This window comes from Gammaproteobacteria bacterium (assembly GCA_032250735.1).
GTDB lineage: Bacteria > Pseudomonadota > Gammaproteobacteria > SZUA-152 > SZUA-152 > SZUA-152.
Genome location: JAVVEP010000002.1, coordinates 162,829 through 220,499, shown reverse-complemented (window position 1 = coordinate 220,499; position 57,671 = coordinate 162,829). Strand labels below are relative to the sequence as shown.

Here is a 57,671-nt window from a genome sequence, read left to right as displayed (position 1 = left end):
GGGTCCAGTTGGAAACGGGTTAGAGGAAACGGGGTTAGAGGAAGAGAGGTCAGGGGGACGGGATTAGTTTCGTATTGTAATATCCTCACCCGAACAATCCGTCCGATCGTTGCAAGGTGAACTCCGAAATGTTCGGCAATCCGATTACTTGCGCCGATCCGTTCTCCGTTTGGCTTTCTCATCCGGTTCGCGGTTGTACTCATAGTCGTACAGGTGGAGGCCACCACTGGAGATGTCGTACAGCGGCGAGAGGAATGCCTGTGTGGGGCGGATGGTGTTTTCGATGAAGGAGACGCTTTGGCCTTTGCCGACGGCGATATTGGTGGTGGTGACGTCGTTTACCAGTACCGAGCCTGGGAGAATCGTGCCGGGTAGGCCGATGATATTCGCCGACCCCTCACCGGCGATGAACAGGCTGGTGCCACCTGAGGCGACATTGACGGAAATGGGATTGTTGAAACTGCCGATGGTCTCGCCGGCGAATATCTCAAGGGTCTGACTGCTGAGATTCGGGTTGGTGATCGTGCTGGTATCGCCGATCACATTGCCGCTGGCGGCGTTGATAGTTAGCCTGCCTGAACCGGCATTCAGGAGACCTAACTGGATATCGCCGGTGTTGGCGGTAATGCTGATATCGCCATTATTGGATGTAGTTGTGCCGCTGAGGTTGATCGTGTCATTGGCGATAATCGTGAGGTCGCCGCCGCTGGTGGTCGATGCCGCCAGGGTCAGTCCGCTGCTGTCGGTCAAGGCGCTATCGCCGGGACCTGTGTTGTTGATCACCACGGCGCCGGTAAATTCGTTGCCTCCATTGGTCAGCGCGATATCACCGCTGTCGGCGGTGAAGGTGGCCGTGCCCGCACCGGCAGCCTGCACCAGCGAGCCGGACTGGCTGATGGCCCCGGCGCTGATGTTGAGCGTACCGCTGCCCACACTGGAGGCGGCCAGCTGCAGACTGTTGGCATCGGTGATGGCGGTGTTTGCCTGTCCGCTATTGCGCAGGCTGACGCTACCGGCGAAATCGTTGCCGGCGTCGGTCAAGGTAATCGTGCTGGTATTGGCATCGATGATGGTGTTGCCCTGTATGTTCAGTGCCCCCGCCTGGGTAACCATACCCGTGGCGAGTATTTCCAGATCACCCGTAAGAGTGAGGCTGGGAATATCCACCGCGCTGTTGTCGGTCAATAACAGGTGATGGATGGTGCCGGACGATGAAAAGCCCGGCGTGCCGGAGAACAGGTTTGCCGCATCATCCAGAATGATGGAGCCACCGTCCGCCACCGCGAAGGCCGATGTGCCGGTCACGTTAAAACGGCCCGATGAGGTAATGTTCCCGGCATTGGTGGTGATCGACAGGACTCCGCTGACGTTCTCGGCCGATGCTGCCAGGCCGTTGGACTCTAAAACATAGGCGTCTACTGTAGCCCCTGTGATGTCCAGAGTGTTGACCGAGGTGGCCAGTGGATTAGAGGATGACCCGATACTGGCAACATCGGCGAGAGTTAGCGTGTCCGCCCCCAACTGTCCGCCGGCGCCTTGGACGACGGATTCGGCGGCAAGCGTGATATCACCGGCCAGCGTCACGGCCCCGGTGATGGTAACCGAATCGCTTCCCGCACCGGCATTGATAGCGAGATCGGTTTTGTTTGAAAACTGCAGCGCGGGCATTCCGCTAATCTGAAAGCTGACTGGTTGTGAACCGCCGATCGATCCCGGTGACAACTGCATGACATCGTCGCCGGTAGAGCCCAGCAGATTGATGGTGTCGGCGGTCATGCTGTCGTTGGCTGCTTCAACGCCAGAGCCTGTTACTGTCTGGTTGATACTACCGCTGTTGCTGGTGATCATCACGGCATCACTGGCGGGTCCAAATGTAAATGTATTGATCAATCCGCTAGCCGTACCGGTCAGGCTGATGCTGTCGGTCCCGGTGCCGCCATCAAACGTGATATTGCGTGATGAGGCGGCGACATAGTCCACCGCGAGGTTGTCGTCGCCTGCCCCGCCCGCGATGCCGCCAGAGATGCCCGCGGCGGCGGCATTGCTGATATTAAAGCTGTCATTCCCTATTCCGCCGTTGAGGGATTCTATCTGCGAGAAGGCAGTGCCGTTCACAAAGCCACTGTCAAGGCCGGCAATGATCCAGCTACTATTCTGGTCCGGGCCGGTCAGCGTATCCGTGCTGGTTCCACCGATCAGCCCGCCACCGATGGTCACCAGCCCACCCAGATTGACAAGATCGTCTCCCCCGCCGCCGCTCACCATGCCTGACAGATTCGCATCGAGGTTGAAGGTGTCAACGGCGCTGCCCCCCAGCAGGTTGTCGATATTCTGAAAGGCGTTGACCTGGGTGAGATTGCCGGCATCCTGCGCGGTGACATTCCAGGTGTTGGTGATATTTTCGGCCTGAATGCTGTCATTGCCGGAACCGCCATCAATGGTACCGGTGATGTTGCCACCGGCAAGCGTAAAGGTATCGGCACTCGCATTGCCCGTGACATTGTTGTACCCGGTAAAGTTGATGCTGTTCACCGCACCGGCATTGCCGCCCGTGATCGACCAGGCATTGGTGGTGTTGTCGCCCACCAGGGTACTGTTGGTAGTATTGCCGACGAATAATTCAATGTTCTGGTATTGGCCGCTGGCCAGAGAGACGATAACCGCATTGGTTTCCGAAGAGTGGTCCACCACATCGGATCCGCCTGCCCCATCAATCACCCCGCTGAAGCTGCTGCCATCGGCAAAGATATAGTTATCGACGCTGGCGTTGCCCAGCAGGTTTTCGATGTCAGTAAAACTATTAATCCCATTGACGTTGCCGGTGTTGGCGCCGGTGATGTTCCAGGTGTTGATCACATTTTCGGCCAGAATGAGATCATTGCCACTACCGCCGTTGATTTGTCCGGTGACCGTTCCACCGTTGGTGGTGAAGCTGTCATCATTGCTGCCGCCCTGGAGATTACTGATATTGGCGAAGTTCACGGAACCGACGGTGCCGGTATCCGGCCCGGTAAGGGTCCAGGTGTTGATCGTGTTATCGCCGGTCAGGGTGCTATTGCCACCGTTACCGATAAAACTCTCGATATTGGTATAGCCACTGCTACCCAGCAGCAGATTGACGAATCCGGATTGCGCCGACTGATCCACCACATCAACTCCTCCGGCACCGTTCACCACACCGGAGATACTACCGCCATCCGCAAACGTGAAGCCATCCGTGCCGGCATTGCCGTTCAGATTTTCGATATTGGAGAATGCCGATATGCCGGTGACACTGCCGGCATCCGCTGCGGTGATGGTCCAGCTGTTTGCGGTATTATCCGCCGTAATCGTGTTGGCGCCAGCGGCCCCGTCAACCGTACCCGTAATGCTGCCACCGTTCAGTGTAAAATGATCGCTGCCGGAGTTGCCCACAAGATTATTAAAATCACTGAAGCTGATTGTCCCGAGAGTCCCCTCATTGACGTCGGTGATGACCCAGGTATTGGCGAGTGCATCGCCGGTCAGCGTGCTGGAAACATTGTTACCGACGAAGGTCTCTATCCGGGCGTAGTTGGTGGATCCGAGAACTACATCCACTACGCCGCTCTCCAGTGTGAAATCGACGGTATCCTGACCCGAGCCACCGTCTACAATGCCGGTGATGGCGCCACCATTCTGAAACAAGAAAACATCCACGTTGATATTGCCGACGAGGTTATTGAAATTATTAAAGGCGATGCCACCGACACTGCCATCGTTATTGCCGGTAATCTGCCAGGTATTTAAACTGGCGGGGCCAGTGAGCGTGCTGTTAATGTTATTACCAATAAATGTCTCGATATTGGTGAATCGGCTGGATGCCAGGTCGATCGCTACCGCTCCGGATTTGTTCGCGAGGTCAACGGTATCCGCGCCGGCCCCACCATTAATATTGCCGCTCACGTCCCCCACCGCACCAAACACAAAGGTATCGGTTGTGCTGCCACCCGTCAGATTCTCTATCTGCGAAAAGCTCGCCACATCGGTGACATTGCCCGTATCGGTGCCGCTGATATTCCAGGTATTGGCGACATCGCGTGCGGTGAGGGTGTCTATCCCCAGCCCACCAGATATAATGCCGGTTATCTCCCCGCTAGTAATCTGAAAGGTGTCTGTTTGGGTATTGCCCGTGATGTTATTAAAACCGCTGAAGTTGATGCCGTTTACCGTACCGCTGTCGATTGCTGTCACCAGCCAGGTACTGTTCACGGCGGGGCCTGACAGGGAGCTGTTGGTACCGTTGCCGATAAAACTCTCGATGCTGGCGAACGAGGCGGATGCCAGGTTGATATTGACGGGGGTAGTGATCGCCGCCTGATTGACCACATCACTGCCCGCCCCGCCATTGATGACACCGCCAAAACTGCTGCCGTCAGCGAAGGTGAAGGTATCCACCGCATTGCCGCCGAGCAGGGATTCTAATTCCGAGAATGCCACCACGCTATTGAGGGTACCCGTATCGGCACCGGTAATAGCCCAGCTATTGTCCGTATCCTTACCCTGTAGGGTGTCATTGCCCAGACCACCGGTGATGCTGCCAGTGCCGGTGATGCTGCCAGCAAGACTGCCACCGACCGAAAACTGGAAGGTATCGGCCGCGTCGTTGCCGGTGAGATGATTGAAGCCTGCAAACGAGACAATGCCGACGGTGCCGCTATTGGCGCCGGTGATGCTCCAGGCATTGAGCGTATTATCCCCCAGCAGTGTGCTGTCCGTATCATTACCGATGAAGGACTCGATGCTCAAAAAATTGCTGTCCGCGATATCGACCACCACCGCAGCGGTTTTTGCCGCATAACTAACCTCGTCCGTCCCCGCCGCGCCATTGATCACGCCGCTGATGGAACCGGGATCCGCAAATACGAAGTTGTCGGTGTCAGAGCCACCTGTCAGGTTTTCAATATTGCTAAAGCCGACGACGCCGGTAACAGTGCCGGCATTGGCGCCACTGATGGCCCAGTCATTCACCTGATTATAGCCAATCAGGGTATTCACCCCACCGCCACCATCAATCTGCACAATGATGCTGCCACCCGAGAGCCGGAAGCTGTCCGTATCCGAGCCGCCGGTGAGATTGGTAAAATTGCTGAAGGCGGTGCTGCCGGTAAAATAGCTGACCGTGCCATCATTGTCGCCATTAATCACCCAGTCGTTTGCCACATTGTCTCCGATGATGGTGCTGTCAGTATTATTGCCTTCAAAGCTCTCTATGTTCGCAAAACCCGCCGCGCCCATGGTGACGACAACCGCAGCAGACTCCGCAGAAAAGTCGACGCGATCGCTACCGGTGGCGCCATTGATGACGCCCGACAGACTGCTGCCATCGGCAAAGATAAAGTCGTCCGTATTGGCATTGCCGGTCAGGTTTTCGATACTGGAAAATCCTCCACCGATGCCCGTTGCCGTACCGGCATCGGCTGACGATATATTCCAGGTATTGGGCAGGTTGTCGCCCACCAGGGTGTCAGTGCCGCCGCCGCCGTCCAGGGTGCCGCTGAGGGTGCCACCCGATAAGGTAAAGGTGTCCGTGTCCGTGCCGCCGGTGAGATTGTTAAAATTGGTAAAGCTGATCAGCCCCACGGTGCCGTCATCGATGCCATCAAGACTGCCATTGATGGTCCATACATTCGGGGTGTCCGCCCCGATCAGGGTGCTGTCGGTTGCATTACCGGTATATTGCTCGATATTGGCATAACTGCTACCGGCCAGATCCACCACCGTACCTATCTGGGCGGAAAGGTCGATGCTATCGTCTCCCCCTCCCCCATCTATGGTGCCGCTCATCGTTACGCCGACGGCAAGGGTGAAATCATCGGTACTGGTTCTGCCGATAAGATTTTCGATGCTCTGGAAGGCATTCACATTGGTAACAGTGCCTGCATCATTATTGGTGATCGTCCAGACATTGGCCACATTAGCGGCGGACAGTGCATCACTGCCGGCACCACCATCAATCGTGCCACTGATGGATCCGGCATTGATCAGAAAGCTGTCAACCAGCCCACCACCGATCAGGTTGGCGATATTGGTAAAGGCAAACACCGAGGCGACAATATTGCCACCATCGGCAGACAGGATATTCCAGTCATTGTCCGTATCGTTGGCGGTCAGGCTATTGATGCCGCCACCACCATCGACGGTGCCCGTTACCGATCCACCGCTGAGTATGAAGTCATCGGTATCACTGCCGCCGGTGATATTTTTAAAATTGGTAAAGGCAACTCCCGCCACCGTGCCGTCATTTTCGGCGGTGATCATCCAGGTATTCGCCACATCAGCGGCGATCAATGTCGAGTTGTCGTTACCATTGCCGATGAGATTTTCGATATTCTGCACATTGCCATCCAGGGTGACCGAAAAGATCCCACCCGGTCGTCCCGAGTAATCGACCGTGTCGCCTACACTATGGCCCGCCCCGTCGAACACGCCGGCGATGCTTCCCGTACCGCTCAGTGCAAAGGTGTCGTCCAGGCTGCCGCCGGTGAGATTGGGGAACTGTGAGAAGGCCGCGCCATTGAGCGTGCCGGCGTTGAGGGCGCTGACCGTCCAGGCGTTGATGGAATCCGGCGCAATCAGCGTGTCACCGCCATTGCTTCCGCCCAGAAGGTTCACCGTGCTGCCGGATAATGCGCCGCGCAGGGTCAGGGTCTCTGCGCCATTGTTGTCGCTGTCCACGGTGACATTGATTGTGTTGGTGGCACTGGTGGCCGCACCCATGTCGACACTTCTTGTACTATTTATGGTTATCGCCCCGTCGCCCGTGCTCAGGCTGCCGAGGGTGATGCCGGCGCCGGACAGGGTCAGCGCGCTGCCCTGTGTGGTGATGGCGTCGCCGGTGTTCATCGTCAGGCTGCCCACCCCATCGGGGACACCGGCGTCGGCGGTCATGGTGATGGAGCCGCCGCTGTTGATGAGAAAGTCCAGGCTATTGTCGGCGAGGTCATTGATCGTAATATTGTTGGTGGCCTCCAGAACCAGGTTGCTATTGAAGCCCAGCGCCTCCAGCGCCAGTTCGCCGATGTCAAAGCTGCCTGCGCCCTGTGTTGCGTCGGACAGGTCCGGTAATAGCCCGTCATTGCCCTGTGCCCCATCGGCCTGATCGTGAATAATGATGTCGGTTGGATCCAACAGTAGAGTGCCCAGCGAACCCCTGGCCGCACTCAGGTCCACCCCGGCCGACAACACCAGGCCCTGCCTGCCGGAGATCTCCACAAAGCCCCCGTCACCGCCGAGCGCCCCGCCGGTGGCGGACACTGTGCCCGCGGCCCAGCTGGTGTCATCCGCCCAGACGACAATCTCACCGCCATCGCCACGGCTGATGGCATCCGCCCGCAGATCGGTGTCCGCGCCCACCTGGGTAAACGCGGCCGTGTTCTCGCCGGCGCCCTTGCGATAGCCGCCGATGGCGATGCTGCCGCCACCCTCCGCACCGGAGACATCGATGCGGGCATCCCCGAACACCCCGACGCGATCGCCCATCATCGTGATCTCGCCACCCGTCTGACCTTCATCTAAACCGGTCGCGTTAAGCTCGCCGGAATTAATGACATTGCCGCCGCTGCCTTCCAGGCGAATCACACCACCCTCATTGCGGATACGGCTGGCCTGGATCAGGCCCTCATTATTCACCACGTTGTGGTAGACGTTGCGGGCGGCGTGGGCCTCCAGCACGACATAACCGCCATCGGCCTGTAGCACGCCGTTGTTATGCACGGCAGATTCACTGTTGAGGGCGTTTTCCACCGTGTCCCTGCTGAGCGCAAACTGGATCAGGCCGTCGTTGTCAAAGCTCAGGCTGGCGGCATCCGCGCTCAGCAGATGAATCTTGCCCAGCCGGGCGCTGATCTGTCCGTTGTTACTCACCGTCTGTCCGATCAGGGCAACCGAGCCACCCTCCGGCACCGTGATCTGGCCGGCATTCTCCACCCGCCCCGCGCCCGTGGTAAACGAGAAACCGCCATTGTCGTTGAATGAACCGGCCTCCATTTGAAAGGCGCCCGCGCCCAATGCGCCGACATTGATGCGCGCGGATTCACCAAAGATCATGCCGTTGGGGTTCATCAGAAACACACGACCATTGGCCTCGATTTTGCCGAAGATCAGGGAGGGCTGCTGGTCGAGGATGCTGTTCAGGGCCGCTGACTGTGCGGAAGGCTGCTCGAAACGCAGCAATTCATCGGTACCGAGGTTGAGGCTCTGCCAGTTTATGGACAGCACATTGCTCTGCTGGGTGACCAGTGTCGTGGTGTCGCTGAGGGTCTGGATCTGTCCGGTGCCGGCGGTGATCTCGCCACCCACTGGTGCGGAAAAACACGGCGTGCTGAATAACACGCTGGTCGCCACTAATAGTCGATACGGTCCGAAACGAGATGCCATGCGGTTAAAATCCATAATTCATTTCCAGGAAATATTGCGGGTCTCGGTCATTGTCCGGCGGTTCATCACCCAGTGGCGAGGCAAACTCAAAACGTGCGGAAAATGTTTCATAATTAAAACGCAGCCCGGCGCCGATGCCGCTGATACTGACCACCTCACGGTCGCTCGCCAGGGGGTCATTCAACCAGCCCTTGGCATAATCCATAAACAGCGAAACCTGCAACACCTCGCCCCAGCGCTTATTGCCGAAGGCCTTCCACTGGGAAAAACCGGGGGCCTGCATCAGCCATTCGATGCTGGTGGAGACGGCCGAATCCCGCAAAAAGGCCGCCGTGGGATAGGCCCGCACGCTATTGGGCCCACCAATGGCCATTTGTTCCAGCGAGGTCAACAGATCCTGCGAGTGCTGACCGCGCAACGAGAGATGCAACATGTGTCCTGGCGTCATGCTGTACCAGTGGTCGTAATCCAGATTGAGTTTGGAAAATCCACCACCGGCAAAGGCCCCCGAACCGCCGCGACGACTGGCCTCGGTCAGCGCGGGATCACTGGTTGCCTCCATCGCCCCCAGCAGGCCTTCAACGCCCTGGTGGTAGTGGAGCCGGCCATTGGCCATGTGTCGCCGTGAACTGCCGGCCCAATTAAAACCACTCTCCAGACTGAACACGGTCAATTCATCGGCCCGGTCTTCGCCTTCGGTGACATCAAGTTTGGCGGATTTGCGGCTGAGTTGAAGTAAGCCATAGCTATTAAGTAATCGGCTGCGGTGAAATGCACGCCGCCAGTAGGCCTGGGCCAGGGTGGTGGTGCCGGAGATGCCGAAGGGCTCGAGGATGGAGCCGAGGCTATAGTGGTTGCTGCTGGCGCCCACGCCCAGCAGATTCCGGGGGCCGAAGGCCATGCGTTCATAATACAGGGAGCCATAGCTGCCGTTCTGGGGGTCATAGGTCTTCGAGTAACTTGCCCGCAGTCTGTCGATCGCGCTGGAGAGATTGTTCCATTCCACATCCAGCCGGGTGCGGTATTCACCGGTGTATTCCGAGCCATAGTTGTCAAAGTGCAGGTTGGTGTTGAGGGTCTTTTCCGCCAGCACCGAGACCAGCAGATCCGTTTCGCCCGGATGCAGGCCGGGGCGGAATACCGCGAAGGTCTCCAGCCCGGGGTAATCGTTGAGCAGCAGCATCGCCTCCTCAATCGCCTGCCGGGTGACGGGTTGTCCCACCAGATCCGTGAACGGGCGCAGCATCTGTTCCCGGTTGTAGTCCCGGTTTTTCTCGATGCTGACATTGCCCAGAATCCCCTCCAGCACGCGGATATGGACGCGGCCCTCCTGGATCGTCTGCGGCGGAATCACCGCCCGCACCAGGATAAACCCCCGCTGCTGGTAATATTGAGCCACCTGGGCGGCAATCTCTTGCAGTTGCGCGAGGCTCAGCTCATTGCTCGGGCCGGATTTGCGGCGAAAATCCTGGATCGTCTGTTCCAGTTCTTGCAGGGTGTCATCCGCGCTTTTTTGTCCATCGGCATTGTCCAGTTTTTTCAGCAGCTTACCCCGGTCTTGTGCGGACAGGGGGGCCGCCTTGTCCGCCGCCTCTACCGCGCTCGGCGGCGCCAACAGCCGCTGACGTTGTTGCTCCACAAAGGCGTTCAGTTCGGCCAGCCGAATATCGTGTTCCGGGCGCTCCACCACGCCCTCCAGCACGATGGCAGTGACCTCGATCTGCGTCCCGGCCGGCACCGGTTTCGGGGCCTGCTCCGCCTCGGGCGTCGCCAAAAAACGGCGCATATTGGGCGGAACCGGCATCCTTAACTCGCTACCGGCCTGCGCCCCGCCGGGTTTTGAGGCATCCGGCAGCTCTGCCGCCACCACTACACGACTGGCGCAGCACGCGCACAGCATCGCGACCACGAACATCGCCCTGGTCGGCCGATGCGGCGCGTGTGGCCACGCTTGAAAAACGGAAAGATTCAGCAAATCACGATCCAGCGTGTTTGATTACGCATTGATAAACCCAGTGATAGACCCATTGATAAAACCCATCGATAACCCATAAAACCCTGCCTCATAGCGGCGCTGGCGATGACATCATCAGGCCGTGGTGAGCCACGCCTGTGCGCATTGCACAGGGAATATGCAGGTTTAATGCCAAACAAGGGGGCTGGCCGAACGTAGGGAGAAGGAGGCGCGCCCAGCACGGCGACTAACAGGCCTGAACCGGCATGCAGCGGGGCATGTCTGCCGCGGGCGCGGCGGGGTTTGCGGTGGGAATCGACGCCTGTTTCATCTACTATACGCCGCCCCTAACGAATGAAATTTCTAACCCCAGAGACGCAATATCGTGCAAGAAATAACCGTCGGCCAACGCTGGATCAGTGACACCGAGGCGGACATGGGCCTGGGCACCATCGTCGCCGTTGAGCATCGCACCATTACCGTGGACTTTCTCGCCACCGGCGAGACCCGCATCTATGCAAAACAGACCGCACCCCTGACCCGCGTCAGATTCGGGCCCGGCGACAGCGTCCACAACCAGGCCGGTGAGATCCTGCATGTGGAGTCCGTGAGCGAACAGGCTGGCCTGCTGATCTATCGCGGCAAGGGTGCGCGGGGCGAAACCCTGGCCTGGCCGGAGACGCAGCTGGACAACGCCATTCAATTAAACCGCCCCACCGAGCGGCTGTTTGCCGGCCAGCTTGATGCCAACAAGTGGTTCGAGCTGCGCTACCAGAGCCTGCGCTATGCCAACCGCCTCGCCCATTCCGACCTCTATGGCCTGATCGGTGTGCGTACCAGTCTCATACCCCATCAGCTTTTTATCGCCCATGAGGTGGCGCACCGTTACGCCCCGCGCGTGCTGCTGGCGGACGAGGTTGGTCTGGGCAAAACCATTGAGGCCGGTCTGATCCTGCATCAGCAATTGTTGACGGAACGGGCCAGACGGGTGTTGATCATTGTCCCTGAAAGCCTGGTGCATCAGTGGCTGGTCGAGATGCTGCGCCGCTTCAATCTCTACTTCAGTGTGTTTGATGAAGAACGCTGCGCGGACCTGGAGGAAGGCACCGAACAGGTAAACCCCTTCCAGACCGAACAGCTCATCTTGTGCAGCCAGGGTTTCTTGTCGACCAATTCCCGCCGGGTGGAACAGGTGCTGGCCGGTGAATGGGATCTTCTGGTGGTGGATGAGGCGCATCACCTGCAATGGTCACCCGGCAACAGCAGCCCGGAATATGCGTTGATCGAGGCGCTGGCGGCCGAGACCAAGGGGGTTCTGTTACTGACGGCAACCCCGGAGCAGCTCGGCAAGGAGAGTCATTTCGCGCGGCTGCGGCTGCTGGACCCTGACCGGTTCCCGGATTTTGATGCATTCCTTGAGGAGGAAAAGCATTACCGTCCTGTCGCCGAGGCCGTGGAAGAACTGCTGCGCACATTAACCAGCGATGAAAAAATATCGCCGGCAACACAGGCGACCCTGCAGCAGGTGCTGGTGGAGAACGATGATGCCAGTAATGCCGCCCTGATCCAGTGTCTGACCGCCGATGATAACGGCAGCGATGCCGCGGGGGCTCGCCGGCAGGACATCAAGCAGCGACTTGTGGATATGCTGCTGGATCGCCATGGCACGGGTCGGGTACTGTTTCGCAATACGCGCGCGGCGGTCAAAGGCTTTCCGGGACGACAGCTCAACGCCTACCCTCTGCCGCTGCCCGCAGCCTACGCCGACAACTACCAAACCTTCATCGACGCCCATCAACCGCTCGATCTATCCAGCGCAAGGTCGTTGCTGTGTCCGGATATATTGCCGCCGGCGAAAGCCGAGCAGGCGGTGTGGACATCCTTCGACCCGAGGATCGACTGGCTGCTGGACACCATCCGGCACTACCGGCCAGCAAAGATCCTGGTCATCGCCGCCAACACATCGACGGCCCTGGGGATCGCACAGGCACTCAAGACCCGGACAGGACTGCATGCACCGGTGTTCCACGAAAACCTCAGTATCATCGAACGTGACCGGGCCGCCGCCCATTTTGCCGATATGGAAAACGGTGGGCAGATTCTGATCTGCTCGGAGATCGGCAGCGAGGGTCGCAACTTCCAGTTTTCGCATCACCTGGTACTATTTGATCTACCGTTGAACCCGGATCTGCTGGAACAGCGGATCGGTCGCCTGGATCGCATCGGCCAGACACAGACCATCCAGATTCATGCACCCTATTTTACGGAGAGTCCACAGAGCCTGATGTTCCACTGGTATCAGCAGGGGCTGTCCGCGTTCGAAAAGACCTGCCCGGTAGGACCCAATGTGTTCCAGCAACTGGAGGATGAATTTCTGCAGGAACTGGCCTGCCTGCAACAGACCGAACGCCACGCCACACTGATCAGCCAGGCCAGGGAACTGTCGGCCGCGCTCAATGAAAAACTGCATAAGGGCCGGGACATATTGCTGGAATACAATTCCTGTATACCCGCGGCCGCCAAAAAATTGCAGGAACGAGCGCAATCCAGCGATGAAAACACCGCTATCCAGGATTATCTGGAAAAGGTCTTTGACTGCTTTGGTGTCGATACCGAAATTCACAGTACCGACTGTTACATTGTCCGGCCGGGCGAGCACATGCACTCGCATTTTCCCGGACTTGAAAGTGACGGCATGAAGGTCACCTACCGTCGTGATCTGGCACTCTCCAATGAAGACATGCACTTTATTACCTGGGAGCACCCACTTGCCACCGGCGCACTGGATCTGGTGCTCAGCAACCAGACCGGCAACACTTCGCTGGTCGCCATAAAATACCCACAGCTGTCGACAGGCACGATGTATCTGGAGTGCGTGTACATCCTCGAGCCCGTTGCCGACAACACGCTGCAATCAAAACGCTATCTCCCCCCGACTGCGATTCGACTGGTCCTCGATCAGCGCGGGAAAAATGTGACCGGCAGTCTCAAGCATGGCGACATCAATCAATCGCTGATCCCGGTCGATACCGAAACCGCCAATGCCGTGATCCGTTCACAAACCCGAGAGATAAAATTGATGGTGGAGGCCAGCGAACAGTTGGCTCTGGCGCAGAAACCGAGTCTCATCGACGGCGCCAGAAAACTGATTGTGGAAACACTGGAGCCGGAGATTGCACGCCTGCGGGGGCTCAAGGCGCACAATCCCAATGTGCGCAGCGAAGAGATCGACTTCTTTGTCGCTCAGCGAGATGCGGTCAATCGCGCACTGGCCTCGGCAACGGTGCGTCTGGATGCGCTACGCATCATTGTCGCGACCTAGGAAGCGTATTCCGGTCCGAGTTGATTAGGGAGAGCTTTTCCTGCCGATCCAGTTTTTTGATCACTGCCTCACGCTGGCTGGCGGTGGATCGGGTATGACCGCCCTCCACATAGACCATCTCTTCTGGGGAGCGCGCACGGAAATATTTGGCGCCTTTATGATGTTTATGTTCCAGAAACCGACGCTCGACATCGGTGCTGATCCCGGTGTAAAGAGAGGTGTCAGAGCACACGATGATATAAACGTACCAGGGATTAGTTTCTGGTTTCACGGCAACAGATCTCGTGATGAAATAGGCTTATCATGTGACATATTAAGCGCCCGATGCAGCTGAGGCAAAAGGAAGACGAGTGGCATTAAAATCGACGGTTTTTAAACTGGATCTGCAGATCTCGGATCTCGACCGGCATTACTACCAGACCCACCAGTTGACCCTGGCACGTCACCCTTCCGAAACGAATGCACGCATGCTAATGCGCATCGTCGCCTTCGCCCTACACGCCTCGGATGCGCTGAGCTTCACCAAGGGACTCAGTACCGATGATGAGCCGGATATCTGGGAAAAAAACCTGACCAATGAAATCCTGCTATGGATTGATCTCGGTCAACCCGATGAAAAACGGATTCGCCAGGCCTGTGGCAAGGCAAAGTCCGTCATCATTTATACCTACAATCAGCGATCCTCCGCGATATGGTGGTCACAAATCGAGCCCAGGCTGAAACGCTTCCGGAACCTGAGCGTCATCAATCTATCAGTCGCCGATAGCGATGAGCTTGAAGCGATGGTGGATCGCAACATCGAGTTGCAGTGCACTCTGCAGGACGGCCAGGTCTGGCTGTCCAATAATGCATTGACCCTGGCGATCGAAAAAAAGATCTGGAAAGACCCTTCCTCGTAACGAGGCGTATGGGAAGGTATTCTTTTCATGTGACTCGATAATAAAAAATGATGGGGTCGAAAAAAAAGGCCGGATGAAAACTCATCCGGCCTTTTTTGACAAACCGCCTGACCAGCGCGGCCGTATTATCACTACTTCTTGGCGTTACGTTCCTGTACTTCCTTGATCACGGCATCGGCCACATTCTTCGGACACGGTGCATAGTGTGCGAATTCCATGGAGAACTGGCCACGACCCGAGGTCATGGTACGCAGATCGCCGATGTAACCAAACATCTCCGCCAATGGCGCATTGGCCTTGATACGCACACCGGTGGGACCGGGTTCCTGACCGGCAATCATGCCGCGACGACGGTTAAGGTCACCAATCACGTCACCCACATGGTCTTCAGGTGTGAACACATCCACCTTCATGATGGGCTCCAGCAGCTGTGCGCCAGCCTTCGGAATACTCTGACGAAAAGCGGATTTACCGGCGATTTCAAAGGCGATGGCCGAGGAGTCCACTGCGTGGAAACCACCGTCCGTGAGATTGACATGGACGTCCAGCACAGGGAACCCGGCCAATACACCCTGGTTCATCATGCTGTTAAAGCCCTTCTGCACCGCAGGCCAGTATTCGCGCGGCACATTACCACCGGTAACCGTGGACTCAAAGGTGAAGCCACTGTTCTGTTCGCCCGGCTCGATGATGTAGTCGATCTTCGCAAATTGACCGGAACCACCGGATTGTTTCTTGTGGGTATAGCTGTCCTCCACCCGCTGGGTGATGGTTTCACGATAGGCCACCTGCGGTTTACCCACTTCCACATCAATGCCGTGGGTACGTCGGAGGATATCGACCTTGATATCCAGATGCAGCTCGCCCATGCCCTTGATAATGGTTTCGCCAGAGTCTTCGTCTGTTTCAACACGGAAGGACGGATCCTCGGCAATCATTTTGTTTATGGCCAGACCCATTTTTTCCGCGCCGCCCTTGTCTTTCGGCTTGATGGCGATGGAGATAACCGGCTCAGGGAATACCATCGGCTCCAGCGTGCCGACATCTTTTAGATCGCTCAATGTGTGGCCGGTCTGGGTGTTCTTCAGACCGATAAAGGCCACGATGTCACCCGCGGTGCAAGAATCCCGCTCGATACGATCATCTGCGTGCATCTCGACAATACGACCAATACGCTCATTCTTGCCGGTAAAGGTATTAAGGACGGTATCGCCCTTGTGCAACGTGCCTGAATAGATACGCATAAAGGTCAAGGCGCCAAAACGGTCATCCATGACTTTAAACGCCAATGCGCGGAAAGGTTTCGCGGGATCGACAATGGCAAATTTGCCCGTCTCGTTACCTTCCTCATCGGTTTCCGGCTGAGGTTTCACTTCGGTCGGATTGGGCAGGTAATCAACCACGGCATCCAATACCAACTGAATACCTTTATTCTTGAACGCTGAACCACAATAAGTGGGGAAGAAGTCCAGGGCGATAGTGCCCTTGCGAATACATTTTTTGACATCTTCCAGCGCAGGCTCTTCACCTTCCAGATACTTCTCCATCAGCGCATCGTCCTGATCCAATGCGGTTTCGATGAGTTTTTCACGCCACTCTTCAACCAAATCGGTCATATTGGCAGGCACATCTTCAATGACGTAGTTATTGGGGTCACCAGAGTTATCCCAAACCCAGGCCTTGCGGGTCAGTAAATCGACAACACCCACAAAATCTTCTTCTTCACCGATGGGCAGCACCATGACGAGTGGGTTCGCACCAAGTACATCTTCAACCTGCTTGACGACGCGATAGAAATTGGCACCCAGACGATCCAGTTTGTTCACCAAAATAACGCGGGCAACTTCAGAATCATTCGCATAACGCCAGTTGGTTTCGGATTGCGGTTCCACACCGCCGGATCCACAGAACACGCCCACACCGCCGTCGAGCACTTTCAATGAACGATATACCTCGATGGTAAAGTCCACGTGTCCAGGGGTATCGATGATGTTGAAGCGATAATCCTTCCAAAAACAGGAGGTGGCGGCGGACTGAATGGTGATCCCGCGCTCACGTTCTTGATCCATAAAGTCGGTGGTTGTTTCACCGTCATGCACTTCACCGATCTTGTGGATCTTGCCGGTGAGTTTGAGAATTCGTTCCGTCGTGGTGGTTTTACCCGCGTCGACGTGCGCAAAGATACCAATATTTCTGTAGTGGCTTAGATCGGTCATGTCAGTACTCTAAAAGTTGAAAATGCATTTACACATTGGTTGCACATTGGTTACAGATTGTTCCGTCCACTCACCTACCTGCAGCGGTGTAACGAAAACCCTAAAAATTCCAAAGCGGCCCTCGACTGGCAGCCTCAGTCCCTTGTAACGGGAAGCCCGGGGTCGCCAAACCGCGCATTATAACCTAAACATTCGTCATGTGGGTGGTCGGCAGCGGGAATATCTTCGGCCCGCAAAGAACTGGACCATTGACGGATCCGATATGGGGCCGGCAACCGAAAAACCGAGGGGCGAAAATAAGACAAGCCTATTCAACAGCTTATGCTTACAGGCAGGGTGAAACCCGACACCCGCCTGGCGTAGAGGATTATTTGAGCGTCGCGGCACCGATGCCCCGCGGGTCGCTGGCCGCGCTGACCGTGTTCCTGGACTTGTCCCACACCACGGCCTGCATATTGCCGTAATGGCCAAAGCCGCCGCCATAGGGCGACATCTGTTTTTTCAGCACATGCCCCCGCAAGGCCAGCTCCTGCTCCAGCTCTGCATCAAAGGCCTCGTTTTCATACATGACGAGATCGGGCAGGTATTGATGATGAAAGCGCGGCCGCTTCACAATGTCCGGTGCGTCCCCGCCCTTGTCGTACTCCAACGCCCCCAACAGCACCATGGTAATGATCCGGCTACCGCCCGGTGTGCCCAACAAGGCGACACCCCGGTCATTCTCGATGAAGGTGGGCGACATGCTGGACAGCGGCCGTTTGCCGGGCGCTATCGCATTGGCCTCCGCTCCCACCAGGCCATAGGCATTGGGTACACCGGGCTTGGCGGAAAAATCGTCCATCTCGTCATTGAGTAAAAAACCGGTGCCGGGCACGACATAACAGGAACCGAACAGGTAATTCACGCTCAGCGTCGCCGCCACACGGTTACCGTCTTTATCCAGCACGGAAAAGTGGGTGGTATCCGCGCCCGCGCCGCCGGGATCGCCCACCGGGGCCAGCTCCTCGCTGGGCGTGGCCCGGTCCAGCTGCAGATCACGGACCAGCTGCCGGCTGTGCTCACGGCTCAGCAGTCGCGCGACCGGCACCTCCACAAAATCACTGTCGCCCAGGTATTCCGCCCGGTCACGATAGGCGCGCCGCATCGCCTCGAGGGTGACATGGGTCCGGTCAACGCGGTCCATGGTCGCGACATCATACTGGCTTAACATATTCAGGATGCCGGCAAGCACAATCCCGCCGGATGATGGTAGCGGTGCGGAGATCAGGGTCATCCCCTGATAGTCCACCCTGATCGGCTCCCGTTCGATGACCCGATAGTTTTCCAGATCCGCCAGGCTCCAGAGGCCACCGGCCTGTTTGACCCCGGCGACGATCCGCCTGGCCATCGTACCCTGATAAAAACCGGCATTGCCCTGTTGCGCAATCGTCTCCAGGGTACGGGCAAGGTCCGGCTGCCGTAACCGGTGACCCAGCGGCGGCACGGCGCCATTTTCCAGAAAAATCTCCGCAGTGGCGGGATACTGTTGCAGGGTCTTCAGGCGCATCGTGGCGTAACGCCGATACTGTTCGTCGACCGCAAAGCCGTTGCTGGCAACGCGAATGGCGGGTGCCAGGCTTTTCTGCAGCGGCAGGCGCCCATAGTTTTTGGCCAGATGCACCATGGCCGCCGGCACGCCGGGGATGCCCGCGGCCAGGGGGCCATTGATCGCGGCGCCGTCGATCACATTGCCCTCCGCATCAAGGTACATGTCGCGATGCGCCGCGGCCGGGGCCTTTTCCCGCCCATCCAGCAGGGTCTGGTAGCCATCGGACTGACGGTGCAACAACCAGAAGCCCCCGCCCCCGAGTCCGGAGCCATAGGGTTCCACCACACCGATTACCGCAGTAATGGCCACCGCGGCATCAAAGGCGTTGCCGCCCAGTGCCAGAATCTCATGGCCGGCCGCGGTCGCCTCGGGATGGGCCGTGGCGATGGCCGCATGGGGTGGCTTGTCGGCCAGGGCAACGGGGGCAAGCCACAGCGCTAAGGCGATCGTTACGCCCACGGCAGCAACAGTGAATCGTATCCGGTAATGTCTCAACATAGTTTTTTCGCCAAAAGGATGATGGTGACTTGATGCTAGAATATACCGCCGATTTTGCAAAGTGTTCGTAACTCGCGCAACGGATGCCTGCGCCATTGAGACGCAAACGCTTTAGAATAGCCACCTTGTTTCAGCACAGAAGGCCGCCGATGGGACGCTATCGCCCTCCACAACAACCGGGTTCCAAATATATTACGCGCGAGGGTTTTTGCCGTCTGCAGGAAGAGCTCGATGTTCTGTGGAAGCAGGAACGCCCCAGGGTCACCCAGGCGGTTCGCGAGGCGGCCGCTCAGGGCGACCGTTCCGAAAATGCCGATTATATCTACGGCAAAAAGCGGCTGCGGGAGATCGACCGGCGGGTGCGGTTTCTGCGCCAGCGGCTGGACAACATCACGGTGGTCGACAGGCCGCCGAGTGATCAGCGCCGCATCTATTTCGGGGCCTGGGTGGAGCTGGAGGACGATGACGGCAATAGCCTGACATACCGTATTGTCGGCCCGGATGAGATCGACCCCGGGCCCGGCTATATCAGCATGGATTCGCCCGTTGCCAGGGCCTTGATGAAGAAATCCGTGGATGATGAAGTCACCGTCAACACCCCCAGGGGTGAGGTGGTGATGTATATTAGCGCGGTGCATTACCGCGCAGACGACCATTCCCCGCCAGGCCCTTAGCACGGTTATGCCAGAAAACTCCCCCGATAACACCGCACTGAACGGACTGATCCTGGCAGGCGGCCGCGCAACCCGCATGGGCGGCATCGATAAGGGCCTGATCCCCTTCGCTGGCAACTGCCTGATCGAACACGCCATCGCCCGCCTGCGACCGCAAGTGGCGCGGATCTTTATCAGCGCCAACCGCAACATCGAACACTATGTCCGATACGGCTTGCCGGTACTGGAAGACCGCTTTGGTCACTTTGCAGGTCCGCTGGCCGGTCTGTTGCGCGCACTGGAGCAGGCAGACGGTATGCCGGTGCTCGTGGTCCCCTGTGATGCGCCCTTGTTCCCGACGCAACTGGCCGCGCGCCTGCGGGAGGCCTATATCGAAGGGGCCACATCGGCCGTTATCCCCCACGACGGCAGCCGCCTACAGACCCTGTTTGGCCTTTATAGCCCTACTGTGCTTTCATCGTTAACAGACTATCTCGAGTCCGGTCAGAGGAAAGTGGAAACCTGGGTCAATACCCTGCAGCCGGTGATCGTCGATTTTTCCAACGAGAGCGAGGTGTTCATGAACATCAATACCGAGACCGATCTACAGACGGCACAATCCCTTCTGGAAACACGGCGGATCAACCTATAACATGTTAGACAATGCATCAATACCGATTCTCGGCTTTGTCGCCCCCAGCGGCACCGGCAAGACCACGCTGTTAAAAACACTGATCGCCCTGTGTAAGGCAAAAGATATTCGACTTGCCGTGATCAAACACTCCCACCATGATTTTGAGATAGACACACCGGGAAAGGACAGTTACGAACTGCGCAAGGCCGGTGCCGAGCAGATGCTGATTGCCTCAAGGTATCGATGGGCACTGATTTCCGAATCCTGTTGTGACGCTAATGAGGTCGACCTGAACAGCCTGCTCCTGAATCTGGATCAGAATCAGCTAGACCTTATCCTGGTGGAAGGCTTCAAGCAGGAGCATTTTCCAAAGATTGAACTGCTTCGTGCGCCGCACCATCGACTGTCGCTGGCGGCCGCTGATCCTGACATCATCGCCATCGCCACGGATGACCCTGATGAACCCGGGTGTGAACTACCCTGCCTGGATCTGAATGATGCCGAACAGATTCTTCGCTTCATCATCCGCTATTTCAATCTAGCCACGTCTGACGCCAGCCATTACCACCCTGACAAGGATTGATATCACCATGACCAACCAACCGTCCCCCGCCGCCAGCTGTTGTGATGAATTCGACACCCATGCACTGACGGTCGATCAGGCCCGCAATAAAATACTCGAGACGGTCAAGCCCGTTACCGAGGTGGAGACGCTCCCCATTCGCGAGGCATTAAATCGTGTCCTCGCGGAAACAGTGAGATCATCCATCAATGTGCCGGCCCATACCAATTCCGCCATGGATGGCTATGCGATGTGCGGCGCCGACATCCCCACCGACGGGACCCGGGAGCTGACCGTTGTGGGCAGCGTTATGGCGGGAAAGCCGCTGGCGATCCGCATTTCCTCCGGTGAATGCGCGCGCATCATGACCGGTGGGAAAATGCCGGCGGGTACGGATACCGTGATCATGCAGGAAAAGGTGCAACGTCATGACAACAGCATCACCATTACCCCGGCGCATAAAGCCGGCGAAAACGTACGCCAGGCCGGAGAAGATCTCGCCAGCGGTGAAACGGTCTTTGTGCCCGGCCGGCGTCTGACCCCCGCTGACATCGGTATGCTGGCCTCCATCGGCGATGCAACCGTGACGGTGTTTCGAAAACCCAGGGTCGCCTTTTTCTCAACCGGCGATGAGCTGTGCAGTGTCGGACAAGCCCTGGGCGATGGCCAGATTTACGACAGCAATCGTTACACCCTGGATGGTATGCTGCGGCGGCTGGAGGTTGAGGCTATCGATATGGGCGTCATCCCCGATGATCGCGGGCTGATTGAAGCGGCCTTCACCAGCGCCGCAGAACAGGCGGATATACTGATCACCACCGGGGGCGTCTCCGTGGGCGAAGCGGATTTCGTCAAGGAAACGCTGGAAAAACTGGGCCAGGTGGGTTTCTGGAAAATTGCCATGAAACCCGGCCGTCCACTGGCCTTTGGACAGATCGAGGCCTGCCAGTTCTTTGGGCTACCGGGCAACCCCGTCTCGGCGATGGTCACCTTCTACCAGTTTGTACAACCGGCCATTCTGCGCATGATGGGCATCGAAGACGTGGTGCCGAAATTTCTGCTATTAAAGACCGCCAGCCCGCTCAAAAAACGCCCGGGACGCCTTGAGTTTCAGCGCGGCATGATAACAACCGACAGCAATGGGGAGATGGTGGTCAGCAGCGTGGGCGCCCAGGGATCGGGAATCCTGAGCTCGATGAGTAAGGCGAATTGCTTTATCGAGTTGCCACTGGAGACCAGTGTGGTGGAAGTCGGCGACTACGTCAGGGTGCAGCCCTTTGCCGGAATGGTCTAGACTTTTCAAACGGGTATTGGGTGTCCGTATAACAGAGGCAGCCACACTGCCGATCCGCCCTAACGACAGTTGGCGATTTAAAAAAGCCTAACCTATCGCCGCGGCACACATAGCCATCAGACTGCCGGGGGCCAGCCCAAGCAACAGGACACCGAGACCATTGGCGGATAAAACCAGTTTCATATCGGTGCACGATTCAATCGGCTGGGTATCTTCAGGTTTGTCGAAGTACATGAGCTTGACGATACGCAGGTAATAAAATACGCCGATAATCGAAAAGATCACCGCCGTCACCGCCAGCCATGTCAGGCCGACATCCACCACCGCCTGCAACACGGCAAATTTCGCGTAGAAGCCAATAGTCGGCGGCACACCGGCCATGGAGAACATCAGAATCATCATAATGAACGCAAACCAGGGGCTGCGCTGGCTAAGTCCCTTGAAGTCCGATAGCTGATCGGCCTCAAAACCCGCCCGGCTCAGCAGGATGACCATCCCAAATCCGCCCATCGCCATCAGCGCATAGACGATGGCATAGAACATGGAAGCGGTATAACCCACCTGGCTACCGGCGAGTATGCCAAGCAATAGAAATCCTACGTGGGAGATCGTCGAATAGGCCAACATACGTTTAATGTTCGCCTGTGCAATGGCAATCACATTACCTATCGCCATCGAGAGCACCGCCATGATAATCAAAATATCCTGCCACTGGTCATGCATGTCGCCCAGGCCTTCGACCAGCAGTCGCATGACCATGGCGAAGGCGGCGATTTTCGGCGCGGTGCCAATAAACAGGGTGACGGCCGTTGGCGCCCCGTGATACACATCGGGAATCCACATATGAAAGGGAACCGCGCCCAGCTTGAAGGCCAGGCCGACAATCACCAGTACAAGACCCAGCCCCAATACCATTTTCTTGGAGTCTTCCAGGCCCGCAATGGCGGTCTGCACCCCACCGATATCAAGGGTGCCGGTTATGCCATATAACAGCGACATGCCATACAGCAACATGCCCGAGGCCAGGGCGCCCAAAATAAAATATTTCATGGCAGCTTCAGTGGCATCCTTTGAGTCCCGATGAAAGGCAACCAGTGCATACAGTGAGAGTGACAACAACTCCAGACCGAGGTACATGGTCAACATGCTGTGGGCCGAGATCAGCACCATCATCCCGAGCACGGCAAACAACCCCAGCACGTAAAACTCGCCCTTGAAGATGGCTCGATCGAGCAAATATTTTCGTGAATAGATAAACACGACCGCAGACACCAGATACACAAACATCTTCAGTACGTCACCCATGGTATCGCTCACAAATGAGCCATCGAAGGTGTAAACCGTCACAGGGTTGTGCATGGCCACGGTCAGGGCTGCGGTCACTGCCAGGCTGGCCAGCGTCATCAGGTAGATAAAGATACGGTTTTTGTCGGCAAGATAGGGAACCGCGAGCAAGATAATACAGGTCATGGAGAGCAGAAAGATCTCCGGCACCGCGGGCATTAAATTGGGCATCTGAAAACTAGTTTGCATAATTATAATTTCGATTGTGTGATTTGTTGCACAAGATGGTCTACGGTGACATGCATGACATCAAGCAAAGGAGCCGGCCATAAACCTAACGCCAACACGGCAACGGCAAGTGTTCCCAGGATAAAGAATTCGCGGTTATTGATGTCCTTGAGAGCAGCCACATTGTCATTGGCAACCTCACCAAAGATCACCCGCTTCACCATCCACAGTGTGTAGGCGGCGCCAAACACAAGGGTGGTGGCGGCCAAAAAGGCCAGCCAGAAGTTGGCCTTGTAAGAGGCCAGGATCACGAAAAACTCACCGACAAAGGCAGACGTGCCCGGCAGGCCCGCATTGGCCATGGCAAAGAACACCATGAAGGCGGCAAACACCGGCATAGTGTTAGCCACACCGCCGTAGTCACCGATCAAACGGCTGTGCATTCTGTCATACATGACGCCGATACACAGGAACAGGGCGCCCGAAATAAAGCCGTGTGAAATCATCTGCACCAGGGCGCCCTCGATGCCCATGGCGGCGCCCTGCGGGCTGCCGGTGTTGTCGATGATCGAATAGACTATAAAGAAGCCCAGGGTCACAAAACCCATGTGAGAGATGGATGAATAGGCGATCAGCTTCTTCATGTCCCTTTGCACCAGTGCGACGAAGGCGATATACACCACTGCGATCAATGACAGCGTGATCATCAACCAGTCGAGGGCATGCGAGGCATCGGGGGTAATTGGCATGCTGAAGCGCACAAAACCATAGGCACCCATTTTCAGCATGATTGCCGCCAGAATCACTGAGCCGCCGGTCGGTGCCTCAACGTGGGCATCGGGCAACCAGGTGTGTACCGGCCACATCGGCACCTTTACCGCAAAGGCCAACAGGAAGGCGATGAAGATCAGCGTCTGCTCGGTCATGCCAAGCTTGATATCGTGGAAGTCCAGAATGCCGAATGAGCCGGATTGGGTATACATGTAGATCAGTGCGACCAACATGAAGACGGAACCCAGGAAGGTGTATATAAAGAACTTGATGGTGGCATACACTCGCCGCTCTCCACCCCAGATACCGATAATCAGAAACATCGGTATCAGCATCGCTTCCCAGAAGACGTAAAACAGCACCGAGTCCAGCGCCGAGAACACGCCGATCATCAGGCCGTCCATGATCAGGAAGGCGGCCATGTACTGCGCCGTTTTTACCTTGATGACCTCCCAGCCGGCAATCACCACCAGCACCGTGGTGAACGAGGTCAAGAGGATTAACGGCATGGAGATACCATCAACACCAAGGTGATAATTGATATTAAACAGAGGTATCCAGTTCAGCTTTTCAGCAAACTGCATCTGGTAGGTGGAAACGTCAAACCCCGTGTACAAGGGGATGGTGAGCAGGAAGGTGAGGACAGCGACGGCAAGCGCGAGTATCTTCGCCGTGGTCACCTGCTCTTCTTTACTCGCAAACAGCACCAACACGCCACCAATAATGGGCGCCCATATTACCAAGCTTAAGAGAGGCAAATCAGCCAGCATGCAAAATAACCTTTTATTCTTTTTCGTCTGTTTTTAAGTTTGTTTTTTTACGGTTTTTATGGAGCGTTCTGAGAAATACAGGCGCATCACAACGACACCATCAGGCGATCGATATCCAGCTAACCATTGCCACCAGGCCGATAATCATCACAAACGCGTAATGATACAAATACCCGGTCTGTGCTGCACGGATCTTACCGGAGACCCAGCCTATGCCCCTGGCGGTGCCGTTCACCATCAGGCCATCGATCAATTTCATGTCGCCGAAGTTCCACAGCAGCTGACCCAGTCGACGTGCGCCACCGGCGAAAAAGGTGTCGTAGAAATCGTCAAAGCCATATTTACGACCCAGCACGGTGTACACGAGCGAGAATTTGTCCTTGATCATGGCCGGGATATCCGGGCGTTTGAGATAGAAGAAGGCCGCCAGTCCCAGTCCCGCCAACGACAGCCAGAACGGAAACGCCATCACACCGTGTGACAAAAAGCCGCCGATGCCGGTGTAGTGCTCCCCTATTGTCGCCAGCACATCGTGTTCCGGCTTGACGAAAATGGCATCCGCAAACAGATCGCCGAACAACATCGGTTCGATATAAAACGCACCGGCCAGCACCGATGGGATTGCCAATAGCATCAAGGGGACGGTGACCACCTTGGGTGATTCGTGCAGATGTTCCCGGGTGTGGTGGTCCATGCGTTCTTTGCCATGGAAAACCAGGAAGAACATGCGGAAGCTATAGAAGGCAGTGATGAATACCCCGGCCACGACTGCGAAGTAGGCAAAGCTTGAACCGGGAATTGTCGAGGCATGCACCGCTTCGATAATGGCATCCTTGGAAAAGAAGCCGGCGAAGCCAGGGAAACCGATCAGTGCCAAGGAACCAATCAACATACATATGTAAGTGACGGGCATATATTTGCGGAGTCCGCCCATTTCGCGGATGTCCTGCTTGTGGTGCATGGCGATAATCACAGAACCGGCGCCGAGGAATAACAGTGCCTTGAAGGCAGCATGCGTCATCAGGTGGAAGATACCGGCCGCATAGGCCGACACGCCGAGGGCCACCGTCATGTAACCCAGCTGTGACAACGTGGAGTAGGCAATAACGCGTTTGATGTCGTTCTGGATGATGCCCAGCAGGCCCATAAACAAGGCCGTAATCGCACCGATCACCAGTACAAAACTCAATGCCGTTTCGGACAACTCGAACAAGGGCGACATCCGGGCAACCATAAAGATACCTGCGGTCACCATGGTGGCGGCATGAATCAGCGCGGAAATGGGCGTGGGGCCTTCCATCGAATCCGGCAACCATACGTGCAAGGGTACCTGCGCGGACTTACCCATGGCGCCGATAAACAGCAAGATGCAAATCACCGTCATCAAAGACCATTCCGTGCCGGGAATCAGTTCAATCGTCAGGTTAGCCATCGCCGGCGCTGCCTTGAATACATCGGCGTAATCCAGACTATTGAAATACATCAGCACAGCGGCGATGCCCAATATAAAACCAAAGTCACCGACCCGGTTGACCAGGAAGGCCTTCATGTTTGCATAGATTGCCGTTTCGCGCTTAAACCAGAAGCCGATAAGAAGGTATGACACCAGGCCCACCGCTTCCCAGCCGAAGAATAACTGCATGAAGTTGTTGGACATCACCAGCATCAGCATCGAGAACGTGAACAGCGAGATATAGCTGAAAAAACGCTGGTAGCCATCGTCGTCTTGCATATAGCCAATGGTGTAGATATGCACCATCAGTGACACAAAGGTGACCACGACAAGCATAACCGCGGTTAATGAATCCACCAGAAAGCCGACTTCAAACTGAATGCCGTCACTCACCGCCCAGGTGTACACGGTGGCATTAAACACTGCGGCGCCATCAACAATCACATCCTTAAAGACAAAGACGGATAGCACAAAGGAAATGGCAACGCCGATGCTAGTGACCCAGTGAGAGCCGGAGCGACCAATCTTCTGGCCAAAAAAGCCGGCCAGGATCGCGCCTGCAAGCGGGGCCAGAGCAATGGTCAGGTAAATTTTTTCCATTATCAAAAAGCTCCGCGCTACCCTTTAAGGGAATCCAGTTCTTCAACATTTATGGTGCGACGATTGCGAAACAACACGACCAGAATCGCGAGACCGATGGCTGCCTCCGCCGCTGCAACAGTCAGAATGAAAAACACAAATACCTGTCCGGCAATATCGCCAAGATAGTGCGAAAAGGCGACAAAATTCATATTAACCGCCAGCAGCATAATCTCGATTGCCATTAGCAGGATAATGATATTTTTCCGGTTCAGAAATATGCCGGCCACGCTGATACAAAACAGGATCGCGCCCAGCACTAGAAAATGAGAAATTGAAATCATGCTCCCCCCGGAGACAGGAATTATTCGGCTGTTTTATTCGTTATTTCTGTGGGTTCTGACGACATTTTCACCAGTCGTACCCTATCTTTGCGCCGTACTGCCACCTGCGCCTCAGGTTTCATAAACTCGCGTGTAGTGCGACGACGCAGTGTCAACGATATCGCCGCCACAATCGCCACCACCAGAATCACGGCAGCAATCTCGAACGGGTACAGATAGACGGTATAGAGAACAGAACCAATTTCTTTGGTATTGCTATAACCCTCGGGATGAGCCGCCGGTGCAGGCATCGCTTCCAGACCGAACTGTTCCGGTCCGACAATCAAGGCCAGCTCTGCCACCAGAATAATGGCAACCACCAGACCCAGCGGCAGATATCGGGCAAAGCCTTCGCGCAGTACCGTCAGGTTGATATCAAGCATCATCACCACAAACAGGAACAACACCATAACCGCACCGACATAGACCAGTATCAAGGTCAGGGCGAGAAATTCCGCCTCCAGCATTATCCAGAGTCCGGCACTGGTAAAGAATGCGAGCACCAATGCCAGCGCGCAAAAAACGGGATTGCGCAATGTCACCACCAGGGTTGCGGACCCGATGAGTATCGCTGCAAACACATAAAAAATGATTTGTTCTAATCCCATATTGATAGATTCTTGCTTTATGTTTTTATAGGTTATTAATCGATTCGGTGACGACTAGCGGTAACGCGCATCACTGGCACGGTCTGCGGCAATCTGTTTTTCCATTTTGTCACCGACAGCGAGAAGTTTGTCTTTCGTCATATAAAGATCACCCTTCTCTTCTCCGTGATACTCAAAATGACGCGTTTCAACAATCGCGTCGACCGGGCAGGCCTCTTCGCAGAATCCACAAAAAATACATTTGGTCAGATCAATGTCATAGCGGGTTGTGCGGCGTGTGCCATCGTCTCGCTCTTCTGAATCAATGGTGATGGCCAGGGCCGGACACACTGCCTCACACAGTTTGCAGGCAATGCAGCGCTCCTCGCCATTGGGGTAACGGCGCTGTGCATGCAGTCCCCGGAAGCGTGGTGACATAGGCGTTTTTTCTTCCGGATACTGCACCGTGATTTTTTTGCGGAAGAAATACTTGCCCGTGAGCAGCAGCCCCCGGAATAGTTCGGCCAGGATAAGGCTCTTAAAATAGTTCGAAATTGATGTCATAAACAATTCATCCCGAAATCATTACGCCTACAGTCATTCATTAAAAACACCATCAATCAAACCATGGGCCGATATGTGCAACGACCAGGGCGGCAACCACCAACAACCAGACAATGGTGATCGGGATAAACACCTTCCAGCCCAGGCGCATAATCTGGTCATAGCGATAACGAGGAAACGTCGCCCGGAACCATAAAAACAGAAACAGGAAGAAGGATGTCTTGGCAAGCAGCCAATGGATACCGTCACCCAGCAGGGTGCTGACTATCCCCTCACCTGCCAATAGGCTCGCCGGAAGAATCCCGTTCAGCGGGGATAACCATCCGCCCAGGAACATGAGCGAGGTCAACAACGCAATCAAGATCATGTTGGCGTATTCCGCCAGGAAGAAAACCGAGAATGTCATGCTGGAATATTCAACATGGAAACCGGCAACGATCTCAGACTCACCTTCCGCAACATCAAACGGAGCACGGTTGGTTTCCGCTACGCCGGAGATAAAATACACCATAAACAATGGCAGCAAAGGAATCAGATACCAGTTGAGCACACCGAGGTCGCCCCGCTGTCCATCAACAATCTGCCCCAGATTCAAACTGCCGGCAGCGATCAGGACACCAACCAGCGCAAAACCCATCGCGATTTCATACGACACAATCTGCGCCGCGGAACGCAGCGCGCCCAGAAAAGCGTATTTCGAATTTGATGCCCAACCTGCGATGATTACGCCATAAACACCCAAGGATGTCATTGCCAGGATGTAGAGTATTGAGGCGTCAATGTTGGAAATAACCAGCGTGTCATTAAATGGCACAACGGCCCATGCGGCTAATGATGGCGCCAGGGTTAAAACAGGCGCGGCGATAAACAAAAACCGGTTGGAGTTGGCAGGAAAGATGGTTTCCTTGAACATCAATTTCACGGCATCAGCAATCGGCTGCAACAGTCCTCGTGGACCTACTCGATTCGGCCCGATACGCACCTGCATATAACCGATAACTTTCCGCTCAGCCAAGGTCAGATAAGCTACCGCACCCATCAGGGGCAATACCAGCAACAGAATCTTGCCGACGATAACAATCATCGCCACAAGACCTGGCGGTAAAAAACTCAGTGCTGATTCAATCGATTCAAGCATTCACGTATCTCAAATTTTGTCACATATCATGCGTTAGCATTCAAACGCGCGATAAAGTCACTTCCCCTATCGACGCGCCGTGCATAAGCGAGGCTGTTGTGACTCCCGGCATCAACGCACTATTGTCAGGCACGCGATCATCGATGACGACCGGGAGAATTATTTCAATATTATTTTTCCTAGCTTTCGCCTGCTGCCCATCGGTTAATCCCGCAGTCGTCGCTACGGACTGATTGACTCTGATTGCCTGCATATCGACATGAGCAACCTGTTGCAGACTGTTTGCCCGGCGCACAAGACCGTCGATGGCATACATATTTTGATCCGAAATACCTTCAATACCCTGACTATCGGTAGCGAGTGTCGAAGGACAGCGCCATTCCATGTCATTCGTCAGCACCACATTTTGCGTCAGTGACTTCAGTTCTTCGCGTACATCCCGGCTTGAGACATAGTCAAAACCGTCGCAGTCAAACAAGTTACCCAGTACGCGCAACACTTTCCAGGCGGGTCTGGCATCGCCCAGGGGTTCAACAACCGCTTCGAAACTTTGCCAGCGACCTTCCACATTGACAAAGGTGCCCGAGGTCTCCGAAAAAGGTGATATCGGCAAGATCACATCAGCATACTCTTTCATCTTGTCGCTGCTGAAGGCATTCAGTACCACAACAAAATCTGCGGCATTCACCGCCGCGAGCGCACGCGATGGATTGGCACAATCCACTTCCGGCTCGATGCCCATCAGAATATACGCGGCCAGCTGGGCATCCAGCATCTCGCCGGTATTTTTGCCCTTCAACGCAGCATTAGCGCCGCCAGCAGCACGATGTGGTACAGCGCCCGCGAGACTCGCCCCTGCGCTGTTGCAGCCGTCAGACAGATAACCCAGCTTGCTGGATGTCAGTTTCGCAATCTGGCCGGCCATTGCCCGTATCGCCGAAAAATGTGCATGCGCATAGGCATCGTGCCCCACGAGTACTGAAGCGTTATTGGCGGTCTGCAATTGACGTGCAATCGTCTCATGCGTGTCATCAACGGAAACATTCGCCAGCAGATCCGCCAGTCCAGCAGGTAGGTCAACCGACGTAAACGTGCACACAGCCTTCAGGATTGCGCCTAATTCACTCAAAAGCTTCACCGGACTGCCGATTTTCTTTGCCAGCAGGGGGAAATTGAAATCGTAATCAATCTGATTGACAACCATCACCGCGGCGCCCTGCAATGCCGCATTTCGCAGTCTATGGCCTGCAATGGGCTGATCCTTGCGGATATTCGATCCGATCAATAATATCGCATCATTATGTTCGAGGTCTTGAACGGATTGACCTAGCCAGGGAAACACCGGCTCATCGTTCTGATCAGAGAAATCCAGCTGGTGAATGCGATGATCGACATTACCCGAGCCAATTTCACGCAGAAGTTTTTGTAATAAATACTGTTCTTCAGTGGTTGAACTCGGTGAGCTTATTGCGCCCAGCTGGTCCACGCCTTTTTCGCTGAGAATTTTACTGACGCCGCCAATTACCCGGTGCAGCGCGGTATCCCAATCAACGTCTTTCCACTCGCCATTCTGTTTGATCATCGGCGAGGTCAGTCTTTCATCGCTATTCAGCCCTTCATAGCTGAAGCGATCGCGATCAGACAGCCAGGTTTCGTTAATTTCCTCGTTCTCATTCGGCACCACGCGCACCACTCGATTGCGGAAGGTGTGAACCCGAATGTTTGAGCCGATACAATCGTGCGGCGCTATGCTTTCGTGCTGCATTATTTCCCAGGCACGGGCGCTAAAGCGGCTCGGTTTTGAGGTCAACGCACCAACGGGGCAAAGGTCGATGACGTTGCCTGACAGCTCTGAGCTGATACTGAGCTGCACATAGGTGCCGATCTCCATATGTTCGCCGCGACCGGTGGCACCTAGCTCCTTAATGCCGGCAATTTCCTCACCAAAACGCACGCAACGGGTGCAGTGAATGCAGCGCGTCATCTCGCCGGATATCAGCGGACCAAAATTCTTGTTTTCGACAACACGTTTTTGCTCGGTATATACCGACACATCGCCACCATAACCCATGGCGATGTCTTGCAGCTCACATTCACCGCCCTGATCGCAAATCGGGCAATCCAGCGGATGGTTAATCAGCAAAAACTCCATCACGCTTTTTTGTGCCTCGATGGCCTTCGCGGAACGGGTGCTGATTTTCATGCCATCGGTAATCGGCGTCGCACAGGCTGGCAATGCCTTGCCGACCTTTTCAACTTCAATCAGGCACATACGGCAGTTGGCCGCGATGGATAATTTCTTGTGGTAGCAAAAACGCGGAATATAGATCCCGGCGTCATCTGCCGCCTCAATAATCATCGCACCTTCGCGCGCTTCTAATTGCTTACCGTCTATTTCGATGTTTACCATCGTATTACTCGCACCAGTTTTTATTACGGCTAATAGCCGGGACTTCATAATTCAGCTTAAGGACAAAATGCTAAGCACCCACCATGCAGGTCTTATGATCTATATGGTATTGAAACTCATCACGGAATTTCTTGACAAAACTGGTTACCGGCATGGCCGCCGCATCACCTAACGCACAAATGGTGCGACCCTGGATTTTATTCGCCACGTCCAGCAACAAATCCAGGTCTTCCTGCCTGCCCTGGCCGTGCTCGATGCGGTGTATGACGCGCGATAACCAACCCGTTCCTTCACGGCACGGCGTACATTGGCCACATGACTCTTCGAAATAGAAATGAGAAATGCGTGCCAGGGCCTTAACCATACAGGTTGTGTCATCCATAACAATAACCGAGCCAGCGCCCAGCATTGAGCCGGCCTTGGCGATGGAATCATAATCCATCGTAACGGCCATCATTTCCTCGCCCGTCAGAATGGGCGTTGATGAACCGCCGGGAATGACGGCTTTTAAGGTATGTCCATCTCGCACACCGCCAGCCATTTCCAGCAATTCAGAAAATGGCATGCCCATAGGCACTTCATAATTACCCGGCTTGTTAACATGGCCGCTGACACTGTAAATCTTGGGGCCACCATTGTTTGGTTTGCCGATATCGAGGAACCACTGTCCACCATTTTTCAAGATGCTCGGAACTGAGGCGAGCGTCTCGGTATTGTTTATTGTGGTGGGTCGACCGTACAGGCCAAAACTGGCGGGAAACGGTGGCTTGAAACGCGGCTGTCCCTTTTTGCCTTCGATGGACTCCAGCAGTGCGGTTTCTTCACCGCAGATATAGGCCCCGCCACCGAGGTGAACATTAAGGTCAAAATCGACCCCGGAGCCCATAATGTTTTTACCGAGCAGGCCAGCAGCATAGGCATCATCGATGGCCTGCTGAAACCGTTCATAAGGCTCCCAGAACTCGCCACGGATATAGTTGTAGCCAACAGTGGCGCCAATGGTGTAGCCGGCAATCGCCATCCCTTCAACCAGGGCATGGGGATTAAAACGGAGAATATCCCGGTCTTTGCAGGTGCCGGGCTCGCCTTCGTCCGAATTGCAAACAATGTATTTTTGTCCAGGCGTATTGCGCGGCATAAAGCTCCACTTCAGGCCGGTGGGAAAACCCGCACCGCCACGCCCGCGTAAAGCGGATGCCTTTAATTCACTGATAATATCTTCCGGCGAGGTTTTCTCCGCCAGAATTTTTTTCCAAACCTCATAACCACCTTCGCCCTGGTATGTTTCCAGCGTCCACGGCTTATCGAGGTGGAGAGTTTTAAAACAGACTTCATTGACCATAATTTTTAATCCAGGCCATCCAGAATCTGGTCGATCGTTTCAGGCGTCAGGTGTTCATGGTATTGCGTGCCAATTTGCAACATCGGCGCGCCTACGCAGGCCCCCAGACACTCTACTTCCTTTAACGAGAACCGACCATCCGGTGTAATCTCACCGAAACCAATCCCGAGGCGCTTTTTAAGGTGGGCAACAATCTCATCCGAGCCACACAGCATGCAAGAGATGTTTGTACACACGCATATCTTGTGCTGGCCAACCGGTGATAATTCATACATGGAATAGAAGGTTGCGACCTCGTAGGCTGATACGCGCGGCATTTCAAGATAGTCTGCGACAGCATCCATCAGTTCAGTCGTCAAGTGGCCGCCATTCGCGTCTTGCACAATGCGCAAAGCAGCCATGACCGCAGACTGTTTTTTGTCGGCGGGATATTTCGAAACCCATTTATCGATTTCAACCAAGGACTCAGCGGAAATCAGCTTGTCCAAACCCTGTTTCATGACGGCAGCCATTATCGATCCACCTCACCAAATACGATATCTTGTGTACCAATGATCGCCACCACATCCGCCAACATGTGGCCACGCGTCATTTCATCCAGCGACGAAATATGCGCAAAACCCGGCGCACGAATCTTTAAGCGGTAGGGCTTGTTCGAGCCATCCGATACAAGATAAATACCAAATTCACCTTTAGGATGTTCGATCGCGGTATACACCTCACCGCGGGGCAATGCATAACCTTCCGTGAACAGTTTAAAATGATGGATCAACGACTCCATGTCGTCTTTCATATGTTCGCGGCTGGGTGGGGTCAGTTTGTGATCATCCAGCATCACCGGGCCGGGATTGACGCGAAGCCATTCAACACACTGCTTGATGATGTTGTTTGACTGACGCATTTCTTCGATGCGCACCAGATAACGGTCATAACTATCACCCGTAGCGCCAATGGGTATTTCAAAATCTAGCTTGTCATAAACTTCATACGGCTGTTTTTTGCGGATGTCCCACTCAACACCTGAACCACGAAGCATTGGCCCCGTAAAACCCAGCTGCAATGCGCGTTCCGGACTAACAACACCGATGCCAACGGTGCGCTGTTTCCAGATACGGTTATCAGTTAGTAACGTTTCATATTCGTCAACACAGGCCGGGAAACGACTCACGAAGTCGGCAATAAAATCCAGCAGACTGCCATGGCGGTTTTGATTTTTAACATCCACTTCCTTCTGGTTGTGCCATTTGGAAGCTTCATACAATGGCATGCTGTCCGGCAGGTCACGGTACACACCACCCGGACGGTAATACGCCGCATGCATACGCGCGCCGGACACGGCCTCGTACATGTCCATCATGTCTTCACGTTCGCGAAAGGCATACAGGAACACGGTCATTGCACCGATATCCAGCGCATGTGCGCCCAACCACATCAGGTGATTAAGAATACGGGTAATTTCGTCGAACATAACACGGATGTACTGAGCACGCTCTGGCGCCTGTACACCGAGCATTTTTTCGAGCGCCAACACATAACCGTGTTCGTTACACATCATGGAGACGTAATCGAGTCGATCCATGTAGGGAATGGATTGATTATAGGGCTTGGATTCAGCCAGTTTTTCCGTACCGCGGTGCAACAGACCAATATGCGGATCAGCGCGCTCGATGGTTTCACCGTCCATCTCCAACACCAAACGTAACACACCGTGTGCAGATGGATGCTGGGGCCCGAAGTTGAGCGTGTAATTTTTAATCTCAGGCACGTTGCTTACCATCCTGCTGATCATCACGGATAACTTTAGGTACCAGTGTACGTGGCTCAATGCTCACCGGCTCGTAAATCACGCGGCGTTTTTCCGCGTCGTAACGCATTTCCACATTACCGATCAGGGGGAAGTCTTTACGGAAAGGATGGCCGATAAAACCGTAATCCGTCAGTAAGCGACGTAGATCCGGGTGACCACTAAACATAATGCCAAACAGATCGAAGGCCTCGCGCTCAAACCAGTTGGCACCCGTCCACACGCCAACCACTGAATCCACAATAGGTTCATCTTCGTGCAGATAGACCTTCACGCGCAGGCGACGATTATTAACTACGGATAACAGGTGATATACCACGGCGAATCGGCGCGCATCACCACCGCTACTGGGGGTGATATCGCGTGATTCTACACCACGACTAAAGCCGCTACCCGTTGCTGTACGGGTCTCCCACTCCGCCTTGCCATAGGTCAGATAATCAACCGCGCAAAGATCACATAGCAGGGTGAAGGCAAAATCGGGCTCATCACGCAGAGCGGTGCATGTTTGCACGATGTCTTTGGCGGCAACTTCAATAGTGACTTCGTCAAAAGCCACATCAATAGCCATAAGATCGCTGAAGCGATCCTGGATACGTGCGGCAAGTTTGTCAGCTGCATTACTCATCAGCAAAAAAATCCCTCACTCTCTGAAACTATTCCGAGGCCCAACTGCAAACGGGCGATAATTAGCGGGCAATAGTATTTGTGCGCTTAATTTTATTTTGTAGTTGTATGATGCCGTAAAGCAGCGCTTCTGCTGTTGGCGGACAACCTGGCACATAGATATCCACGGGCACAATGCGGTCACAGCCGCGCACCACCGAATACGAATAATGATAATAACCGCCACCGTTGGCGCATGAACCCATGGAAATGACCCAGCGCGGCTCAGACATCTGGTCATAAACCTTGCGCAATGCGGGCGCCATCTTGTTCACCAGCGTGCCCGCCACAATCATTACATCCGATTGACGGGGACTGGGACGGAAAATTATGCCAAAACGATCAAGGTCATAGCGCGATGCGCCGGCATGCATCATCTCCACGGCACAGCAGGCAAGACCAAAGGTCATCGGCCACAACGAACCGGTGCGCGCCCAGTTGATCAGCGCATCAGCCGAGGTCGTGACCACGCCTTTCTCAAGAATGCCTTCTACTCCCATTCCATGGCCCCCTTTTTCCATTCATAGGCAAAACCGGCAACCAGAATGGCTAAAAAGACAAACATGACCCAGAAACCATAAACACCCAGATCTTCAAGCACCACGGCCCACGGAAACATAAAGGCGATTTCAAGATCAAAGATAATGAACAGGATAGCAACCAGGTAAAAGCGCACGTCAAATTTCATGCGAGAGTCTTCGAAGGCTTCGAAGCCACACTCATAGGGAGACAGTTTGGCGCTATCGGGGCGCTGCTCTGCCAGCAGATAGGCCAAGGCAATGGGCGCCACACCAAAGATCAGGCCCAGCACCAGAAAAACGAGAATTGGTAAATAATTTTCAAGCATACCGCTTAGAATCCCACCCGCAGATTTTATTGTTATTTTTTTGTCGTTATTGGTAACTATAAATTTGCTGCAAACGCATTATTGACACTGTGTCGTCCGCTTTTATCCCAAGCGGTAAGACGTGATTCGTTTGCACGAACCACCGAGTCTAGGCTAGATCAAAAGAGCTTGTCAAGGCTGGAGACTTTGCAAATACCCCTTGCGAATCAATGTGTTAATTCACATTATTCCAGAGGAATCCATTTGACTTCGCTTAAAATATGGTGCCGATGGCCGGAGTCGAACCGGCACAGCTTACGCCACTACCCCCTCAAGATAGCGTGTCTACCAATTCCACCACATCGGCAATTTTTTAACTACTGAACATCACCCGCAGGTTCATTCGCGCTGCACTAAATCAGCAGCTACCACCCGTCACAAAACCGGTTACGGGCTTTCCGGCGTGTCGTTGGAATCTTTTTGTAGCGGTGCTTCTTGTACGGGCGCTTCTTGCACGGGTACAACCGGTCCATCAGTATCAACCGTCGGTTGAGCTGCCTCAGAGGTGACCGGCATCTCTGTCTGCTGATCCATCAGGCTGCTGGGGACCTCCGCCGTTCTGAACATATACGCCATCGACAGGCTGGTCAGAAAAAAGACCGTCGCCAATATCGCGGTGGAGCGTGAAAGAAAGTTGCTGGATCCCTTTGCGCCAAACACCGAACCGGAAGCCCCGCCAGCCGCACCGGCACCAAAGGCGGCACCGGCATCAGCGCCCTTTCCGTGCTGCATCAACACCAGGCCAACGATGCCCAGGGCGACTAAAATATGTATTGCTAATAATGCTGTTTGCATGAACGTATAAACTCAATATTGGAACGTTTGAAATCTCTTACTTGGTAGCACTTGGTATAGCACCGGCGATAGGAATATCAGCCCGCACGGCAAATCGCCAAAAAGCCCGCGGCATCCAGTGATGCGCCACCGATCAGGCCACCATCGATATCTGCCATGGCAAACAATTCGCCGGCATTATCCGGCTTTACGCTGCCACCGTAAAGAATTTGTAGCTTATCGGCGATAGCGGCATCCTTTTCGGCAACACGCTGGCGAATAAAGGCATGTACATCCTGCGCCTGCTGCGGCGAGGCGGTCTTACCGGTGCCAATCGCCCATACCGGTTCGTACGCCACAATACCGTCGCCCAGGGCGGTGACGCCGGATCGGGCCAATACGGCATCGAGCTGTCGGGCCACCACTGCCTCGGTTTCCCCGGACTCACGCTCTTCCAGCAGCTCGCCGACACACAGGATAGGGATCAGGCCCGCCGCATGGGCGGCCGCATATTTGTCGGCAACCACCTCGTCCGTCTCGCCAAACAGGGCGCGGCGCTCCGAGTGACCGACAATCACGTACCGGGAACCGAGATCCAGCAGCATATCCGCAGAAATCTCGCCGGTAAACGCGCCGGATTTTTCCGGGCTGAGATTCTGTCCACCCCAGGAAACCTCGCTCCCGGCCAGGACTTCAGCGGCCTGGGGGATATAGATTGCAGGCGGACAGACCACCACTTTTGCATTGACACCGGCCTTAACCCCCGCCATCACACCGTCGAGCAGCAGCTGATTCTCTTTCAGCGAACCGTTCATTTTCCAGTTTCCGGCTACCAGGATTTGACGCATGTAGGTGATTTCCTTTTAGTGACAACAACAACAATAAATAGCTACGACAAATGCCGGCAATTCACTCACAATCGTTGATATTCCCGAGCACGGGCTAATACCTTGACCGCAGGCAGCATTGCCAGCCCAAAATCAGGCCGCAAATCTTAACCGCCCCGGGCCCAAAAGACAAACCGCTAGCCGGCCAGGGCCTCCTCGACCACGCGCGCCAGACGTAGCGTGAGCTGGGTCACCAGCGCCGCATCCTCGCCCTCCACCATGACACGGACCAGCGGTTCGGTGCCGGATGGGCGCAGCAATACCCGACCACGGTCACCCAGTTCGGCCTCGGCCTGGCTCACGGCCAGCCTGATCGCCGGCGAAGCATCGACATCCACCTTACCGCTGACACGTACATTTTCCATGCACTGGGGGAACTTGCTCATGCCTGACTTCAGCTCATTCAGACTGAGGCCAGAGCGTTGCACCGCGCAAACCACCTGCAGGGCGGCAACAATGCCATCCCCGGTAGTGGTGCGATCCAGGCAAATTATATGCCCCGAAGACTCGCCGCCCAGCATCCAGCCGCCATCGGCCAGCAGCTCCATGACATAACGATCCCCTACCTTGGCACGCTTAAAATCGACGCCGTCACGCTGCAGGGCAAGTTCCAGCCCCAGGTTACTCATCAGGGTGCCCACCACGGCGCCGGGCAGACTGCCCTCATTCAGGCGCGAACGGGCGATGATGTACAGCAGTTCATCGCCATCCACGATCTCGCCCCTGTGGTCAACCATGATGACGCGATCGCCATCGCCATCCAGTGCGACACCTAAATCCGCCCCCTGCTCCAGCACCATCCGCTGCAGTGCCGCCGGTTGAGTCGAGCCCACGTCCTTGTTGATGTTCAGGCCATTGGGATTGACGCCGATGGCAACAACCTCGGCGCCCAGTTCCGTAAACACATTGGGGCCGATGTGGTAGGTCGCGCCATGGGCACAGTCCACCACAATTTTCATACCCTTAAGGCTCAGGGATGAAGGCACGGTACTTTTGCAGAACTCGATGTACCGTCCCGGCGCGTCCACCACGCGCACCGCCTTGCCTAACGAGGCGGAGTCCACACACTGCATCTCTTTTTCAAGCTCGGCCTCAATCTCCATCTCCACTGCATCACACAGTTTGGTGCCGGTCGCCGAGAAAAACTTGATGCCATTGTCCTGGAAGGGATTATGAGAGGCACTGATGACAATACCGGCATCGGCGTGCAGGGTACGTGTGAGATAGGCAATCGCGGGCGTGGGCATCGGGCCCAGCAGGTAACTATTGACACCCGCCGCAGCCAGACCGGCCTCCAGGGCGCTTTCGAACATATAACCCGAAATACGGGTGTCTTTGCCGATCAATACCTTGCCAGTGCCCGACTTCGCCAATACACGGCCAACGGCCCAACCCAGCTTCAACATAAAAGCCGGATTAATCGGGCCTTCGCCAACGGTGCCGCGAATGCCGTCAGTACCAAAATACTTTTTTCCCATGCCCTGATTCCTTTCTACAATGTCTTGAATATTTTTATTGAGATCACTGGTTTAATGCCCCGCCTGCCAAAAAACCCATCACGCGGAGCGCACGGCATGGACGATCCTTGCGGCATCCACGGTCGCGGCCACATCATGGGCACGGATAATGTTTGCCCCAAACTGGCAACAGAGTGTGGCCAGGGCAATGCTGCCCGCCAGACGCTGTTCTGTTTTTCTGTTCAATAAAGTGCCGATTGTCGACTTGCGGGAAACCCCCATGACGATGGGTTTCCCCAGGGCTGCGAATGCCGACAAATTTTTCACCAGACTCAGGTTGTGCGCGACCGTTTTCCCAAAACCAAACCCGGGATCAATCAACAGCCTGTCGGCATCGATTCCGGCAGCGGTACACGCCGCAATACGCGCCTGTAAAAAATCCTTAATGTCATTCACCACATCATCGTATTGTGGATTGAGCTGCATCTCACGCGGCTCACCTGACATGTGCATCAGACACACCGCCACATTTTTTTCATCAACGGCCTGGACAGCAGCCTGAAGCGCGCCGGCCTCCCTCAGCGCGCGCACATCATTGATCATGCCGGCACCGGCGTTTACCGCCGCACGCATAACCTCAGGCTTGCTGGTGTCCACCGAGATAATCGTATCGATTTCCTGGTGGATCCGTTCAATCACCGGAATGACGCGATCCAGTTCTTGCTGCACACTCACCGCCGTCGCACCCGGTCGCGTCGATTCACCGCCCACATCGATAATCGCAGCCCCATCCAGCACCATCTGTCGGGCCTGCGCCAGGGCGTTTGAGGCAGATACAAAAAGACCCCCGTCCGAAAAGGAATCGGGGGTCACATTCAATATGCCCATAACGTGCGCCGGCGAGGTACTGCAAACATCCAGCTGTTTGCCACCGCAGTGCAATGAACCCATCATTGGCCAGTCAGTCTAGGTCAATGCGTGCAACGATGGCGATTAATGTTCGCCTGCCGGGCCACCAATTTTACTGTCGCTCGCCTTGCTATCACTCGCGGACTTATCTTCGGCACTGGCTTTACTGGCGCCACTGTCAGTCGGAGTGTTGGCACGCGTATCATCATCCGACCAGTCCGCCGGTGGACGCGGCGGCTTACCCGCCATGATGTCCGCAATTTGTTCCTGATCGATCGTTTCAAACTTCATTAGTGCGGCAGCCATCGCATCAAGTTTATCCCGGTGTTCCTTCAGGATATTTTCCGCGCGTTGATAGTTACGATCAATAATCACGCGAATTTCTTCATCGATGATGTGTGCAGTCTCATCCGAAACATGCTTGTTTTGCGAGACGGAATGACCGAGGAAAACCTCGCCTTCCTCTTCCATATAGGTCAGCGGCCCCAGTTTTTCGGACAGCCCCCACTTGGTCACCATGTTGCGCGCGATTTCCGTGGCACGCTGGATATCGTTAGAGGCGCCGGTCGTTACCGATTCAGCCCCAAACACCAGCACCTCGGCAATACGCCCACCAAACATGCTTGAAATCTGGCTCTCCAGGCGCTGTTTACTGTAACTGTAGCGATCCGCTTCCGGCAGGAACATGGTGACACCCAGGGCACGGCCGCGGGGAATGATAGTCACTTTGTAAACCGGGTCATGTGACGGCACATTCAGGCCGACGATGGCATGACCTGCCTCATGAAACGCCGTCAATGATTTTTCGGCCTCATCCATCACCATGGACTTGCGTTCCGCGCCCATCATGATTTTATCTTTGGCCTTTTCAAAATTGGCCATGGTGACCAGCTTGTTATTGGCACGGGCGGCAAATAACGTCGCCTCGTTGACCAGATTGGCCAGATCGGCACCAGAGAAGCCGGGCGTGCCACGGGCAATGATATTGGGTTTCACGTCATCGGCCAGCGGCACTTTGCGCATGTGCACCTTGAGAATCTGCTCCCGGCCACGCACGTCCGGCAGGCCGACCACGACCTGGCGATCGAAACGACCCGGACGCAACAGGGCGGGGTCGAGCACATCCGGGCGGTTAGTGGCGGCGATGACGATGACGCCCTCGTTACCCTCGAAACCATCCATCTCCACCAGCAACTGATTCAGCGTTTGCTCGCGCTCATCATGTCCGCCGCCCAGACCTGCACCACGGTGACGGCCCACGGCATCAATTTCATCGATGAAAATAATGCAGGGTGCATGTTTTTTGGCCTGCTCAAACATGTCGCGGACACGCGAGGCACCCACACCCACAAACATCTCGACGAAATCGGAACCCGAGATCGTGAAAAACGGCACCTTGGCCTCGCCAGCGATGGCCCTGGCCAGCAGAGTTTTACCGGTACCGGGCGAGCCCACCAGCAACACACCGCGCGGGATCTTGCCACCGAGCTTCTGAAATTTGCCGGGATCGCTCAGAAACTCGACCAGCTCGGCTACCTCTTCCTTGGCCTCTTCGACACCGGCCACATCGGCAAAAGTCACCTTGACCTGATCCTCGCCCAACAGGCGCGCCTTACTCTTGCCGAAGGACATCGCACCACGACCACCGCCGCCACCCTGCATCTGCCGCATGAAGAAAATCCACACCGCAATCAGCAGTAGCATCGGGAACCAGGAAATAAAGATTTGCGACAGCATGCCCGGTTGCTCGGGTGGCTTGGCATCAATAATCACGCCGCTGTTCAGGAGGTCGGCAATCAGCCCCGGATCATCAGGACTGTAGGTCGTAAAACGCTCACCGTTGGCGGTGAGACCGCGGATGGAGCGGCCAGCAATTTCCACTTTCGAAACGGAGCCCTGCTTTACCGCGGCCACGAATTCCGAATAGTCCATCGGTTTTGCCGAGGTGGGGCGCGGTCCGAAATTATTGAACACCGACACCAAGACAACGGCGATGACGATCCATAAAACAAGGTTTTTTGCTAAGTCACTCAAACTGGGTAACCTCTGGTTTAGTAAATGATTTAGTCATCGTTTTAGTAAATAAGGTTTCATTACTACTCAAACGGGTTTGCTGACCAGGTAATAGGGTGCATTTAGTGGCGAAAACAACCGCCTGCAAATTAGTGGCGATAACAACCGCCGGTAAACTGCCTACTGAATTGCTGTGTAATAAATTGTTTGGTAGATCGTTTAGTACATTAATTGATGCTGAATTTCAACTTCAACCCGCGCCTGGCCCGCCTGGCCTGGAGCCCAGATGGGACCGTCAACGCAGCCCCTTAAAACCTTTAGCCAAGAGATACACCTCTCGTGATTTTGGTCGTGATGCCTTGGGCTTGCGGATCAGCACCTTGGTAAATGACTGTCGTAGCAGCTGCAAATAGGGGTCGAATCCCTCCCCCTGAAACACCTTGGTGAGGAAGTCGCCGCCGGGCTTCAGTGTGCCCTGAGCAAAATCCAGTGCCAATTCAGCCAGATACATCGCCCGAGGCTGATCGATTCCCCGCATTCCACTCATATTGGGGGCAATATCTGACAATACAAGGTCAACCTCGCGCCCGGCCAGGGCTGCGATAAGCTGCTCGTGCACCGCCTGCTCGGTAAAATCGCCCTCGATGAAGGTCACCTCGTTGAGTGGCTCCATCGGCAGGATGTCGAGCGCGATCACCGTGCCGGACTTGCCCACCAGTGGCGCCGTGATCTGCGACCAACCGCCGGGGGCGGCGCCCAGATCCACGACGACCTGTCCCTGCCGAATCATCCGGTCCTTTTCCTGGATTTCCAGCAACTTGAAGACCGCCCGTGAACGGTAGCCGGCCTTCTGCGCCGCCTGCACGTAATGGTCATTAAAGTGCCGGCGTAACCAGTTTTGGCTGCTATTGGTGCGTTTCATGGGCACACTTGCGCCCGGGCGAGACAGCGGCGCAACACGGCACGGGTCCGCAGCACCAGCCAGGCCATGCTGGTCAGGCCATAGCCCAGCAAGATCAACCACTGCGTCTGCGCATTGGCTGTGATAGAATCCGCCGCCAGCCAAACGATGGCACCGAGCAGGATGGCAAAACCGAGTTCGATTTTGATGCCATTAAACGGGCTGGCCGCCACCCCAAAACCGCGTGAGCCCGGTATGCCTTCGGACTCGGCGCAGGATGGATGGCTCTCAGTCCGCATTTCTCTGGTTTCTGGATGCAGGGTTTCTGGGTTCATGGACTCTGGCTTTGTGGCTGCGGGAAATGTCATGGCTGGTACGCCTCCAACAATGTCGGTCGCGCAACGCGTGGCGGATGAATATTACTTCTAATTACTTTTAGCATTGGTCTTTATGTTATTGACACCTAAACAAAAACGCCACCTCCGTGGCCTCGCCCACAACCTCAAGCCGGTGGTGATGATTGGCAACAGCGGGATCACCGACGGCGTAATCGCGGAACTGGACGCCCGCCTGGCGCACCACGAACTGCTGAAAGTGCGCATCAGCGGGCAGGACCGTAATGAGCGACTGAAAATGGCCGCCGACCTCTGCAAACGGACCAATAGCCAACTGGTCACGACCATCGGACATATCGCCGTCCTCTATCGACGTGGCGAGTACCCTGGCATCAAAGTGCCGCGTTAGGCCTGCTCGGCCGGAGACGAGAAAGGCAGGCGGCAAAAGCGGGAAGTGCGGCCCGGCACCCGCAACGCACGCCCAGCACAGGATTAATGCGTATCGCCCGTCCGCACGCCGATCCGCAGACCAACGGCAACCAGACTCAGCCCCAGCAGGCTGGTGAGCATATACAGGATCGACGACAGGCCGTGCAGGCGTCCAAAGCTGGCGGCCTGGGCACTGCCGGGTACCATACCCTGCGCCGCAAACTCCTGCTTGAGCTCCACCATCATCGGCTGCACCACAAAGGCACCGACCACGACCAGTACCAGCATGCTCGCCAATACCCAGCTGCGCCACTCACGCGCCCAGACCGAGCCCGCCCGCACCAGGGTCGACACCAACAACAGGCTGCCGGCCACCAGACCGATGTAACTGATCAGCCGGAACACCTGGCCCGCCAATTGCCCGGCAAGCTGGCGATCATCCAGGCCCGTAAACAGGCTAGGGGCAACCACATAACCCGCTGTCCAGAGACCGCCGACCCACAAGGTCAGCAGACTGCGTTCTGCGCCCGCCCACCAACAGGACCGCGAAATTCCCCGCATGACTAGAGATATTTCACCGCGATGATCTCGTATTCCTTCACGCCGCCGGGAGCCTGCACCTCGGCAATATCGCCCTCTTCCTTACCGATCAGGGCGCGCGCAATCGGTGAGGTCACCGAAATCTTGCCGACCTTAAGATCGGCCTCGTCTTCACCGACGATCTGGTAAGTCACTTCCTTGCCGGTCTCTTCTTCGATCAAATCCACCGTAACACCAAAAATAATCTTACCGGTCGGCGTAATCTGTGAGATGTCGATGATCTGCGCGTTACTCAGTTTATTGCTGATATCGGCAATGCGGCCTTCCGTAAAGCTCTGCTGTTCACGCGCCGCATGATATTCAGCATTTTCCTTGAGATCGCCATGCTCGCGCGCAGTGGCAATCGCAGCGATAATCTGTGGTCGCACGACATTTTTCAGCTCGCGCAGCTCCTCGCGAAGCTTTTCTGCCCCTTCTGCGGTTAATGGTACCTTCCCCGTCATTGCCTAATCTCCTGGTGTAAGTCTTGCAGTCGGTTAACCACCGAGCTTTCCCCCTGCTCCATCGCCGAACACATGGCATCAGCACCGGCTAATGTTGTAGTGTAGGTGACCTTATGCTGCAAGGCATTACTGCGAATGGTGCCCGAATCGGCGATCGCCTGTGTGCCTTCCGTGGTGTTAATAATCAGCTTTATTTCATCGTTTTTAATCATATCCACAATATGGGGACGCCCCTCGCCCACCTTATCCACCGTAACACACTCAATGCCGCCGTCACCCAGAGCCTTGGCGGTACCCCGTGTAGCAACCAGCACAAAGCCCAGCTTTACCAGTCGCCGGGCAACATTGAGGACACCCGGTTTATCGGCATCGCGCACACTGACAAAGGCCGCGCCACCGGATGGCAGACTGACGCTCGCGCCCAGCAGCGCCTTGGCAAAGGCCTCCGCAAAATCCCGCCCGATCCCCATCACCTCACCGGTGGATTTCATTTCCGGCCCCAGAATGGGATCGATACCGGGGAATTTTACAAACGGGAATACGGCCTCCTTCACCGAAAAATAGTCGGGAATGATTTCGGTGGTAATGCCCTGCTCCGCCAGGCTTTTGCCTGCCATGCAGCGCGCCGCGATTTTCGCCAGCGGCAAACTGGTGGCCTTGGAAACAAAGGGCACGGTGCGCGAACCGCGGGGGTTCACTTCGATAACATAGATATCGTCGCCCTTGATCGCAAACTGCGCATTCATCAGACCCACAACATTGAGCGCCAGCGCCAGCTCGCGGGCCATCTCGCGCATCCGTTCCTGCACATCCGCCGACAGACTGTAGGGAGGCAGCGAACACGCGGAGTCACCGGAATGTACACCGGCCTGTTCGATGTGCTGCATGATGCCACCCACCAATACCTGTGTGCCGTCGCACACCGCATCCACATCGACCTCAATTGCGTCATCAAGAAACCGATCCAGCAGCACCGGCGAATCATTGGAGACTTTCACCGCTTCGCGCATGTAGCGCTTCAGCTCGCTTTCGTTATACACAATCTCCATGGCACGACCACCCAGCACATACGATGGTCTAACCACGAGTGGGTAACCGATATCTGCCGCCAGCTCTACCGCCTGTTCCGGATTGCGCGCGGTGTGATTCGGCGGCTGTTTGAGGCCAAGTTTTTGTATCAGCTTCTGGAACCGTTCGCGGTCTTCCGCCAGATCAATCGCATCCGGCGAGGTGCCAATAATCGGCGCACCGGCGGCTTCCAGCTCGCGCGCTAGTTTCAACGGTGTTTGACCACCGTACTGCACGATCACGCCCATGGGCTTTTCCAGTTCGACCAGCTCCAGCACATCTTCCAGCGTCAGCGATTCAAAATAGAGACGATCCGAGGTGTCGTAATCTGTCGAAACGGTTTCGGGATTACAGTTCACCATGATGGTTTCATAGCCGTCTTCACGCAGGGCAAAGGCGGCATGCACACAACAGTAATCGAATTCGATACCCTGGCCGATGCGATTGGGCCCGCCTCCCAGCACCATAATCTTTTCTCTGCTGGTCGGCTTCGATTCACATTCCTGCTCATAGGTGGAATACATATAGGCGGTATTGGTGGAGAATTCCGCCGCACAGGTATCAACCCGTTTGTAGACAGGCCGGACGCCCAGCGCATGACGGTGCGCACGCAGCTTATTGACATTCATGGCCAGCAAATCCGCCAGTCGTTGATCGGCAAAACCCTTGCGCTTGAGCGCAAACATGCGCGCCTTATCGAGCGACGCCAGGCCCTGCTCCGCAACCTCTTTTTCCAGTTGGATGATCTCTTCAATCTGCACCAGGAACCATGGGTCAATCTTGGTCAGTTCGAACACCTCAGCGACCGGCAGACCGGCGCGAAAGGCGTCACCCACGTACCACAGACGATCCGCCCCCGGCGTACGCAGTTCGTGGCGCAGTTTATCCATCGCACCTTCGGCAGCAAAATCCAGAATCGGATCCAGGCCGGAGACACCCGTCTCCAGACCGCGCAAGGCCTTTTGCAGGGACTCCTGAAAGGTGCGACCGATGGCCATCACCTCACCCACCGATTTCATCTGGGTGGTGAGCCGGGAGTCGGCCTTGGGAAACTTTTCAAACGTGAAGCGTGGCACCTTGGTGACCACGTAGTCGATGCTCGGCTCAAAAGAGGCCGGTGTCGCACCACCGGTGATGTCGTTCTGCAACTCATCCAGCGTGTAGCCGACGGCGAGCTTGGCGGCAATCTTGGCAATGGGGAACCCGGTGGCCTTGGAGGCCAGGGCCGAGGAACGCGACACCCGCGGGTTCATCTCAATGATGATCATGCGGCCATTTTCGGGGTCAATGGCGAACTGCACATTGGAGCCGCCAGTATCCACACCAATCTCACGCAGCACCGCCAGCGAGGCGTTGCGCATGATCTGATACTCTTTGTCGGTGAGTGTCTGCGCCGGGGCGACGGTAATGGAATCACCGGTGTGAATACCCATGGGGTCGAGATTTTCGATGGAACAGATGATGATGCAATTGTCCTTGCAGTCACGCACCACCTCCATCTCGTATTCCTTCCAGCCGAGAATGGATTCTTCCACCAGCAACTCCTTGGTGGGCGAAAGATCCAGGCCACGCTCACAGATCTCGACAAACTCTTCCTTGTTGTAGGCAATACCGCCACCGCTGCCGCCCATGGTGAACGACGGACGAATCACCGTGGGATAACCCACCTGCGCCTGCACCTGCCAGGCCTCTTCCAGGCTATGGGCGACCGCGGCACGCGGCATATCCAGGCCGATCTTTTCCATCGCCTTTTTGAAACGGTCACGGTCTTCGGCCTTGTCGATGGCGTCGCGGTTTGCGCCGATCATCTCGACCTTGAATTTCTCCAGCACGCCTTCGCGATCCAGATCCAGCGCGCAATTGAGTGCCGTCTGTCCGCCCATGGTCGGCAACAAGGCGTCGGGACGCTCGCGCTCGATGATGTTGGCGACGGTCTTCCAGGTGATGGGTTCGATGTAGGTCGCATCGGCCATGTCGGGGTCGGTCATGATGGTGGCCGGATTGGAGTTCACCAGGATGACGCGGAAACCCTCTTCCTTCAGGGCCTTGCAGGCCTGGGCGCCGGAGTAATCGAATTCGCAGGCCTGGCCGATGACAATCGGGCCGGCGCCAAGGATGAGGATGCTTTTTATGTCGGTACGTTTTGGCATGTAAATAACAGTCTCTAGTGTCTGGTTGCGAGGGGTGGGAAAAACCGCGAACCCTCGCTACTCGTTACTCGCCCCTCGATACTGTTTGATCGCTTCAATAAAGCGATCAAACAAGGGTGCCACATCGTGCGGGCCCGGGCTTGCCTCGGGGTGGCCCTGAAAACTGAACGCCGGTTGGTCGGTGCGCTCCACACCCTGCAATGAGCCGTCGAACAGGGAGCGATGCGTGGCCCTCAGGTTCGCGGGCAGGGATGCCTCGTCTACCGCGAAGCCGTGATTCTGACTGGTGATCATCACCTCGCCCCCCTGCAGGTTCTGCACCGGGTGATTGGCGCCATGATGGCCAAACTTCATCTTCAGGGTCTTCGCGCCACTGGCCAGCGCTAACAGCTGATGTCCCAGACAGATACCAAAGGTGGGCAGGCCGCTGTCGACCAGGGGTGGTATCGCCGCCAGGGCGTAATCACAGGGTTCCGGGTCACCCGGGCCATTGGAGAGGAACAGGCCATCGGGGTTCAGGGCCAGCACCTCGGCCGCCGTCGTCTGGGCCGGCACCACCGTCAAGCGACAACCGCGGTCCACCAGCATGCGCAGGATGTTGCTTTTTACGCCGTAGTCATAGGCGACCACGTGATAGGGCAGATCGCTGCTGGGCGCGGGCAGGCCGCCCTCCAGTGTCCAGCTGCCCTGTGTCCAGGCGTAGGCCTTCTTGGTGGTGACCACCTGGGCCAGATCGACGCCCTTTAGACCGGGGAAGGCCTGGGCGGCAGCAATCGCGGCCTGCGGGTCGATAGCGTCACCGGCGACGATACACCCGGCCTGCGCGCCCTTTTCACGCAACACACGGGTCAGTGCGCGGGTATCGATGTCGGCAATGGCGACAACCCGGCCCGCCTGCAGATAGTCCTCGAGGCTGGATTCACTGCGCCAGCTGCTGGCCAGCAAGGGCACATTGCGCACCACCAGACCACTGACGTGGATCGCAGCGGATTCTGCGTCTTCGTGATTGGTACCGACGTTGCCGATGTGCGGGTAGGTCAGGGTGACGATCTGCTGACAATAGGAGGGATCGGTAAGGATCTCCTGATAGCCAGTAATGGAGGTGTTGAACACCACCTCACCCACTGTCTGGCCATCTACCCCAATCGATTCACCCCAAAAGAGTGTGCCATCCGCTAAAGCCAGTAATGCCGGTTTTCGCAAGCCGTTTTCCTCGTTCAGGAGTCCCGTTTAAGAGTCTCGTTGCATGTCGTATTGGATGAGCTAAGTACCTACCGCAGAGCCGCAAAAGACGGGCCTGCAAAACCTGCAGATGCACAAAGCGGGAGGGACGATGTCTCGGCCTCCCGCTCAAAATTTAGCCCCGCATCACATCGCGTTCGTCTGCTTCGCGCGTTCGATACAGTGCGGTGATTTTACTGTAATGGGTTCCCGTCTGTCTAGGAGCGAGGGATGAGAGCCGAGGCGGTAAGGGCCTAGGCAACCGCCATCAATCGGCGTTGAGGCCCAGCACATCCTGCATGTCGTACAGCCCGGTATCACGGGCACCGAGCCACAGGGCAGCCCGCATCGCGCCATGGGCGAAGGTCATTCGGCTGGAGGCCTTGTGGGTGATCTCCACCCGCTCGCCCATACCGGCAAACAGCACGGTGTGATCACCGACAATATCGCCCGCACGGATGGTTTCAAAGCCGATGGTCTTTCGGTCCCGCTCACCGGTGCGCCCTTCGCGGCCATACACCGCGCAGGTCTTCAGATCACGACCCAGGGCCTCCGCCACCACCTCGCCCATCCGTAGCGCCGTGCCCGAGGGCGCATCGATCTTGTGACGGTGGTGGGCCTCGATCACTTCGATATCCACCTCATCACCCAGCACCCTGGCCGCCATTTCCAGCAGTTTGAGACAGAGATTGACGCCAACGCTCATATTGGGGGCGAACACGATACCGATCTCACTGCTGGCCTCGCGGATTAGCGCCTTTTGCGCATCGTCAAAACCCGTGGTGCCGATCACCATCGCGCTACCGCGTTCGCGGCAGACGGCGATATTCGCCAGCGTCACCTCGGGGCGGGTGAAATCGATCAACACATCAAACGCCGCGGCCTCGTCCAGCCGGTCCACCACAGGAATACCCAGCGTACCGATACCGGCCAGCTCACCGGCATCGACGCCCAGCAGGGAGCTGCCGGCACGCTCGATCGCCGCGCTCACCATCAGCCCATCGGTTTCCTTGGCCGCTTCCAGCAAGGCCTTACCCATGCGCCCGCCGGCGCCGGAAATTGCGATTTTTATCATCGTCTCTCTGACACTCACTTTTCTTGTTAGTCTTTTTTAGCCTATTGCGCGGGATGAAGGACTATCGGGCCGGTGATCAGCCCTGACATCAGCCGCCCTACCAGCTCAGATAGGCGTAACCCTGTTCCTGTAATTCCATCAAATCCGAGGCGCCGACCTCCACGATCTTGGCAAACGGCAGGATATCCTTTTCCTCCCAATGCAGTGACTTCATGGTATTGCCGCAGGCATGAAATTCGACACCATACTGGCTCAGGCTGGCGACCCGCTGCCGGATCTCCTCGCTCACCGGCCGCCCCGGTGTCTTGCCGAGAATGTGGATCCCGGGGCCGATACCCACCACCACGATGGAAATATTATCGCCCCATTTCCTGAGCATCGCACCCACCGAAAACAGCACCGCCTGCTGGTAGGCCTCATCGGCCTGATTAAACTGGTACACGACCTTGTGTTCGGGCGGATCGCCGGGGAAACGCAGCTGCTCCTCTTCGGCGGCAACAACGGTGGCGCTCAGCAGCACCAGAATCGCGCTGAGCCATATCGCCTGTAGCCGGCCCTGTCGTCGTGGCCCTGCTCCCACCGCCGTCATGGCCGGATCTGGCGTGGTTAATAGGCGCGGGCGGCACGACAGGCATTGCAGTAATCGAATCTTCATCTGATCTCCTTAATGTGTCACCAGCATCATCGGCCACCCGAATCTCGGCCGGGGTGGCAGAGAACATGCCGACCAATCTACCTTAAAAAGTTTCTATAACTTGATGCCATCAATGAAATTTTTGACGCCATCGATCCAGGAGCTTTCCTTCGGGCTGTGCTTCTTACCGTTATCGGACATCGCCGCCTCAAACTGCTTCAGCAATTCCTTTTGCTTGCTGTTCAGATTGACGGGCGTCTCCACCGAAACCCGGCACAGCAGGTCACCGACCGGGCCGCCGCGCACCGACTTCACGCCCTTGCCGCGCAGCTTGAACAGTTTGCCGGTCTGGGTCTCGGGCGGGATGGTGAGCTTCACCTTGCCGTCCAGGGTGGGCACCTCCAGCGTGCCGCCGAGGGTGGCGGTGACAAAGCTGATCGGCACCTCGCAATAGAGATTGTTCTCCTCGCGCACAAACAGCGGATGCTCCTTGACGCCGATCTGCACATACAGATCACCACTCGGCGCGCCGCGATCACCCGCCTCGCCCTCGCCGCTGAGGCGAATCCGGTCGCCATTGTCCACCCCGGCAGGCACCTTCACCGACAGGGTCTTGCGCTCCTGGGTCCGGCCATGACCATGGCAGGTGGTGCAGGGGTCCTTGATAACCTGGCCTGTGCCCTCACAGTGCGGACAGGCCTGTTGCAACGAGAAGAAGCCCTGCTGCATGCGCACCTGCCCCACACCGCCACAGGTGGTGCACTGCTCGGGCTTTGAGCCCTTTTTCGCACCACTGCCGCCACAGGTCGCACAGGTGACCGAGGTGGGAACCCGGATCTTCACCGTGGTGCCGCGCACCGCCTCTTCCAGGCTCAGGTCCAGGTTGTAGCGCAGATCCGCGCCGCGTCGCGCCCGCTGCTGGCCGCCGGGGCCACCGCCGCCACTGAAGATATCGCCAAACACATCGCCGAAGATGTCGCTGAAACTTGCGCTCCCGCCTGCATGCCTGCCACCGCCTCCCTGTTCCACGCCGGCATGACCAAACTGGTCATAGGCGGCACGCTTTTGCGGGTCACTCAGTACCTCGTAGGCCTCTTTGGCCTCCTTGAATTTCTCTTCCGCGCCCTTGTCGTCAGGGTTGCGATCCGGGTGGTGCTTCATTGCCAGCCGTTTGAAGGCCTTTTTCAGTTCGGCATCGCTGGCGTTCTTGTTCACCGCCAGAATTTCGTAATAATCGCGCTTAGACATATTTATATTCAGTCACTTATACGTTAATTGCACAATCCACATTAACTCCCTGCAGATCGCCTCAGCAGACGGCAGAAACGCGACAACCGGAAATATCCTGTTGCCGCGTCTTTCTGCGTCCGCCTGATCATCCCGGTGTCTGTGTCACCCGGGGTCACACCTACTTGCTGCTGTCGTCTTTGACCTCTTCGAATTCCGCATCGACGACATCGTCATTGCTGGTATTGGCCTTGCCGCCCCCAGCACTCTTCTCCTCTGCCGAGGAATCCGCTTCCGACTTTTGCGCATAGGCGCGTTCGGCCATCTTGCCCGAGGCCTCCACCAGCGCCTTGGTCTTGGCCTCGATGTCATCCTTGTCGTCACCCTTCATGGCGATATCAAGGTCGGCGATGGCGGATTCAATGCTTTCTTTTTCGCCGGCTTCAAGCTTGTCGTCGCCCATCTCCTGCAGGGACTTGCGAGTCGCATGGATCATATTGTCGGCCTGGTTTCGGGCCGCAACCAGCTCGTGGAACTTGGCATCGTCCGCCGCATGGGCCTCGGCGTCTTTCACCATCTGGGTGATCTCCTCATCCGACAGACCGCTGGAGGCCTTGATGACGATGGACTGTTCCTTACCGGTCGCCTTGTCCTTGGCCGACACATTGAGGATACCGTTGGCGTCGATATCGAAACCCACCTCAATCTGCGGCACGCCGCGTGAGGCGGGCGGGATATCAGACAGATCAAACCGACCCAGCGATTTGTTGGCGGAGGCCACCTCGCGTTCGCCCTGCAACACGTGCACGGTCACCGCGGTCTGGTTGTCTTCCGCGGTCGAGAACACCTGCTGGGCCTTGGTAGGAATCGTGGTGTTCTTTTCGATCAGCTTGGTCATCACGCCGCCCATGGTCTCTATACCGAGGCTCAGCGGGGTCACGTCCAGCAGCAGCACGTCTTTCACGTCGCCGCCCAGCACACCACCCTGGATGGCGGCGCCCACGGCCACCGCCTCATCAGGGTTCACGTCCCGACGCGGCGCCTTGCCGAAGAAGGCCTCAACGGCGGCCTGCACCTTGGGCATACGGGTCTGGCCACCGACGAGGATGACGTCGTCAATGTCCTGCGCGCCCAGGCCGGCATCGCTCAGCGCGGCGCGGCAGGGGCCGATGGTGCGCTCGATCAGATCTTCCACCAGCGATTCCAGCTTGGCGCGGGTCATCTTGATGTTCAGATGCTTGGGACCGCTGGCGTCGGCGGTAATGTAGGGCAGGTTGATGTCCGTCTGCTGCGTCGAAGACAGCTCGATCTTGGCCTTTTCCGCACCCTCTTTCAGGCGCTGGATGGCCAGGGGATCGTTGCGCAGATCCACGCCCGAGTCTTTCTTGAAGGTATCCACCAGGTAATCGATCAGGCGCTGATCAAAATCTTCACCGCCGAGGAAGGTATCACCATTGGTGGACAGCACCTCCACCTGGTGCTCGCCATCGATCTCTGCAATCTCGATCACCGAGATGTCAAACGTGCCGCCACCCAGGTCGTACACGGCGATCTTGCGATCACCCTCTTTCTTGTCCATACCAAAGGCCAGGGCGGCCGCGGTCGGCTCATTGATGATGCGTCTGACCTCGAGACCGGCGATCTTGCCGGCGTCTTTGGTGGCCTGACGCTGTGAATCGTTGAAATAGGCCGGCACGGTGATCACCGCCTCGGTCACTTCTTCACCGAGATAGTCCTCGGCGGTCTTTTTCATCTTTTGCAGGATGCGCGCGGAGACTTCGGGCGCCGCCATCTTGCGGCCATTGGCTTCCACCCAGGCATCGCCATTATCGGCGGCGACGATCTTGTAGGGTACGAGGGAGATGTCTTTTTGCACCTCAGCATCCTTAAAGCGGCGGCCGATCAGGCGTTTTACCGCATAGATGGTATTTTTCGGATTGGTCACGGCCTGACGTTTGGCGGAGGCACCCACGATGACGTCATTGTCATCGGTATAGGCGACGACAGATGGCGTGGTGCGATCACCCTCGGCGTTTTCGATCACGCGGGCCTCACCGTTTTCCATCACCGCAACGCATGAATTTGTCGTTCCCAAGTCAATCCCGATAATTTTTCCCATGACGCTATTTCTCCACTCTTGCTTCAGTAAATGAGGTAAATTTTTTGTAATCCAGCGGTTGATTAAATGGTTTCGCGAAGGTCGAGTAACCGTAAATCTACCGTCGCTATCTCGTCACTCTCTGTGTTGGTCTATGTTGGTCTATGTTGGTTAACAAGATAAGGACGAATAGCCCTATTTCAAGCCTGTTCATCAATATGTTTGGGGGTTTCGTCTGTGCCGGCCGCCGTTTCGGTGACGGCCCTGGACACCACCACCATGGCGGGGCGGATCAGGCGCTCATTCAGCAGGTAGCCTTTCTGCATGACGGCGATCACGGTATTGGGTTTGTGATCGGCGCTCTCCTGCAGGGTCATCGCCTGGTGCAGGGCCGGGTCAAAGCTGTCACCGATGGGGTTCAGCGCCTCGATGCCGAATTTTTCCATGGCGGCGGTCAGCATCTTGAGGGTCAGCTCGGTACCCTGCCTGAGCTGGGCCAGCCTCGCATCGTCACTGGCCTCCGGGTCCGCTTCAACGGCCGCCAGGCCCATCTCCAGGCTGTCCTTGACCGGCAGTAGCTCGAGTGCGAACTTTTCCAGGCCAAATTTGTGGGCATTTTCGGTGTCCTGTCGGGCGCGACGCCGGACATTTTCCGTTTCCGCCTTCGCCAACAACAGCTGATTCCAGTGTTCGTCCGCCTTGGCGCGGGCATCTTCCAGCAGCAGGGTGAGATCCTGCTCTTCACCCTCCTCCGCTGTGGTCGATTCCTGTTGCGTCGAATCCTCCAACACGCCTTCCAGGACTTCCTCCTGAGCGGCTGCGGACTCTGGTGTTGCGCCTTCCTCATGTGCCATGCTTTTCGTTCTCCCGGTCTTCAGGTATTCAACACGCAACGGCGTCCGTCAGGCATGCTGCCCCGCGAACACCGTCCAATCAATAACAACAGGGGATATGCGGACTAATTCCGCTGATTCAAGACCGCACCCAATAATTTTGCGGTGACATCCACCATCGGGATGATGCGGTCGTAGGCCATACGGGTGGGACCGATAATACCCAGCACGCCCGATACCTTGTTATCCACGGAATACGGCGTGGTGACGACACTGCAGTTGTCCAGCGCCTGGTAGCCGGATTCGTGGCCGATAAATATCTGCACACCCTGCGCCTGCAGGGATTTGTCGAGCAGATCCAGGATCGCCCGCTTTTCATTGAAGGCATCAAACAAGTGTCGCAGGCGGGATACATCCGCCATCTCCTCATAACTCATGAGATTGGTCTTGCCGGCCATGACATAGTCCTGCTTCCTGCCCTCGCCGCCGGTATCAAACACCTGATGCGCCATGGCAATGGCGGAACGCATCATCTGATCCATATGGGTCTGCGTCCTTTCCATTTCCGCGAGCAGGTCCTGGCGGACCGTGCGCATATCCTTGCCCATGAACTGGGCATTCAGGTAATTGGCGATGCGCTCCAGCTCCGGCAGGCGGTATTGCCGGTCGGTGTGGATCACGCGGTTCTGCACGTCCTTTTCGTTGATCACCAGAATCGCCAGCACGCGATTTTCCGACAGCGGCAGGAATTCAATCTGTCGCAGCGAGGCCTGTTGTTGATATGGCAACATCACCACGCCCACCATCTGGGTCAGGCCGGACAACATCGACGAGGCCGTCTCCAGCAGTTGCGGCGTGTCGCTGCGTGGGTCGAGCGCCTCGGACAACAGCCGCATGTCGTTGGCGTCTATGGGCTTGATGCTGACCAGGTTGTCGATGAACAGGCGATAGCCAAGCTCGGTGGGCACCCGGCCCGCCGAGGTATGGGGCGCCGACACCAGACCCAGACGCTCCAGATCCGCCACCACATTGCGAATCGTCGCCGGGCTCAGATCCAGACGGGCATCTTTCGCCAGCACCTTGGAACCCACCGGCTGCCCCTCGCGGATGTAGCGCTCAATCAGGGCCTTCAACAGCAACTTGGCGCGCTCGCTGATTTGCGGTTCGCTCAGGCGGCTGTTGACCGTCGATTTGGTGATATCAGGTTTGGTGTTCACAGGCTTGCTCACAAATTCAGCATATCGTCGGGTTACGAATGACACCCCGCTCCTTGGCGATAGCATCAGGGCAGGCATTCATCTTACTGGGGAAATATGCAGATTCATACTCTCCTACTAAGGTGCGGCCAGTGCTTACGAGAAACAAGGGTGACAGGGGATAATGGAGGATGTGACCGAGGGCAATAAGGGGGAATGGACCGCCCACCATAGTGGTTGGCCGCCTACAGACAACATGCTAACGTAGCCGCAATCAATCACAGCACCCTCCCAACAGCCCAAGAAAAATAAAACTATGTCATACCACTTCAAAACCATTGGCATCATCGGTAAGCATGGCGATCCCCATGCCGGTGGCGTATTGCGCGAACTGCTGGGCTACCTGGATCGCTGCGAGATTTCGACATTGCTGGACGAGGTATCGCTGGAGGCGGCCACCGACCTGACCGCGCACCGTCAGTTTGCCAGCCGCCAGAGCCTCGGTGAAAACTGCGATCTGGTGATTGTGGTCGGTGGCG

General features: G+C 56.1%; 44 protein-coding genes and 1 tRNA gene (1 of these 45 running past the window's edge). 8 read left to right on the top strand and 37 right to left on the bottom strand.

From position 1 onward, the window contains the following. Positions 1-144 precede the first annotated feature (144 nt). Both RRB22_02350 and RRB22_02345 read right to left on the bottom strand, forming a co-directional pair. Positions 145-8,397 (bottom strand): filamentous hemagglutinin N-terminal domain-containing protein, encoded by an 8,253-nt coding sequence (locus RRB22_02350; GenBank protein MDT8383231.1) that lies wholly within the window; start codon positions 8,395-8,397, stop codon positions 145-147. A gap of 4 nt (positions 8,398-8,401) precedes the next feature. Then, positions 8,402-10,297, bottom strand: a complete 1,896-nt coding sequence (locus RRB22_02345) for a ShlB/FhaC/HecB family hemolysin secretion/activation protein (protein ID MDT8383230.1) — start codon at positions 10,295-10,297, stop codon at positions 8,402-8,404. Between the two features lie 439 nt (positions 10,298-10,736). Between RRB22_02345 and rapA the strand changes: the two genes are divergently transcribed. Next, a complete protein-coding gene (gene rapA, locus RRB22_02340) occupies positions 10,737-13,673 on the top strand; it encodes an RNA polymerase-associated protein RapA (GenBank protein MDT8383229.1) in 2,937 nt (978 codons plus the stop codon). Here rapA and RRB22_02335 read toward each other — a convergent pair. Continuing rightward, positions 13,657-13,944: a GIY-YIG nuclease family protein gene (locus RRB22_02335; GenBank protein MDT8383228.1), complete on the bottom strand. Its 288-nt coding sequence runs from the start codon at positions 13,942-13,944 to the stop codon at positions 13,657-13,659. The genes rapA and RRB22_02335 overlap by 17 nt on opposite strands. Positions 13,945-14,023: 79 nt before the next feature. Between RRB22_02335 and RRB22_02330 the strand changes: the two genes are divergently transcribed. Continuing rightward, complete coding sequence (locus tag RRB22_02330) at positions 14,024-14,572, top strand: YaeQ family protein (GenBank protein MDT8383227.1); 549 nt, start codon at positions 14,024-14,026, stop codon at positions 14,570-14,572. 131 nt (positions 14,573-14,703) lie between these two features. On the opposite strand, the gene fusA is transcribed toward RRB22_02330, so the two are convergent. Together fusA and ggt are read right to left on the bottom strand one after the other, a co-directional pair. Continuing rightward, a complete protein-coding gene (fusA, locus tag RRB22_02325) occupies positions 14,704-16,788 on the bottom strand; it encodes an elongation factor G (protein MDT8383226.1) in 2,085 nt (694 codons plus the stop codon). 367 nt (positions 16,789-17,155) lie between these two features. Beyond that, positions 17,156-18,874: a gamma-glutamyltransferase gene (ggt, locus tag RRB22_02320; GenBank protein MDT8383225.1), complete on the bottom strand. Its 1,719-nt coding sequence runs from the start codon at positions 18,872-18,874 to the stop codon at positions 17,156-17,158. Positions 18,875-19,023: 149 nt separating this feature from the next. Here ggt and greB point away from each other — a divergent pair, with 149 nt between their 5' ends. Genes greB through RRB22_02300 form a run of 4 tightly spaced genes read left to right on the top strand, consistent with a single transcriptional unit; the run spans position 19,024 to position 22,017 of the window. Then, positions 19,024-19,548, top strand: coding sequence for a transcription elongation factor GreB (gene greB / locus RRB22_02315; protein MDT8383224.1), 525 nt, complete (start codon positions 19,024-19,026; stop codon positions 19,546-19,548). Positions 19,549-19,555: 7 nt separating this feature from the next. Next, entirely contained in the window at positions 19,556-20,179 is a 624-nt protein-coding gene (gene mobA / locus RRB22_02310) for a molybdenum cofactor guanylyltransferase MobA (protein ID MDT8383223.1), read from the top strand. Between the two features lies 1 nt (position 20,180). After that, entirely contained in the window at positions 20,181-20,744 is a 564-nt protein-coding gene (gene mobB / locus RRB22_02305) for a molybdopterin-guanine dinucleotide biosynthesis protein B (GenBank protein ID MDT8383222.1), read from the top strand. A 7-nt stretch (positions 20,745-20,751) separates the two neighbouring features. Next, entirely contained in the window at positions 20,752-22,017 is a 1,266-nt protein-coding gene (locus tag RRB22_02300; GenBank protein MDT8383221.1) for a molybdopterin-binding protein, read from the top strand. An 87-nt stretch (positions 22,018-22,104) separates the two neighbouring features. Here RRB22_02300 and nuoN read toward each other — a convergent pair whose 3' ends face one another. The 22 genes from nuoN to RRB22_02190 form a co-directional block, all read right to left on the bottom strand. Beyond that, entirely contained in the window at positions 22,105-23,550 is a 1,446-nt protein-coding gene (nuoN, locus tag RRB22_02295; GenBank protein ID MDT8383220.1) for an NADH-quinone oxidoreductase subunit NuoN, read from the bottom strand. A 2-nt stretch (positions 23,551-23,552) separates the two neighbouring features. Beyond that, the gene (locus tag RRB22_02290) at positions 23,553-25,070 is read right to left on the bottom strand and encodes an NADH-quinone oxidoreductase subunit M (GenBank protein MDT8383219.1); all 1,518 of its coding nucleotides are present in this window, start codon (positions 25,068-25,070) and stop codon (positions 23,553-23,555) included. A 100-nt stretch (positions 25,071-25,170) separates the two neighbouring features. Then, positions 25,171-27,123 (bottom strand): NADH-quinone oxidoreductase subunit L, encoded by a 1,953-nt coding sequence (nuoL, locus tag RRB22_02285; protein ID MDT8383218.1) that lies wholly within the window; start codon positions 27,121-27,123, stop codon positions 25,171-25,173. 17 nt (positions 27,124-27,140) lie between these two features. After that, the gene (nuoK, locus tag RRB22_02280) at positions 27,141-27,446 is read right to left on the bottom strand and encodes an NADH-quinone oxidoreductase subunit NuoK (GenBank protein MDT8383217.1); all 306 of its coding nucleotides are present in this window, start codon (positions 27,444-27,446) and stop codon (positions 27,141-27,143) included. A gap of 20 nt (positions 27,447-27,466) precedes the next feature. Further along, positions 27,467-28,093, bottom strand: a complete 627-nt coding sequence (locus tag RRB22_02275; protein ID MDT8383216.1) for an NADH-quinone oxidoreductase subunit J — start codon at positions 28,091-28,093, stop codon at positions 27,467-27,469. 54 nt (positions 28,094-28,147) lie between these two features. Further along, positions 28,148-28,636, bottom strand: coding sequence for an NADH-quinone oxidoreductase subunit NuoI (nuoI, locus tag RRB22_02270; GenBank protein ID MDT8383215.1), 489 nt, complete (start codon positions 28,634-28,636; stop codon positions 28,148-28,150). A gap of 52 nt (positions 28,637-28,688) precedes the next feature. Beyond that, positions 28,689-29,774, bottom strand: coding sequence for an NADH-quinone oxidoreductase subunit NuoH (nuoH, locus tag RRB22_02265; GenBank protein ID MDT8383214.1), 1,086 nt, complete (start codon positions 29,772-29,774; stop codon positions 28,689-28,691). Between the two features lie 40 nt (positions 29,775-29,814). Next, positions 29,815-32,184, bottom strand: coding sequence for an NADH-quinone oxidoreductase subunit NuoG (nuoG, locus tag RRB22_02260; protein ID MDT8383213.1), 2,370 nt, complete (start codon positions 32,182-32,184; stop codon positions 29,815-29,817). Positions 32,185-32,254: 70 nt separating this feature from the next. After that, on the bottom strand, positions 32,255-33,526 hold the full coding sequence (gene nuoF / locus RRB22_02255) for an NADH-quinone oxidoreductase subunit NuoF (GenBank protein MDT8383212.1): 1,272 nt from the start codon (positions 33,524-33,526) through the stop codon (positions 32,255-32,257). A gap of 5 nt (positions 33,527-33,531) precedes the next feature. Continuing rightward, entirely contained in the window at positions 33,532-34,038 is a 507-nt protein-coding gene (locus RRB22_02250; GenBank protein MDT8383211.1) for an NAD(P)H-dependent oxidoreductase subunit E, read from the bottom strand. Beyond that, on the bottom strand, positions 34,038-35,291 hold the full coding sequence (locus RRB22_02245) for an NADH-quinone oxidoreductase subunit D (GenBank protein MDT8383210.1): 1,254 nt from the start codon (positions 35,289-35,291) through the stop codon (positions 34,038-34,040). Before RRB22_02245 ends, RRB22_02250 begins: the two co-directional genes overlap by 1 nt. After that, complete coding sequence (locus RRB22_02240) at positions 35,284-35,958, bottom strand: NADH-quinone oxidoreductase subunit C (protein MDT8383209.1); 675 nt, start codon at positions 35,956-35,958, stop codon at positions 35,284-35,286. Before RRB22_02240 ends, RRB22_02245 begins: the two co-directional genes overlap by 8 nt. Positions 35,959-36,019: 61 nt before the next feature. Then, the gene (locus RRB22_02235; protein ID MDT8383208.1) at positions 36,020-36,496 is read right to left on the bottom strand and encodes an NADH-quinone oxidoreductase subunit B family protein; all 477 of its coding nucleotides are present in this window, start codon (positions 36,494-36,496) and stop codon (positions 36,020-36,022) included. Then, the gene (locus RRB22_02230; GenBank protein MDT8383207.1) at positions 36,487-36,843 is read right to left on the bottom strand and encodes an NADH-quinone oxidoreductase subunit A; all 357 of its coding nucleotides are present in this window, start codon (positions 36,841-36,843) and stop codon (positions 36,487-36,489) included. Before RRB22_02230 ends, RRB22_02235 begins: the two co-directional genes overlap by 10 nt. 261 nt (positions 36,844-37,104) lie before the next feature. Further along, positions 37,105-37,189: transfer RNA gene (locus RRB22_02225), tRNA-Leu, on the bottom strand. Between the two features lie 80 nt (positions 37,190-37,269). Then, positions 37,270-37,677 carry a preprotein translocase subunit SecG gene (secG, locus tag RRB22_02220; GenBank protein ID MDT8383206.1) on the bottom strand — a complete coding sequence of 136 codons (408 nt, stop codon included), beginning with the start codon at positions 37,675-37,677 and terminating at the stop codon, positions 37,270-37,272. Positions 37,678-37,754: 77 nt separating this feature from the next. Continuing rightward, entirely contained in the window at positions 37,755-38,504 is a 750-nt protein-coding gene (gene tpiA, locus RRB22_02215; GenBank protein ID MDT8383205.1) for a triose-phosphate isomerase, read from the bottom strand. A 176-nt stretch (positions 38,505-38,680) separates the two neighbouring features. Continuing rightward, a complete protein-coding gene (glmM, locus tag RRB22_02210; GenBank protein ID MDT8383204.1) occupies positions 38,681-40,021 on the bottom strand; it encodes a phosphoglucosamine mutase in 1,341 nt (446 codons plus the stop codon). Positions 40,022-40,099: 78 nt separating this feature from the next. Beyond that, the gene (gene folP / locus RRB22_02205; protein MDT8383203.1) at positions 40,100-40,951 is read right to left on the bottom strand and encodes a dihydropteroate synthase; all 852 of its coding nucleotides are present in this window, start codon (positions 40,949-40,951) and stop codon (positions 40,100-40,102) included. A gap of 42 nt (positions 40,952-40,993) precedes the next feature. Continuing rightward, a complete protein-coding gene (ftsH, locus tag RRB22_02200) occupies positions 40,994-42,943 on the bottom strand; it encodes an ATP-dependent zinc metalloprotease FtsH (GenBank protein MDT8383202.1) in 1,950 nt (649 codons plus the stop codon). Positions 42,944-43,217: 274 nt separating this feature from the next. Then, a complete protein-coding gene (gene rlmE, locus RRB22_02195; protein ID MDT8383201.1) occupies positions 43,218-43,844 on the bottom strand; it encodes a 23S rRNA (uridine(2552)-2'-O)-methyltransferase RlmE in 627 nt (208 codons plus the stop codon). Beyond that, positions 43,841-44,122: a hypothetical protein gene (locus tag RRB22_02190; GenBank protein ID MDT8383200.1), complete on the bottom strand. Its 282-nt coding sequence runs from the start codon at positions 44,120-44,122 to the stop codon at positions 43,841-43,843. Before RRB22_02190 ends, rlmE begins: the two co-directional genes overlap by 4 nt. A 151-nt stretch (positions 44,123-44,273) precedes the next feature. On the opposite strand from RRB22_02190, the gene yhbY reads away from it, so the two are divergent. Then, the gene (gene yhbY / locus RRB22_02185; protein ID MDT8383199.1) at positions 44,274-44,567 is read left to right on the top strand and encodes a ribosome assembly RNA-binding protein YhbY; all 294 of its coding nucleotides are present in this window, start codon (positions 44,274-44,276) and stop codon (positions 44,565-44,567) included. An 83-nt stretch (positions 44,568-44,650) separates the two neighbouring features. Here yhbY and RRB22_02180 read toward each other — a convergent pair whose 3' ends face one another. The 10 genes from RRB22_02180 to hrcA all read right to left on the bottom strand — a co-directional run bounded on the left by RRB22_02180 (position 44,651) and on the right by hrcA (position 57,153). Further along, positions 44,651-45,148 carry a DUF4149 domain-containing protein gene (locus RRB22_02180; GenBank protein ID MDT8383198.1) on the bottom strand — a complete coding sequence of 166 codons (498 nt, stop codon included), beginning with the start codon at positions 45,146-45,148 and terminating at the stop codon, positions 44,651-44,653. A 2-nt stretch (positions 45,149-45,150) separates the two neighbouring features. Then, the gene (gene greA, locus RRB22_02175; protein ID MDT8383197.1) at positions 45,151-45,630 is read right to left on the bottom strand and encodes a transcription elongation factor GreA; all 480 of its coding nucleotides are present in this window, start codon (positions 45,628-45,630) and stop codon (positions 45,151-45,153) included. Further along, positions 45,627-48,848 (bottom strand): carbamoyl-phosphate synthase large subunit, encoded by a 3,222-nt coding sequence (gene carB / locus RRB22_02170; protein ID MDT8383196.1) that lies wholly within the window; start codon positions 48,846-48,848, stop codon positions 45,627-45,629. Before carB ends, greA begins: the two co-directional genes overlap by 4 nt. 57 nt (positions 48,849-48,905) lie before the next feature. Next, positions 48,906-50,051 (bottom strand): glutamine-hydrolyzing carbamoyl-phosphate synthase small subunit, encoded by a 1,146-nt coding sequence (gene carA, locus RRB22_02165; protein MDT8383195.1) that lies wholly within the window; start codon positions 50,049-50,051, stop codon positions 48,906-48,908. A gap of 286 nt (positions 50,052-50,337) precedes the next feature. After that, complete coding sequence (gene dapB, locus RRB22_02160) at positions 50,338-51,144, bottom strand: 4-hydroxy-tetrahydrodipicolinate reductase (GenBank protein MDT8383194.1); 807 nt, start codon at positions 51,142-51,144, stop codon at positions 50,338-50,340. A 97-nt stretch (positions 51,145-51,241) separates the two neighbouring features. After that, positions 51,242-51,799 (bottom strand): DsrE family protein, encoded by a 558-nt coding sequence (locus RRB22_02155; protein ID MDT8383193.1) that lies wholly within the window; start codon positions 51,797-51,799, stop codon positions 51,242-51,244. 93 nt (positions 51,800-51,892) lie between these two features. Beyond that, positions 51,893-53,026 (bottom strand): molecular chaperone DnaJ, encoded by a 1,134-nt coding sequence (gene dnaJ / locus RRB22_02150; protein MDT8383192.1) that lies wholly within the window; start codon positions 53,024-53,026, stop codon positions 51,893-51,895. Between the two features lie 160 nt (positions 53,027-53,186). Continuing rightward, the gene (gene dnaK, locus RRB22_02145) at positions 53,187-55,124 is read right to left on the bottom strand and encodes a molecular chaperone DnaK (GenBank protein ID MDT8383191.1); all 1,938 of its coding nucleotides are present in this window, start codon (positions 55,122-55,124) and stop codon (positions 53,187-53,189) included. Positions 55,125-55,303: 179 nt separating this feature from the next. Further along, complete coding sequence (gene grpE, locus RRB22_02140) at positions 55,304-55,957, bottom strand: nucleotide exchange factor GrpE (protein MDT8383190.1); 654 nt, start codon at positions 55,955-55,957, stop codon at positions 55,304-55,306. 104 nt (positions 55,958-56,061) lie between these two features. Then, a complete protein-coding gene (hrcA, locus tag RRB22_02135; protein MDT8383189.1) occupies positions 56,062-57,153 on the bottom strand; it encodes a heat-inducible transcriptional repressor HrcA in 1,092 nt (363 codons plus the stop codon). 295 nt (positions 57,154-57,448) lie between these two features. On the opposite strand from hrcA, the gene RRB22_02130 reads away from it, so the two are divergent. After that, a protein-coding gene (locus RRB22_02130) for an NAD(+) kinase (GenBank protein ID MDT8383188.1) crosses the window boundary here: on the top strand, positions 57,449-57,671 show its start. 662 nt of this gene lie beyond the right edge of the window; 223 of the gene's 885 nt are visible here — the first part of the coding sequence; the start codon lies at positions 57,449-57,451; its stop codon lies beyond the right edge, outside the window.

What these genes read in the sequence shown, in the direction of transcription:
- RRB22_02350 (MDT8383231.1), bottom strand. Translation starts at nt 8,397, where the DNA reads ATGGCATCTCGTTTCGGACCGTATCGACTATTAGTGGCGACCAGCGTG.
- RRB22_02345 (MDT8383230.1), bottom strand. Translation starts at nt 10,297, where the DNA reads ATGCTGTGCGCGTGCTGCGCCAGTCGTGTAGTGGTGGCGGCAGAGCTG.
- fusA (MDT8383226.1), bottom strand. Translation starts at nt 16,788, where the DNA reads ATGACCGATCTAAGCCACTACAGAAATATTGGTATCTTTGCGCACGTC.
- ggt (MDT8383225.1), bottom strand. Translation starts at nt 18,874, where the DNA reads ATGTTGAGACATTACCGGATACGATTCACTGTTGCTGCCGTGGGCGTA.
- greB (MDT8383224.1), top strand. Translation starts at nt 19,024, where the DNA reads ATGGGACGCTATCGCCCTCCACAACAACCGGGTTCCAAATATATTACG.
- mobA (MDT8383223.1), top strand. Translation starts at nt 19,556, where the DNA reads ATGCCAGAAAACTCCCCCGATAACACCGCACTGAACGGACTGATCCTG.
- mobB (MDT8383222.1), top strand. Translation starts at nt 20,181, where the DNA reads ATGTTAGACAATGCATCAATACCGATTCTCGGCTTTGTCGCCCCCAGC.
- RRB22_02300 (MDT8383221.1), top strand. Translation starts at nt 20,752, where the DNA reads ATGACCAACCAACCGTCCCCCGCCGCCAGCTGTTGTGATGAATTCGAC.
- nuoN (MDT8383220.1), bottom strand. Translation starts at nt 23,550, where the DNA reads ATGCAAACTAGTTTTCAGATGCCCAATTTAATGCCCGCGGTGCCGGAG.
- RRB22_02290 (MDT8383219.1), bottom strand. Translation starts at nt 25,070, where the DNA reads ATGCTGGCTGATTTGCCTCTCTTAAGCTTGGTAATATGGGCGCCCATT.
- nuoL (MDT8383218.1), bottom strand. Translation starts at nt 27,123, where the DNA reads ATGGAAAAAATTTACCTGACCATTGCTCTGGCCCCGCTTGCAGGCGCG.
- nuoK (MDT8383217.1), bottom strand. Translation starts at nt 27,446, where the DNA reads ATGATTTCAATTTCTCATTTTCTAGTGCTGGGCGCGATCCTGTTTTGT.
- RRB22_02275 (MDT8383216.1), bottom strand. Translation starts at nt 28,093, where the DNA reads ATGGGATTAGAACAAATCATTTTTTATGTGTTTGCAGCGATACTCATC.
- nuoI (MDT8383215.1), bottom strand. Translation starts at nt 28,636, where the DNA reads ATGACATCAATTTCGAACTATTTTAAGAGCCTTATCCTGGCCGAACTA.
- nuoH (MDT8383214.1), bottom strand. Translation starts at nt 29,774, where the DNA reads ATGCTTGAATCGATTGAATCAGCACTGAGTTTTTTACCGCCAGGTCTT.
- nuoG (MDT8383213.1), bottom strand. Translation starts at nt 32,184, where the DNA reads ATGGTAAACATCGAAATAGACGGTAAGCAATTAGAAGCGCGCGAAGGT.
- nuoF (MDT8383212.1), bottom strand. Translation starts at nt 33,526, where the DNA reads ATGGTCAATGAAGTCTGTTTTAAAACTCTCCACCTCGATAAGCCGTGG.
- RRB22_02250 (MDT8383211.1), bottom strand. Translation starts at nt 34,038, where the DNA reads ATGGCTGCCGTCATGAAACAGGGTTTGGACAAGCTGATTTCCGCTGAG.
- RRB22_02240 (MDT8383209.1), bottom strand. Translation starts at nt 35,958, where the DNA reads ATGAGTAATGCAGCTGACAAACTTGCCGCACGTATCCAGGATCGCTTC.
- RRB22_02235 (MDT8383208.1), bottom strand. Translation starts at nt 36,496, where the DNA reads ATGGGAGTAGAAGGCATTCTTGAGAAAGGCGTGGTCACGACCTCGGCT.
- RRB22_02230 (MDT8383207.1), bottom strand. Translation starts at nt 36,843, where the DNA reads ATGCTTGAAAATTATTTACCAATTCTCGTTTTTCTGGTGCTGGGCCTG.
- secG (MDT8383206.1), bottom strand. Translation starts at nt 37,677, where the DNA reads ATGCAAACAGCATTATTAGCAATACATATTTTAGTCGCCCTGGGCATC.
- tpiA (MDT8383205.1), bottom strand. Translation starts at nt 38,504, where the DNA reads ATGCGTCAAATCCTGGTAGCCGGAAACTGGAAAATGAACGGTTCGCTG.
- glmM (MDT8383204.1), bottom strand. Translation starts at nt 40,021, where the DNA reads ATGGGAAAAAAGTATTTTGGTACTGACGGCATTCGCGGCACCGTTGGC.
- folP (MDT8383203.1), bottom strand. Translation starts at nt 40,951, where the DNA reads ATGGGTTCATTGCACTGCGGTGGCAAACAGCTGGATGTTTGCAGTACC.
- rlmE (MDT8383201.1), bottom strand. Translation starts at nt 43,844, where the DNA reads ATGAAACGCACCAATAGCAGCCAAAACTGGTTACGCCGGCACTTTAAT.
- RRB22_02190 (MDT8383200.1), bottom strand. Translation starts at nt 44,122, where the DNA reads ATGCGGACTGAGAGCCATCCATCCTGCGCCGAGTCCGAAGGCATACCG.
- yhbY (MDT8383199.1), top strand. Translation starts at nt 44,274, where the DNA reads ATGTTATTGACACCTAAACAAAAACGCCACCTCCGTGGCCTCGCCCAC.
- RRB22_02180 (MDT8383198.1), bottom strand. Translation starts at nt 45,148, where the DNA reads ATGCGGGGAATTTCGCGGTCCTGTTGGTGGGCGGGCGCAGAACGCAGT.
- greA (MDT8383197.1), bottom strand. Translation starts at nt 45,630, where the DNA reads ATGACGGGGAAGGTACCATTAACCGCAGAAGGGGCAGAAAAGCTTCGC.
- carB (MDT8383196.1), bottom strand. Translation starts at nt 48,848, where the DNA reads ATGCCAAAACGTACCGACATAAAAAGCATCCTCATCCTTGGCGCCGGC.
- dapB (MDT8383194.1), bottom strand. Translation starts at nt 51,144, where the DNA reads ATGATAAAAATCGCAATTTCCGGCGCCGGCGGGCGCATGGGTAAGGCC.
- RRB22_02155 (MDT8383193.1), bottom strand. Translation starts at nt 51,799, where the DNA reads ATGAAGATTCGATTACTGCAATGCCTGTCGTGCCGCCCGCGCCTATTA.
- dnaJ (MDT8383192.1), bottom strand. Translation starts at nt 53,026, where the DNA reads ATGTCTAAGCGCGATTATTACGAAATTCTGGCGGTGAACAAGAACGCC.
- dnaK (MDT8383191.1), bottom strand. Translation starts at nt 55,124, where the DNA reads ATGGGAAAAATTATCGGGATTGACTTGGGAACGACAAATTCATGCGTT.
- grpE (MDT8383190.1), bottom strand. Translation starts at nt 55,957, where the DNA reads ATGGCACATGAGGAAGGCGCAACACCAGAGTCCGCAGCCGCTCAGGAG.